The sequence below is a fragment of the Lentzea sp. NPDC058436 genome, assembly GCF_042721515.1.
Classification (GTDB): Bacteria; Actinomycetota; Actinomycetes; order Mycobacteriales; family Pseudonocardiaceae; genus Lentzea.
In genome coordinates, this window is record NZ_JBHXLF010000036.1 from 1 (window position 1) to 45,502 (window position 45,502).

The 45,502-nt window shown below is 68.5% G+C and carries 47 protein-coding genes; 26 read left to right on the forward strand and 21 right to left on the reverse strand.

The genetic code is table 11. From position 1 onward, the window contains the following. Nucleotides 1-258 precede the first annotated feature (258 nt). Nucleotides 259-1,146, reverse strand: coding sequence for an aldose 1-epimerase family protein (locus ACFWN2_RS45000; RefSeq protein ID WP_382436868.1), 888 nt, complete (start codon nt 1,144-1,146; stop codon nt 259-261). A gap of 38 nt (nt 1,147-1,184) precedes the next feature. Between ACFWN2_RS45000 and ACFWN2_RS45005 the strand changes: the two genes are divergently transcribed. Both ACFWN2_RS45005 and ACFWN2_RS45010 read left to right on the forward strand, forming a co-directional pair. Continuing rightward, complete coding sequence (locus ACFWN2_RS45005) at nt 1,185-1,961, forward strand: MBL fold metallo-hydrolase (RefSeq protein ID WP_382436869.1); 777 nt, start codon at nt 1,185-1,187, stop codon at nt 1,959-1,961. Next, nucleotides 1,958-2,674: an AAA family ATPase gene (locus tag ACFWN2_RS45010; RefSeq protein WP_382436870.1), complete on the forward strand. Its 717-nt coding sequence runs from the start codon at nt 1,958-1,960 to the stop codon at nt 2,672-2,674. The genes ACFWN2_RS45005 and ACFWN2_RS45010 overlap by 4 nt, the downstream gene beginning before the upstream one ends. 13 nt (nt 2,675-2,687) lie before the next feature. Here ACFWN2_RS45010 and ACFWN2_RS45015 read toward each other — a convergent pair whose 3' ends face one another. Further along, nucleotides 2,688-4,082 carry an APC family permease gene (locus tag ACFWN2_RS45015; RefSeq protein WP_382436871.1) on the reverse strand — a complete coding sequence of 465 codons (1,395 nt, stop codon included), beginning with the start codon at nt 4,080-4,082 and terminating at the stop codon, nt 2,688-2,690. Nucleotides 4,083-4,162: 80 nt separating this feature from the next. Here ACFWN2_RS45015 and ACFWN2_RS45020 point away from each other — a divergent pair, with 80 nt between their 5' ends. Beyond that, nucleotides 4,163-4,957: a hypothetical protein gene (locus tag ACFWN2_RS45020; protein WP_382436872.1), complete on the forward strand. Its 795-nt coding sequence runs from the start codon at nt 4,163-4,165 to the stop codon at nt 4,955-4,957. Here ACFWN2_RS45020 and ACFWN2_RS45025 read toward each other — a convergent pair. From ACFWN2_RS45025 to ACFWN2_RS45060, 8 genes are all read right to left on the reverse strand, one after another. Then, nucleotides 4,941-6,203, reverse strand: coding sequence for an MFS transporter (locus ACFWN2_RS45025; RefSeq protein ID WP_382436874.1), 1,263 nt, complete (start codon nt 6,201-6,203; stop codon nt 4,941-4,943). The genes ACFWN2_RS45020 and ACFWN2_RS45025 overlap by 17 nt on opposite strands. Nucleotides 6,204-6,262: 59 nt before the next feature. Then, nucleotides 6,263-8,197 carry an asparagine synthase (glutamine-hydrolyzing) gene (gene asnB / locus ACFWN2_RS45030; RefSeq protein WP_382436875.1) on the reverse strand — a complete coding sequence of 645 codons (1,935 nt, stop codon included), beginning with the start codon at nt 8,195-8,197 and terminating at the stop codon, nt 6,263-6,265. A 634-nt stretch (nt 8,198-8,831) separates the two neighbouring features. Further along, entirely contained in the window at nt 8,832-9,488 is a 657-nt protein-coding gene (pdxH, locus tag ACFWN2_RS45035; protein ID WP_382436876.1) for a pyridoxamine 5'-phosphate oxidase, read from the reverse strand. Between the two features lie 155 nt (nt 9,489-9,643). Beyond that, complete coding sequence (locus ACFWN2_RS45040; protein WP_382436877.1) at nt 9,644-10,345, reverse strand: urease accessory protein UreD; 702 nt, start codon at nt 10,343-10,345, stop codon at nt 9,644-9,646. Between the two features lie 10 nt (nt 10,346-10,355). After that, nucleotides 10,356-11,018 (reverse strand): urease accessory protein UreG, encoded by a 663-nt coding sequence (gene ureG, locus ACFWN2_RS45045; RefSeq protein ID WP_382436878.1) that lies wholly within the window; start codon nt 11,016-11,018, stop codon nt 10,356-10,358. Then, nucleotides 10,981-11,592, reverse strand: coding sequence for an urease accessory protein UreF (locus ACFWN2_RS45050; RefSeq protein ID WP_382436916.1), 612 nt, complete (start codon nt 11,590-11,592; stop codon nt 10,981-10,983). The genes ureG and ACFWN2_RS45050 overlap by 38 nt, the downstream gene beginning before the upstream one ends. After that, nucleotides 11,589-13,271 (reverse strand): urease subunit alpha, encoded by a 1,683-nt coding sequence (locus tag ACFWN2_RS45055; RefSeq protein ID WP_382436879.1) that lies wholly within the window; start codon nt 13,269-13,271, stop codon nt 11,589-11,591. The genes ACFWN2_RS45050 and ACFWN2_RS45055 overlap by 4 nt, the downstream gene beginning before the upstream one ends. Further along, nucleotides 13,268-13,867 (reverse strand): urease subunit gamma, encoded by a 600-nt coding sequence (locus tag ACFWN2_RS45060; protein ID WP_191303723.1) that lies wholly within the window; start codon nt 13,865-13,867, stop codon nt 13,268-13,270. Before ACFWN2_RS45060 ends, ACFWN2_RS45055 begins: the two co-directional genes overlap by 4 nt. A gap of 144 nt (nt 13,868-14,011) precedes the next feature. Between ACFWN2_RS45060 and ACFWN2_RS45065 the strand changes: the two genes are divergently transcribed. The 6 genes from ACFWN2_RS45065 (at nt 14,012) to serC (ending at nt 19,719) form a co-directional block, all read left to right on the forward strand. Then, nucleotides 14,012-14,836, forward strand: a complete 825-nt coding sequence (locus ACFWN2_RS45065; RefSeq protein ID WP_382436881.1) for an ABC transporter ATP-binding protein — start codon at nt 14,012-14,014, stop codon at nt 14,834-14,836. After that, nucleotides 14,833-15,648: an ABC transporter permease gene (locus tag ACFWN2_RS45070; protein WP_382436883.1), complete on the forward strand. Its 816-nt coding sequence runs from the start codon at nt 14,833-14,835 to the stop codon at nt 15,646-15,648. The genes ACFWN2_RS45065 and ACFWN2_RS45070 overlap by 4 nt, the downstream gene beginning before the upstream one ends. Beyond that, on the forward strand, nt 15,627-16,682 hold the full coding sequence (locus ACFWN2_RS45075) for a sensor histidine kinase (protein WP_382436884.1): 1,056 nt from the start codon (nt 15,627-15,629) through the stop codon (nt 16,680-16,682). The genes ACFWN2_RS45070 and ACFWN2_RS45075 overlap by 22 nt, the downstream gene beginning before the upstream one ends. Further along, on the forward strand, nt 16,679-17,281 hold the full coding sequence (locus ACFWN2_RS45080; RefSeq protein WP_382436885.1) for a response regulator transcription factor: 603 nt from the start codon (nt 16,679-16,681) through the stop codon (nt 17,279-17,281). Before ACFWN2_RS45075 ends, ACFWN2_RS45080 begins: the two co-directional genes overlap by 4 nt. A gap of 247 nt (nt 17,282-17,528) precedes the next feature. Beyond that, a complete protein-coding gene (locus tag ACFWN2_RS45085; RefSeq protein WP_382436886.1) occupies nt 17,529-18,329 on the forward strand; it encodes a hypothetical protein in 801 nt (266 codons plus the stop codon). Between the two features lie 262 nt (nt 18,330-18,591). After that, nucleotides 18,592-19,719 carry a phosphoserine transaminase gene (gene serC / locus ACFWN2_RS45090; RefSeq protein WP_382436887.1) on the forward strand — a complete coding sequence of 376 codons (1,128 nt, stop codon included), beginning with the start codon at nt 18,592-18,594 and terminating at the stop codon, nt 19,717-19,719. 61 nt (nt 19,720-19,780) lie between these two features. Here the strand turns inward: serC and ACFWN2_RS45095 are convergent, their stop codons facing one another. Further along, on the reverse strand, nt 19,781-20,893 hold the full coding sequence (locus ACFWN2_RS45095) for an ABC transporter permease (RefSeq protein WP_382436917.1): 1,113 nt from the start codon (nt 20,891-20,893) through the stop codon (nt 19,781-19,783). Nucleotides 20,894-20,988: 95 nt separating this feature from the next. Here ACFWN2_RS45095 and ACFWN2_RS45100 point away from each other — a divergent pair, with 95 nt between their 5' ends. Next, nucleotides 20,989-22,197: an RNA-guided endonuclease InsQ/TnpB family protein gene (locus ACFWN2_RS45100; RefSeq protein ID WP_382436888.1), complete on the forward strand. Its 1,209-nt coding sequence runs from the start codon at nt 20,989-20,991 to the stop codon at nt 22,195-22,197. Between the two features lie 6 nt (nt 22,198-22,203). On the opposite strand, the gene ACFWN2_RS45105 is transcribed toward ACFWN2_RS45100, so the two are convergent. Genes ACFWN2_RS45105 through ACFWN2_RS45115 form a run of 3 tightly spaced genes read right to left on the reverse strand, consistent with a single transcriptional unit; the run spans nt 22,204 to nt 24,385 of the window. Then, entirely contained in the window at nt 22,204-22,854 is a 651-nt protein-coding gene (locus ACFWN2_RS45105; protein WP_382436889.1) for an ABC transporter ATP-binding protein, read from the reverse strand. Beyond that, the gene (locus ACFWN2_RS45110; protein ID WP_382436890.1) at nt 22,851-23,903 is read right to left on the reverse strand and encodes a peptidoglycan-binding protein; all 1,053 of its coding nucleotides are present in this window, start codon (nt 23,901-23,903) and stop codon (nt 22,851-22,853) included. Before ACFWN2_RS45110 ends, ACFWN2_RS45105 begins: the two co-directional genes overlap by 4 nt. Further along, entirely contained in the window at nt 23,900-24,385 is a 486-nt protein-coding gene (locus ACFWN2_RS45115; RefSeq protein WP_382436891.1) for a hypothetical protein, read from the reverse strand. The genes ACFWN2_RS45110 and ACFWN2_RS45115 overlap by 4 nt, the downstream gene beginning before the upstream one ends. A gap of 89 nt (nt 24,386-24,474) precedes the next feature. Here ACFWN2_RS45115 and ACFWN2_RS45120 point away from each other — a divergent pair, with 89 nt between their 5' ends. From ACFWN2_RS45120 to ACFWN2_RS45145, 6 genes are all read left to right on the forward strand, one after another. Continuing rightward, a complete protein-coding gene (locus tag ACFWN2_RS45120) occupies nt 24,475-25,134 on the forward strand; it encodes a response regulator transcription factor (protein WP_382436892.1) in 660 nt (219 codons plus the stop codon). Continuing rightward, nucleotides 25,131-26,279, forward strand: a complete 1,149-nt coding sequence (locus tag ACFWN2_RS45125) for a sensor histidine kinase (protein ID WP_382436893.1) — start codon at nt 25,131-25,133, stop codon at nt 26,277-26,279. The genes ACFWN2_RS45120 and ACFWN2_RS45125 overlap by 4 nt, the downstream gene beginning before the upstream one ends. Nucleotides 26,280-26,380: 101 nt before the next feature. Then, the gene (gene sepH, locus ACFWN2_RS45130) at nt 26,381-27,316 is read left to right on the forward strand and encodes a septation protein SepH (RefSeq protein ID WP_382436894.1); all 936 of its coding nucleotides are present in this window, start codon (nt 26,381-26,383) and stop codon (nt 27,314-27,316) included. A gap of 16 nt (nt 27,317-27,332) precedes the next feature. Beyond that, nucleotides 27,333-27,695 (forward strand): hypothetical protein, encoded by a 363-nt coding sequence (locus ACFWN2_RS45135; RefSeq protein ID WP_382436896.1) that lies wholly within the window; start codon nt 27,333-27,335, stop codon nt 27,693-27,695. After that, entirely contained in the window at nt 27,692-28,120 is a 429-nt protein-coding gene (locus tag ACFWN2_RS45140) for a hypothetical protein (protein WP_382436897.1), read from the forward strand. Before ACFWN2_RS45135 ends, ACFWN2_RS45140 begins: the two co-directional genes overlap by 4 nt. Continuing rightward, nucleotides 28,086-28,508: a hypothetical protein gene (locus ACFWN2_RS45145; RefSeq protein ID WP_382436898.1), complete on the forward strand. Its 423-nt coding sequence runs from the start codon at nt 28,086-28,088 to the stop codon at nt 28,506-28,508. Before ACFWN2_RS45140 ends, ACFWN2_RS45145 begins: the two co-directional genes overlap by 35 nt. On the opposite strand, the gene ACFWN2_RS45150 is transcribed toward ACFWN2_RS45145, so the two are convergent. Continuing rightward, on the reverse strand, nt 28,495-28,719 hold the full coding sequence (locus tag ACFWN2_RS45150) for a hypothetical protein (RefSeq protein WP_382436899.1): 225 nt from the start codon (nt 28,717-28,719) through the stop codon (nt 28,495-28,497). The genes ACFWN2_RS45145 and ACFWN2_RS45150 overlap by 14 nt on opposite strands. A gap of 157 nt (nt 28,720-28,876) precedes the next feature. Between ACFWN2_RS45150 and ACFWN2_RS45155 the strand changes: the two genes are divergently transcribed. From ACFWN2_RS45155 to ACFWN2_RS45165, 3 genes are all read left to right on the forward strand, one after another. After that, nucleotides 28,877-30,616, forward strand: a complete 1,740-nt coding sequence (locus ACFWN2_RS45155; RefSeq protein ID WP_382436900.1) for an ABC transporter ATP-binding protein — start codon at nt 28,877-28,879, stop codon at nt 30,614-30,616. Next, nucleotides 30,613-32,448, forward strand: a complete 1,836-nt coding sequence (locus ACFWN2_RS45160) for an ABC transporter ATP-binding protein (RefSeq protein ID WP_382436901.1) — start codon at nt 30,613-30,615, stop codon at nt 32,446-32,448. Before ACFWN2_RS45155 ends, ACFWN2_RS45160 begins: the two co-directional genes overlap by 4 nt. Before the next feature lie 159 nt (nt 32,449-32,607). Beyond that, entirely contained in the window at nt 32,608-33,207 is a 600-nt protein-coding gene (locus ACFWN2_RS45165; protein ID WP_382436902.1) for a DUF2537 domain-containing protein, read from the forward strand. Nucleotides 33,208-33,222: 15 nt separating this feature from the next. Here ACFWN2_RS45165 and ACFWN2_RS45170 read toward each other — a convergent pair whose 3' ends face one another. Next, entirely contained in the window at nt 33,223-34,014 is a 792-nt protein-coding gene (locus tag ACFWN2_RS45170) for a TrmH family RNA methyltransferase (protein WP_382436903.1), read from the reverse strand. Between the two features lie 209 nt (nt 34,015-34,223). On the opposite strand from ACFWN2_RS45170, the gene ACFWN2_RS45175 reads away from it, so the two are divergent. Beyond that, nucleotides 34,224-35,720 (forward strand): glutamate--cysteine ligase, encoded by a 1,497-nt coding sequence (locus tag ACFWN2_RS45175; RefSeq protein ID WP_382436904.1) that lies wholly within the window; start codon nt 34,224-34,226, stop codon nt 35,718-35,720. Nucleotides 35,721-35,724: 4 nt separating this feature from the next. Here the strand turns inward: ACFWN2_RS45175 and ACFWN2_RS45180 are convergent, their stop codons facing one another. The 3 genes from ACFWN2_RS45180 to ACFWN2_RS45190 all read right to left on the reverse strand — a co-directional run bounded on the left by ACFWN2_RS45180 (nt 35,725) and on the right by ACFWN2_RS45190 (nt 39,015). After that, on the reverse strand, nt 35,725-36,690 hold the full coding sequence (locus ACFWN2_RS45180; protein ID WP_382436906.1) for a hypothetical protein: 966 nt from the start codon (nt 36,688-36,690) through the stop codon (nt 35,725-35,727). A gap of 265 nt (nt 36,691-36,955) precedes the next feature. After that, nucleotides 36,956-37,366: a hypothetical protein gene (locus ACFWN2_RS45185; protein WP_360046606.1), complete on the reverse strand. Its 411-nt coding sequence runs from the start codon at nt 37,364-37,366 to the stop codon at nt 36,956-36,958. A 5-nt stretch (nt 37,367-37,371) separates the two neighbouring features. Further along, complete coding sequence (locus ACFWN2_RS45190) at nt 37,372-39,015, reverse strand: ABC-F family ATP-binding cassette domain-containing protein (protein ID WP_382436908.1); 1,644 nt, start codon at nt 39,013-39,015, stop codon at nt 37,372-37,374. Between the two features lie 85 nt (nt 39,016-39,100). Between ACFWN2_RS45190 and ACFWN2_RS45195 the strand changes: the two genes are divergently transcribed. After that, on the forward strand, nt 39,101-39,724 hold the full coding sequence (locus ACFWN2_RS45195; protein ID WP_382436909.1) for a superoxide dismutase: 624 nt from the start codon (nt 39,101-39,103) through the stop codon (nt 39,722-39,724). 123 nt (nt 39,725-39,847) lie between these two features. Here the strand turns inward: ACFWN2_RS45195 and ACFWN2_RS45200 are convergent, their stop codons facing one another. After that, nucleotides 39,848-40,612, reverse strand: coding sequence for an ABC transporter permease (locus ACFWN2_RS45200; protein WP_382436918.1), 765 nt, complete (start codon nt 40,610-40,612; stop codon nt 39,848-39,850). A 61-nt stretch (nt 40,613-40,673) separates the two neighbouring features. Between ACFWN2_RS45200 and ACFWN2_RS45205 the strand changes: the two genes are divergently transcribed. Both ACFWN2_RS45205 and ACFWN2_RS45210 read left to right on the forward strand, forming a co-directional pair. Then, nucleotides 40,674-41,138, forward strand: a complete 465-nt coding sequence (locus ACFWN2_RS45205) for a hypothetical protein (protein WP_382436910.1) — start codon at nt 40,674-40,676, stop codon at nt 41,136-41,138. Nucleotides 41,139-41,142: 4 nt separating this feature from the next. Further along, complete coding sequence (locus ACFWN2_RS45210; RefSeq protein ID WP_382436911.1) at nt 41,143-41,496, forward strand: hypothetical protein; 354 nt, start codon at nt 41,143-41,145, stop codon at nt 41,494-41,496. On the opposite strand, the gene ACFWN2_RS45215 is transcribed toward ACFWN2_RS45210, so the two are convergent. Further along, nucleotides 41,493-41,759, reverse strand: coding sequence for a DUF2530 domain-containing protein (locus ACFWN2_RS45215; RefSeq protein WP_382436912.1), 267 nt, complete (start codon nt 41,757-41,759; stop codon nt 41,493-41,495). The genes ACFWN2_RS45210 and ACFWN2_RS45215 overlap by 4 nt on opposite strands. 16 nt (nt 41,760-41,775) lie before the next feature. Here ACFWN2_RS45215 and ACFWN2_RS45220 point away from each other — a divergent pair, with 16 nt between their 5' ends. From ACFWN2_RS45220 to ACFWN2_RS45230, 3 genes are read left to right on the forward strand one after another with little or no spacing between them, the layout of a single operon-like run. Continuing rightward, a complete protein-coding gene (locus ACFWN2_RS45220; RefSeq protein WP_382436913.1) occupies nt 41,776-43,209 on the forward strand; it encodes an NCS2 family permease in 1,434 nt (477 codons plus the stop codon). Nucleotides 43,210-43,249: 40 nt separating this feature from the next. Further along, nucleotides 43,250-43,675, forward strand: a complete 426-nt coding sequence (locus tag ACFWN2_RS45225; protein WP_382436914.1) for a MarR family winged helix-turn-helix transcriptional regulator — start codon at nt 43,250-43,252, stop codon at nt 43,673-43,675. Between the two features lie 58 nt (nt 43,676-43,733). Beyond that, a complete protein-coding gene (locus ACFWN2_RS45230) occupies nt 43,734-44,996 on the forward strand; it encodes an MFS transporter (RefSeq protein ID WP_382436915.1) in 1,263 nt (420 codons plus the stop codon). The last annotated feature ends 506 nt before the right edge of the window (nt 44,997-45,502 follow it).

Consider the following 45,502-nt stretch of genomic DNA (forward strand, 5'->3'; position numbering starts at 1 on the left):
GTGTCAAACCGCCACGCTTTTCGGCGGTTTGACACCCCTCCTCTGATGTGGCCCGCTCTTGGTGCGACTCGTGATGGGACCCCACCGCCACCGCAACCTTCAACTCAACAGGCAGCCGCTCTAAGCAACAGGCGTGCCATCAACCTGCCCACGGCGCTACCCCCATTTCAGATTGCCGGGGTCTGGGGCAGAGCCCCAGGGGAAGCACGCAACAGGAACAGGCCGCCCGCAACAAGACCACCCGCAAAACAGGCGAACTCAGCCCAAAGGCCGAATCCCCCACCGAGCCCCCCAAGACTCCCCCGGGGAAACCCAAATCAAGTCCACCCCAGAATTCAAAGCATCCGGCGGACAAGTCATGGGCTCAACAGCCACAGCCCGCCCCCGCCCAGGAAACGAATCCGGCGTAAAAACCTGAACCCACCGAAAAGCCGGATCAGCCCAAACCTCGACTCCACCAGACTCAGCCACCAGCGTGTGATGCACAAGCCCATCCGCAGCAGGCTCACACCCCCCAAAGGGAGTGTCCAACCGCTCCCCTTCCAACGGACGGCCACCCCGAAAGTCGTACTGCGTTCCCTCCACCGGCACGGCCGGACCCGACGGCACCATCCGCGCAACATCCAACGGCAGCACGGTAGTAGCAGCCAACGTCAAAACACAGGAATCGGTAGAAGCCCACCCAGCCCGAGGATACGGATGCGTCCCAACCCCAAAAGGCGTGGCAACATCCCCGACATTCGTAACCCCATGCGTGACAGTCAACCCACGATCATCCAACGCATAAGACACGGTGACGTCCAAAGCAGCAGGCCACCCAGCCTGAGGCTCGATCAACGCACGCAAGGAAACCAAAGACCCGGTGTGCTCCAAAACCGCCCAAGGCCGCCGCCGAACCAGCCCGTGAATCGCGTTCCCCCGAGCAGGCTCGGTCACGTCGAGCCGCTGAACGACCCCGTCCAACTCCCAGACCGCGCCGGCGGTCCGGTTCGGCCAGGGCACCAGCACGGCCCCGGCGCTCATGGGCGGCTTCTCGTCGGGCCCGAACGTCTCCACGTACGGAACGCCGTCCACCTCGAAGGACCGCAGGCCCGCCCCTACAGTCGTGATCACGGCGGTGGCACCCTCGTACGAGATCCCCAACATGAGGCTGAAGCCTACGGGGCCAGCGGAAGGATTTGCCCATGAAGGTTCATCACCTCAACTGCGCCACGTTCCGGCCGCCCCTGGTGGCGGGCGGGCTGGTGGCCCACTGCCTGCTGATCGAGACCGACCAGGGCCTCGTGCTGGTCGACACGGGCTTCGGCATGAACGAGGTGACAGATCCGAAGGCGACGATCGACGGACTGAGCCGCAAGCTGCTGCGGCCGGTGCTCGACATCACCGAGACGGCGATCAGCCACGTCGAGAAGCGCGGGTACACCGCCGACGACGTGCGGCACGTCCTGCTCACGCACCTCGACCTGGACCACGCCGGCGGGTTGCGCGACTTCCCCAAGGCCACTGTGCACGTGCTGGACACGGAACTGGAGGCCGCGACCAACCCGCGCAACGCCAAGGAGCGCGCCCGGTACCCGAAGAAGCAGCGCGAGGGCGTCACCTTCGAGACGCACAAGGCGGAGGGCGAGGACTGGTTCGGGTTCGAGGCGGTCAAGGACATCGCCGGACTGCCGCAGGACATCCTCATGGTGCCGCTGATCGGTCACACCAAGGGCCACACCGGCATCGCGGTCCGCTCCGACGACGGCTGGCTGCTGCACGCCGGCGACGCGTACTTCTACCGCGGCGAGGTCGAGACGCCGCCCAGCAACATCTTCGCGCTCAAGCTCACCGCGAACCAGACCGAGACGATCCGCGCGCAGCGTCTGTCCAATGTGGAACGACTGCGGGAGCTCAAGGCCACGGGCGAGGTCGAGGTGTTCTCCGCGCACGACCCGGTCGAACTGGCGCGCCTGGCGTGACGTTCATCCACCGCGTCCGCATCGACCAGGTCAGCGACACCCACCGCTACCCGTTCACGCTGCCGGTCGTCCAGCACCTGATCAGGCACCCGCTGGAGCTCCGCAGCCCGGTCACGTTCCTCACCGGCGACAACGGCGCGGGCAAGTCGACGCTGGTCGAGGCGATCGCGGTGGCGGCGGGGTTCAACGCGGAGGGTGGCACGCAGTCGTTCCGCTTCGCGACGAAGGCGACCGAGTCGTCGCTGGGCGACCACCTGATCCTGAGCTGGGGCACCAGGAAGCCGAAGACCGGGTTCTTCCTCAGGGCGGAGTCGTTCTACAACGTCGCCACCGAGATCGACCGGATCGGCGGCGGGATCCACGCGTCGTACGGCGGGAAGTCGTTGCACGAGCGGTCGCACGGCGAGAGCTTCATCGACCTGATGAACCACCGGTTCGGCGGCAGGGGCCTCTACGTGCTGGACGAGCCGGAGGCCGCGCTGTCGGTCAAAAGCTGTCTCACGGTCTTAAGACGCATGCACGAGCTCGTCGAAGAGGGCTCGCAGTTCATCATCGCCACGCACTCGCCGATCCTGCTGGCAGCCCCGCAGGCGGCGATCCTCGAAATCACCGACACGATCGACGAGATCTCCTACGACACAGCGGAACCGGTCCGGCTCACCCGCAACTTCCTGGGCGATCCGGACCGGTTCCTCAAGCACCTGCTCGACTGAGACCTGGGAAGACCTACTTGCCGAGGTTCTCCGGGTGGGTCTCCACCTTGCCGTGCAGCACGCGGTTGATGCCCCAGAGCACCAGGCCGGCGAGCAGCAGCCAGCCCGCGATCTTGTAGTCGTCCCACGGACGGCCCGAAAGCACCGGCATCGCGAGGTACGCGCACGTGATCGCGCCGAGGACCGGGGCCCACGTCGGCGCGCGGAAGTGCTTGTGCTCGGACTTCTCGCGGCGCAGCACGAGGCACGCGACGTTGACGATGGTGAAGACGATCAGCAGCAGCAACGACGTCGTGCCACCGAGCTTGCCGATGTCCGCGGTGGACACCAGGATCACGGCGACGCCGGTCGTGAAGACGATCGAGATCCACGGCGTGCGGCGGAACGGGTGCACGGTGCCGAAGAACTGCGGGATGATCTTCTCGTTCGCCATGCCGTACAACAACCTCGACGCCATCAGCATGTTGATCAGCGCCGAGTTGATGACGGCCAGCAGGCCGATCAACGCGAAGATCCACAGCGGGAAGCCGGGCGCACCGACGGTGACGACCTTCAGCAACGCGCTGCTGCCCGCCTTCGCGAGCTCGTCGGACGGGATCAGCAGCGACGACGTGATCGCGACCAGCACGTAGATCAGGGCGGCGACGCCCATGCCGATCAGCATCGCGCGCGGGAAGATCTTGGCCGGGTTCTTGCACTCCTCGGCCATGTTCACCGAGTCCTCGAAGCCGACCATCGCGAAGAACGCGAGCGCCGTGGCCGAGGTGACCGCGAGCAGCACGCTGCTGCCGTCCGGCACGTGGATCTCGGTGAGCCTGCCGGGTTCGCCGTCACCGTTCACGACCGCCCAGATGCCGATCAGGATGATGATCACCAGACCGGACAGCTCGATGCAGGTCAGCACGACGTTGGCCTTGACCGACTCCGAGACGCCGCGGAAGTTGATCAGAGCGAGACCGGCGATGAAGACGATCGCGATGCCGGTGATGACGAGCGACTCAGGCCGCAGCGAGACGTCGAAGAACTCGACCAGCAGCTGCCGCAGGTACGTGCGGCCGAACGCGAGCGCCGCCGACGACGCCGACGTGATGCCGGAGCACATGACCGCGAACGCGACCATGAACGTCAGGAAGTGGATCCCGAACGCTCTGTTCGTGTACAGCGCGGCGCCGGCGGCCCTGGGGTACTTGCCGACGAGTTCGAGATAGCTGAACGCGGTCAGGAACGCCACCACGAACGCGAGGAGGAAGGGCAGCCAGAGAGCACCGCCGATCTTGCCCGCCACGTTGCCGGTGAGGGCGTAGATGCCGGTGCCGAGGATGTCGCCGACGACGAAGAACAGCAGCAGCTTCGGGCCGATCGCCCGATGTAGCTCTGGTTGCTCCGTTTGTGGAGTCGCTTCAGCCATGCCCGAAGATTCTGCCCGTTTTGCCTGGCCACCAGCGCTGACAGCCGCTCACCTCACCCAATTGGTGTAACAATTGCACGATGAGACTCGCGGCAACCGCGATCATCGCCGCACTGGCGCTGACCGCCTGCTCCTCGTCCGAACCCGCGAGCGAGACCGGCTCCCAGTACCGCGACGTGAAGAGCCTGGTGGCCGCGGTGACCAAGTCGGTCAACGAGAAGAAGACCTACCGCTTCTCCATCACGCCACCGGCGACCGGCGGCGGCGTGCGGTACCCGTCCAGCGGTGGTGTGCGGCTCGGCGGTGAGGTTCCCGGCATGGACGCGACCACCACACGTCCCGTGCAGAGCGGCGGCGAACCGGTGGAGCTGCGGCTCGTCTCGACGGCGAAGGACAGCGCGTTCGTGAAGCTCCCGGCAGCGGTGTTCGGGCTGCCCGACGACAAGCCGTGGGTGAAGCTGGACCGCGCCGTCGACGACGACTTCACCACGACGTTGCTCGGGTTCCACGACGTCGTCTTCCAGCAGGCCGCCTTCACGACCTACCACCTGCCGGTGATGGAGGCGGGCGGCGAGGTCAAGGTGACCGCGCAGATCGGTGGCACCACCCGGTACTCGATCTCCGTCGACTACCGCAAGGCCTACGACACCCTCACCGACGAAGGTCTGCGCAACGAGATCAAGATCGCGCTCGACCAGAACGTCCCCGGTTCGACCGCCGAGATCGAACTGGACGGCAGTGGACTGCCCGTCCGCATCGCGTTCTACACGGAGTTCCAGGGGAACCGGATCGTCGACGAGGCCCGCTTCTCCGACTGGGGCGGCGACGTGACGATCGCCGTGCCGAACCCGGCGGCGATCAGCCCTCGGAGTTGACGCGGTAGCGCCAGATCGCCGGCAGCAGCGCGACCATGGCCACGCTCGCGACGACGACCAGCAGACCGCCGACCGACACCGCCGCGGCCGTGCCGAACGCCGCGCCTCCCGTGCCGTGCAACAGGTCCGCGATGCGCGGGCCACCCGCCACGACCACGATGAAGACGCCCTGCATCCGTCCGCGCATCTCGTCCGTCGCGGCGGACTGCAGGATCGCGCCGCGGAACGCCATCGACACCATGTCCGCGGCGCCGGCGAGCGCGAGGAACGCGGCCGCGACCCACAGCGAGCCGGCGAGGCCGAACCCGGCGATCGCGAGGCCCCAGCCCACGACGGCGAGCGTCAGCGCGACGCCGTGCCTGCTGACGTTGGAGATCCAGCCGGACGTGAGACCACAGATAACCGCGCCCACGGGGATCGCCGCGAACAGCACGCCGAGCGCGAACCCACCGCCGGCCGGGTCGCCGAACGTGTGCTGGGCCATCTCCGGGAACAGCGCCCGCGGCATGCCGAACACCATCGCGATGATGTCCAGCAGCATGCTCGCCATCAGCACCTTCTGGGCCCACAGGTAGACGAACCCGTCCAGCACGTCCCGCAGGCCCGCGCGCCGCACCACCCCGTCCAGCGGGGGCATCGGCGGCAGCTTCCACACCGCGTAGACCGTGGCGACGAGCGCGATCGCGTCCACGAGGTACAGCGTCGAGAGCCCGACGACCGGCATGAACGCACCGGCGAGCAACGGCCCGAGCACGGCACCGAACTGCATGACCGTGGAGCCCAGCGCACCGGCCGACGGCAACAGCTCGGCGGGCACCAGCCGGGCGATCGACGCCGAACGAGCGGGCGCGTTGGCCGCGAAGAACACCTGCTGCAGGCCGAGCAACGCGATCACGAGCCACACCGAGCCGACGTTCATCGCGGCCTGCACCCACAGCAGCACCGACGAGACGGCGATGCCGGTGTTGGTGACGAGCAGCAGCTTGCGGCGGTCGACGGTGTCCGCGATCGCGCCGCCCCACAGGCCGAAGACCAGCAGCGGGACGAGCGCGACACCGGCGGCGATGCCGACCCAGGCCGACGAGCCGGTGAGGTCGTAGACCTGCTTGGGCACGGCGACGGCGGTGAGCTGGGAGCCCACCGCCGTGATGATCGTCGAGATCCACAACCGGCGATAAGCGACGATCTTCAACGGTCGCGTGTCGATCACGAACGCCGAGCGCGTGCTTCTCCCCGCAGTGGTCACTTCGTTAGCCTATGGCAACTAACAAGCCCATTTCGTGGACTTGTCGCCAAGACCACTCGTCAGAGGCGGACCGGGTACACCGGCTCCGGCACCTTCGGGCTGATCCGGCCCTCGACGAAGATGCCGTGCCAGATCATGAAGCACAGCACGCTCCACAGCTGCCGGCTGCGGTCGAACTGCTCGGACTTGTGCTCGGCGAGCAGGTCGAGCACCGCGTTCTTGTCGAGCAGGTGGCCGGTCTGCGAGTCGTTGATGATCCCGCGCGCCCAGTCGTACATCTCGTCGCGCAGCCAGAGCCGGATCGGCACGGGGAAGCCGAGCTTCGGCCGGTTCAGCACGTGCGGCGGGATGATCTTCGCCAACGCCTTGCGCAGCGCGTACTTGGTCGTGCCCTCGGTGAGCTTCTGGTCGAGCGGCACCTCGGCGGCGACCCGGAACACCTCGGGGTCGAGGAACGGCACGCGCAGCTCGATCGAGTTGGCCATGGTCACCTTGTCGGCCTTGACCAGGATGTCGCCGCGCAACCACGTGAAGAGGTCGATGTGCTGCATGCGCGCGACCGGGTCCCACGACTCCGACTCGCGGTACCAGGGCGCCGTGACGTCCTGGAAGCCGATGCCCTCGACGTAACCGGGGAACACCGCGCGCACCTGGGCGTCGCTGAAGTTGCGGGCGTTGCCGTAGTACCGCTCCTCCAGCCGAAGGGCCCCGCGCCGCAGCAGGTCCTTGCCGCGCACACCCTCCGGAATGGACTTGGACACGGCGCCCATCAGCTTGCGCACACCGCCCGGCACCTTCTCGAACGGCGACAACGACAGCGGCTCGTGGTAGATCACGTACCCGCCGAACAACTCGTCCGCGCCCTCACCGGACAGCACGGCCTTGACGTACTTCCGCGCTTCCTTCGCGATGAAGTACAACGGCACCAACGCCGGGTCCGCCACCGGGTCGTCGAGGTACCAGATGATCAGCGGCAGCTCTTCCATCATCTCGTCCGCCGACACCGTGCGCACGACGTGCCGCACCCCGATCGCCGCCGCGGTCTCGGCCGCGACGTCCACCTCCGAGTACCCCTGGCGGTCGAAGCCGCTGGTGAACGCGATGAGGTTCGGGTTGTGCTGCTTCGCCAGCGTCGCCGTGGCCGTGGAGTCGATACCGCCGCTCAGGAACGCGCCGACCGTGACGTCCGGGTCGGAGATCATGTGCTTGGCCACCGAGTCGCGCATCACGTCGGCAATGCGCTCGTGCAGCGCCTCGGCCTCGTGCGCCCCGTTCACCGGCCTGGGGTTGAACACGGGCTTGAAGTACCGGTTGAACAGCACCTGCCCACCCGGCGACACCTTGAACGACGTGCCGGACTCCACCCGTCGGATCGCCTTGTGCAGCGACTCGGGCTCCGGCACGTACTGCAGCACCAGGTAGTGCTGCAACGCCGTCTGGTCCAGCTCCTGGCTGATGCCGAGAACCCCGGTCAGCTGCAGCAGGCTCTTCTTCTCGGACGAGAACCCGACCCCACCGGGCCCCGTGGCCCAGTAGAGCGGCTTGATCCCGAACGGGTCTCGCGCGCCGAAGACGACCCGCTCCTGCGCGTCCCAGATCATGAAGGCGAACATGCCGCGCAACATCTTGACCCAGTCCGCCCCGAGGTAGTGGTACCCCGCGACGATGGACTCGCCGTCACCGTTCGTCCGGAACTGGGCGCCGAACTTGCGCATGAGCTCCGCGCGGAGCTCCTTGTAGTTGTAGATCTCGCCGTTGAAGTTCAGCGTGTACCGCGTCGGGTTCTCCGGCGGCCCCCACACCAGCGGCTGGTGGGAGTGCTCCAGGTCGATGAACCCGAGCCGGTTGAACCCGTAGATGACCTCTTTGTCGGCCCAGGTGTCCTGCTCGTCGGGCCCCCGGTGTCGCTGGCAGCGCAACGCCGAGGCCACGGAGGCACGCGCGGATGCCGCAGTTGCTTCGGTGGAGCAGATGAGTCCGAGCACTCCGCACACGTGTAATCGCACCTCGTAGCTAGCTGTTGCCGAATTCCCAGTATGACGAGTCCGGTATCGGACATTCGCGCCACCCGAAGGACGCCTGAGCCACGGGTCAGGTTCCGCGAGGTGGGCCACGCGGCGCCCACCGCACCCACCCACCCGACACGACCACGCACGCAGGCCGGGCGCGCGGTGCCACCGCAAGCCGCCCTCGCAAGGCGACCACGCATCCAAGCCCGGCGCGCGGTGCCAACCGGACAGCCAACGGCGCAAGCCGACCACCTACGAGTCCTGGAGTGGCGATGCGCAGCGAGCTGTCCGAACTATGAGGCGATGGGCAGCGGTGCACACCTGCATTGGCGATTGGGGCTTGACCTTGAGGGGCGGGGTGCTACCCCTCTGGGCACGGCCGGGCGCTTTTCAGCCCGGCCTTTTCCGGCCGTCAAGCACCCCGCCAGAGGCTCAAGGTCAAGCCCCAATCGCACCCCGAAACTCGTCAAGACCCGCGCAAGAACCCTCGCAACGCGACCCGACCCCACAACGCGACCAACCCCGCTGGAACCGCCACCAGCCCACGCAACAAGACCCGCGGACGAAAAAGGGGCGCCTCCCGCCCACAGGAAGCGCCCCGCACCAAAGCTCGAAGAAACTACGGAGCGATCCGCTCCAACGACCACCCGTCCCGCCCGAGCCGGAACCGCAGCCGGTCGTGCATCCGGTCACGCCGCCCCTGCCAGAACTCGACCTCCTCCGGCCGGATCCGCCACCCGCCCCAGTGCGGCGGCACGGGGATCTTCTCGGTGTCGGCGAACTGCCGCTCGATCTTGTGCAGCGCGGAGTCCAAAGTGGACCGGCCGGTCACCACCCGCGACTGCGGCGAGGCCCAGGCCCCGATCTGCGACCCGCGCGGACGCGAGTTCCAGTACTCGGCGGTCTCCACGGGCCCGACCTTCTCGACCACGCCGCGCACGTGCGCCTGCCGCTGCATCGCGAACCACGGGAACGTGGCCGACGCGTAGCGGGTGGCCATCAGGTCGTGCGACTTGTTCGACGTGTAGTTGGTGAAGAACACCAGCCCGCGGGCGTCGAGGCCCTTGGCGAGCACGGTCCGCGACGACGGGCGGCCCTTCACGTCCGTGGTCGCGAGCACCATCGCGTTCGGCTCGGGCAGGCCGGCGCCCGAAGCCTGGTCCAGCCACAGCTGGAGCTGGTCGTGCCAGGTGGCGGCGAGCTCCGACTCGCTCAGCGAGCCCTGCTCGTACGACACGCGCATCGCCGGCAGTGCGATGTTCGTGGTCTCCGTCATCGGCGAACCTCCAAGCAGCGGCAGAACTCGTGGTCCCTGGACCCGCGACCATACGCACGGCGAACCGATACCGAAACCGCCTGCGCGGTGATGACCACCACCTGAACGGTGACTGTCCGTGCAAAGAACAGTTCTGGATCGAGTTCGTGATCGAGTCAGATGGCGTCGAGCACCCTTGTGACAGTGACCACGTCCTCACCCAGTGCGGTGGCGAGAGTTCCCCCCGCTGCCAACGGAACGACGCTCCACCACTCCCCGCCGCCGACGGGTCGTTCGACGGCGTCGAGCATCAACTCCGTTCCCACGACCCGTTTGCCGGCCAGCCCGGCGGAAGACCCGTCGACCGACGCGTCGCCGACGACCAGCTGTTGGTGCAACAACGGCTTGCCACAACGGGTTGCGCGCACCGACGACGACAACGCGCCGCACGTCTCCCCTGCCCTGCCGAGCACGAGGACCTCGCGCAGTTGCAACTCTGCGTGACCGTCCAATTCGGCCTCCACCACTGCGGTGTGGCGCGCGCGGCCCGTCACGACCGTGGGCTCCGGCAGGTAGCGAACGCGCCCCTCCACCGAGAACCGCACCAGAGACGAAGACTCCGCACCGGACGAACCGGGCAGAACCAGCGTCGCCGCAACACCTCGAAGCTCCAGCGAGGCCCCAGGACCGACTTCGACGGTCAGGGACAACGAATCGCCGCCGAGGGGTGCCGTCACCGAGGAAACCAGGTGCACCAAGGCAACCGGCCCCACCCGCCGGGCAGGCACCAATGTCAACGGTGTCATCGACCGCAGGACCCGCACGACGCTGTTGCCGTGCGAATCCAGCGACACGACCAACCGCGCGGACGCCTTCACTCGCAACCCCTCACAGCTGGGCCAGCACCCACTTCGCCACCTCGGGCGCCTCGGGCGTCTCGACCAGCGACTGGGCGATGACCGGGAGCTCACCGCGCATCCGGTGCGCGTCGGAGATCATCACGTCCATGTCCGCGCCGACGAACGGCGCCAGGTCGATCTTGTTGATCACCAGCAGGTCGGCCGTCGTGACACCGGGCCCGCCCTTGCGCGGCACCTTGTCGCCGCCGGCCACGTCCACGACGAAGATCTGCCGGTCGACCAGCCCGCGCGAGAACACCGCCGTCAGGTTGTCGCCACCGCTCTCGATGATCACCAGGTCCAGGCCGTCGAACCGGTGCTCCAACCGCTCCACGGCGTCCAGGTTCGCCGTGATGTCGTCGCGGATCGCCGTGTGCGGGCAGCAGCCCGTCTGCACGGCCTCGATCCGCGACGGGTCCAGCACACCGGCCCGCCGCAGGAAGTCCGCGTCCTCGGTCGTGTAGATGTCGTTGGTCACGACCGCCAGCGACAGCTGCTCCCCCAGCGCCCGGCACAGCGCCGCGGTCAGCGCGGTCTTGCCGCTGCCGACCGGACCGCCGATGCCGATGCGCGGCGCGGCACCGTGGTGGTGGTCGTGCGGGTCGGGCCCGTGGTTAGCTCCCAAAGAGACGCACCCCTTCACGTCGTGCATGTGCCTCGGCCAGAAGGTCCAAGGCAGGTGAACCCAGCGCGGGCAGTTCCTTGCAGGCCCGCGAAGCAATGTCCTGGACCGGGAGCGACGCCACGATCGCGTTGACCCCGAACGGATCCAGCCCCAGCAACCGGACAGCCGCCGACGCGGGTCCGCTCACCGCCAGATAAGCGCAGGTCAGAGCGGCTTCGAACGCATCACCCACCAGCACCCCGATCACCAGCGGCTGGTGCGGGTCCCTGGGCAGCGCGGCCAGCCGTTCGGAAGGCCAGGCACGCCGAGCGGCCCGCAGCATGCCCCGCCCCTGCGCCCGCGAAGCCAGCCGCTGGGAAGGAGAAGGCGTGCGCGCGTCCAGCTCCGCGTCCAGCGTTTCAAGATCCTCACCGCGCGCCGCTGCGGCCGCGAACCCCGCCGCCAGCAACCCGGCCGTCATCAGCCGCCCGTGCAGGAACGACTCCAGCGACGGCTCGTCGTGCACCAGCCCCCGTGCGGCGGCCTCCTCCAGACCGCCGGAGTGCACGTGGCCACCGCCGGGGAAGCGGGAGTCGGCGAGGATCAGCGCGGTCAGCATCAGAACAGGAAGTACCGCTGGGCCATCGGCAGCTCGGCCACCGGCGAGGGCTCGACCAGATCACCGTCGACGTGCACGGCGAAGCTGTCCGGATCGACCCGCACGTCCGGCATCGCGTCGTTGTGCACCATGTCGGCCTTGGTCACCGACCGAGTCGAGGACACCGGCAGCACCCGCCGCGCGTACCGCTCCGCGATGCCCGCCTCCACGGCTTCGGGCGCGACGAAGAACACCGACGAGGTGGCACCGGCCGTGGCACCGAACATCGGCCGCGCCCACACCGGCTGCGGCGTCGGGATCGAGGCGTTCGCGTCGCCCATCTGACCCCAGGCGATGAACCCGCCCTTCAGCACCACCGACGGCCGCACGCCGAAGAACTTGGGCTCCCACAGCACCAGGTCCGCGAGCTTGCCGACCTCGACCGAGCCCACCTCGTCGGCGATCCCGTGCGCCACGGCGGGGTTGATCGTGTACTTGGCGACGTACCGCTGTGCCCGCAGGTTCGAGTCCAGCGAACGCCGCGACGACATCACGTGCGCGGTCTGCCAGGTCCGGATGATGACCTCACCGACCCGCCCCATCGCCTGCGAGTCCGACGAGATCATCGAGATCGCGCCCAGGTCGTGCAGCAGGTCCTCGGCGGCGATCGTGGTCGGCCGGATCCGCGACTCCGCGAACGCCAGGTCCTCCGGCACCGACGGGTTGAGGTGGTGGCACACCATCAACATGTCGAGGTGCTCTTCCAGGGTGTTGACCGTGTGCGGGCGCGTCGGGTTCGTCGACGACGGCAGCACGTTCGGCAGCGAGACCACGCGGATGATGTCCGGCGCGTGTCCGCCGCCGGCGCCCTCGGAGTGGTAGGCGTTGATCGACCGGCCACCGATGGCGTCCACAGTGGACTCCAGGAACCCGGCCTCGTTCAACGTGTCCGTGTGGATCGCGACCTGCACACCGGACTCGTCCGCGATGCGCAGGCACGCGTCGATCGCGGCGGGCGTGGTGCCCCAGTCCTCGTGCAGCTTGAACCCGCCCGCACCGCCGACGAGCTGCTCGCGCAACCCCTCCTCGGAGACCGTGTTCCCCTTGCCCAGCAACAGGACGTTGACCGGCATGTGGTCCATCGACGTCAGCATGCGGTCGAGGTACCAGGCGCCGGGCGTGACGGTCGTGGCCTTCGTGCCCTCCGCCGGGCCGGTGCCGCCGCCGATCAACGTCGTCAGCCCGGACGCCAGCGCCTCGTCCACGATCTGCGGGCAGATGAAGTGCACGTGGCAGTCGATGCCGCCCGCGGTCAGGATCTTCCCGTTGCCGGACAGGATCTCCGTCGACGGGCCGATCACCAGCGCGGGGTGGACGCCGTCCATCGTGTCCGGGTTGCCGGCCTTGCCGATCGCGACGATCCGCCCGTCCCGCACGCCGACGTCGGCCTTGACCACACCCCAGTGGTCGAGGACCACCGCACCGGTGATGACCAGGTCGGGAGCACCCTCGGCACGCGTCGCGACGCCCTGGCCCATCGACTCGCGGATCACCTTGCCGCCGCCGAAGATCACCTCGTCGCCGGACGCGGCACCGCGCGAGCGGTCCTCGGTGACCTCGATGAACAGGTCGGTGTCGGCGAGCCGGATCCGGTCGCCGACCGTCGGCCCGAGCAGCTCGGCGTAACGCTCGCGGTCGATCATCGCTGCAACCCCCTGACGATCCTCAAACCTGCCAGCGGAACCAGCGCGACCTCGCGTTCGACACCGGGCTCGAACCGCACGGCCGTGCCGGCGGGGATGTCCAGCCGGTAGCCGAACGCGGCCTCGCGGTCGAACGACAGCCCCGTGTTCACCGAGGCGAAGTGGAAGTGCGAGCCGACCTGCACGGGCCTGTCGGCGACGTTCACGACGACCATCGTCACGCGCGGCCGTCCGGGGTTGAGCTCGACGGGTTCGGACCCGACGACCACCTCGCCCGGCGCCGGACCGGCGGATGGCGCGATCGGGTGGTGCACGGTGACGAGCTTCGTGCCGTCCGGGAAGGTCGCCTCCGCCTGCACCGAGTCGATCATCTCCGGGACACCCCGCATGACCTGCTCCGGCGCCAGCACCGTGCGGCCGCTCTCCATCAGCTCGCTGACCGTGCGGCCGTCCCGCGCGCCCTCCAGCACGTGGTCGGTGATCAACGCGACGGCCTCGGGGTAGTTGAGCAGCACCCCTCGTTCGAGCCTCCGCCGCGCCACGTCGGCAGCGACGTGCACTAGGAGCTTGTCCCGTTCATGCGGCGTCAGATGCACCCCGCCGTTCTAACACGCTGGAGCGCGCTTTCCCGGAGTGGAAACACGGCCGAAACACGACCGCGTGTCCACCGACCGGTTGACAACCGGAGTCAGCGGCACGGTCGTCCCGGGAAGACCCCTCGAAATCGCAGGATTTACGACATGAACGCGATCCGAGTGAGGGGCCTGAAGAAGGCCTACAAGGACCACCAGGCGGTGGCAGGGGTGGACCTCGACGTCGCCCGCGGTGAGGTCTTCGCGGTCCTCGGGCCGAACGGCGCCGGCAAGACCACCAGCGTCGAGATCCTGGAGGGGCACCGCGACCGCGACGCCGGTGAGGTCAGCGTGCTCGGCGTCGACCCGGCCAAGGCAGGCCGCGAATGGCGTTCGAAGCTCGGCATCGTCCTGCAGAGCGCGACGGACGCGGCGACGCTCACCGTGCGGGAGGCCGTGCGCCACTACGCCAGGTACTACGGCGACCCGCGTGACCCGGAGGAGGTCATCGACCTGGTCGGCCTCACCGAGAAGGCGAAGTCCCGCGCCGGCACGTTGTCCGGCGGTCAGCGGCGCAGGCTCGACGTGGCGCTGGGCATCATCGGCCGCCCGGAGCTCGTGTTCCTCGACGAGCCGACCACCGGGTTCGACCCCGAGGCGCGGCGCCAGTTCTGGGGCCTGATCAAGCTGCTGGCCTCCGAGGGCACCACGATCCTGCTGACCACGCACTACCTCGACGAGGCCGAGGCGCTCGCCGACCGCGTCGCCGTGCTCGCCGGAGGCCGGATCGTCGCCGAGGGCACGCCGCAGACGCTCGGGGGCCGCGCGCACGCCGACGCCACCGTCCGCTGGCTGTCCGACCGCGGCTACACGGAGATCAGGACCTCCGAGCCCACCAAGGTGATCGCCGACCTGTCCCGCCACGGCGAGCTGGCCGAGCTCACCGTCACCCGCCCGTCGCTGGAAGACGTCTACCTGGAGCTGATCAAATGACCGCCGCGACCGTTTCGAAGACGGCTGCTCTGCCCTCGATGCTGTCGCTCGGTCTCGCGAGGGGTGGGACCGAGCTGCGGGAGTTCTTCCGGCAGAAGGAAAACCTCATCTTCACGATCTCGTTGCCCGCACTGCTGATGCTGCTGCTCGGCACCGTGTACGTGAAGGAACCCGCCGCGGCGCAGATGTTCGCGGCCAGCATGATCGGCGCCGGCATCATCTCGACGTCGTTCGTCGGACTCGGCATGAGCGTCGTGGCCGACCGCGAGGACGGCACGCTCAAGCGCCTGCGCGGCACGCCGATGCCGTTCACGTCCTACTTCATCGGCAAGATCGTCCTGGTCTTCGTGTCGAGCCTGTTCGAGGCCGTGCTGCTGCTGGCCGTCGGCATCCTGCGGTTCGACCTGGAACTGCCGACGAGCGCGGAGAAGTGGCTGACGTTCGCCTGGGTCTTCACCCTCGGCGTCATCGCGTGCTCGCTGATCGGCGTGGCGCTGAGCTCGATCGCGAAGTCCACCCGCAACGCCGCCGGCGTGCTGAACCTGCCGTACATCGTGCTGCAGTTCCTCAGCGGCGTGTTCATCATGCAGTCGGCGCTGCCCGAGTCGCTGCGCACGGCGGGTTCGCTCTTCCCGCTGAAGTGGGTGTGTCAGGGTTTCCGCTCGGTGTTCGCACTGAACGACGACTACGCGGTCATGGAGGCGGCGGGATCATGGGAGCTCGGCAAGGTCGCGCTGGTGCTCGCGGCGTGGACGATCGTGGGCCTGGTTCTCGTCGGCAGGACCTTCAGGTGGAGCAACACCACCCGCTGACGACCTGGTACGTGCTCTTCGCGATCACCCAGGTCACCACGATCACCCTCGTCCTGATGGACGCCAACCCCCTCGCCGACAGGCTGTCGGCGGCGGGGTTGCTCGCCCTGAACTCCCTGTGGTTCGTCCTCTTCGGCCTCAGGCTGCTGAGGAGCGGGACCGAGGACTGGCGCGGTTTCGTCTACGCGGCGGGCTCGCTGGCCCTCTGGGCCCCGGCGGTCTGGCTGACCGGCAACGCCACGTTCGCGTTGTTCGGGCTCGTGCCGCAGATCTACATGATGCTGCCGGCGACGTGGGCGTTCTTCCCGATGGTGGTCTTCGTCTTCACGCCGCAGCTGCTGACCTGGCTGGCCGGCGCCGACTCCGCACTGCCGTGGCCGGGCGCACTGCTGATCGTCGGCTTCTCCCAGGCGTTCGGCTGGGCCGTGAGCCGCATCGCCCAGCAGAACGAGCAACGCGGCGAGCTGCTGCAACGCATCGAGGCACTGACCCTGGAAGCCGAACGGGCCCGCTGGTCAGCCGAGATCCACGACACGCTGGCCCAGGGCTTCACCTCGATCATCACGCTCCTGCAGGGCGCACAACCGAACGTGGACCTGGCCCTGCAGACCGCCCGCGAGAACCTCCGAGAGGCCCGCGCCCTGGTCGCGTCCAACGCACCGTCGCCTTTGGACGGTTCCTCCCTGGAGGACGCGTTGCGGCGCTTGGTCTCCGGTGTGGCTTTGCCGTCGACGTTCCGCGTGATCGGGGACGCTCGGCCACTGACGACCGCGGCGGAGGTGGTGCTGCTGCGGACCGTCCAGGAGGCGCTGACCAACGTGGCGCGGCACTCGGGAGCGTCTCGCGTGGACGTCGTGATGAGGTTCGACGAGGACGGCGTCTCGCTGGAGGTGCGCGACGACGGCCGCGGGTTCGGCGACACGTTGGAGGGCTTCGGTCTGCGGGGGATGCGCGCGAGGCTGGAACAGGTGGGTGGGACGCTGTCGCTGTCTTCGGACCAGGGGGCGTCAGTGCTGGTGGAGGTGCCGCTGTGATCAGGATTCTGCTGGTGGACGACCATCCCGTGGTGCGTCAGGGGCTGCGCGGGATGCTCGTGGGGGACGACCTGGAGGTCGTCGGCGACGCCGGGTCGGGGCAGGAGGCGATTTCCCAGGCTGCTTTGCTGAAGCCGGACGTCGTGCTGATGGACCTGCGGATGCCCGAAATGGACGGTGTGGCGGCTACCGCTCGGATCGTCGGGACCGGGCCTCGGGTGCTGGTGCTGACTACGTACGAGACCGATTCGGACATTCTTCGTGCGGTGGAGGCCGGGGCGTCCGGGTACCTGTTGAAGGACTCGACCACCGAGGATCTGATCGCGGCCATTCGGGCGGCTGCCCGCGGGGAGACGGTGCTGGCTCCTTCGATGGTGGCGAAGGTCGTTGGGCAGGTTCGGACGCCGCCTTTGTCCGCCCGTGAGGTGGAGGTGCTGAAACTGGTCGCGAAGGGGCTGTCCAATGGTGAGATCGGTCGGAGCTTGTTCATTTCTGAGGCCACGGTGAAGACTCACTTGTTGCGGGTGTTCAACAAGTTGGGGGTGTCCGACCGGACTGCGGCGGTCACCACGGCGATGGATCGCGGCATGCTCCAGTAACTCCCAGGGACCGCAGCACTAGTGCACAACGGTGAATGACCTCGCCGGTCCACCCGCCATTCGAGTGCCGTACTCGGACGAACCAGACCCAGCCGCAACAATCTGCTCATTCGACTATCACGGACAGTCGGTCGCGCTGTCGCAACATCAGTCGGGGGGACAGGTGCTGCGGGAGACGATTCTGTTCCTGGAGGAATTCCTTCGCGGCCGCGGCGCGCCTGCGGTGGCCAGGGCCGTTGTGGGCATCATGTCCTTCGCCGTGCTGCTCGGCGCGGTCCTCGGAAGTGCCGCGATCAAGTCCGGCGCCCTCATCGCCGCCGTCCTGCTGATCACGATCACCGGAATCGCGCTGGTGGCGAACAACGCGACCGAGCGCCGAGAACTGGAGAAGGAGCGGGCACTCCTGGCGCGCTACTGCAACCAACTCGACAAGACACGGCCCGGCTACCAGATTCTCGAATGGAAGGAGAAGATCGTCATCGGCGAGCGCGGCGACGCGCACTCGAAGCTGACGATCAGACTTCGCCCGCTCGGACCCGATCTCCTGTTCGTGCGCGTGAAGTTCGGCTGCGGCTGGCCACAACAACCGCGATACAGGCGCCAGGTCAAGATGACGGTGCGCAATCTGCTCGTGGACGGAAGTCCCGGCACGACTCTGCACCAAACCCTGACCTGGCCGAAGGACGGCGTGCTGGACGCCGTGATCCATTTTCACGAGGCACCGAGTGAGAACGCGGAGATCTCGTTCGGCATCGAGCTCGACTGGCCGAAGCGGTGTCTGCCGCTCATCGAGGGATCACCGGACGAGTTCGCGTTCATGTTCGCGCAGCCGGTCACGGACGCCGTGTACCGCGTCGTACTGCCGCGGGGCCACGACGTCTACCTGGAACCGATCGGGCGGCTCGACGAGGGTTTCGAACTCGACAAGGCCTGGGACGACGACGAGCGGCGCACGGTCACCTTGATGCTGACCGACCCGCCACTGCGGCACCGCGCCGGCGCGCGACTGGAACTCAGGAGAGGTCAGCGCACGATCTCACGCGATTAGTCAGTCGTCCTCGTCCGTCGTGCCGGAGTTTCCGCCCATACCGGCACACATGCGCAACACTGAAACTACCCTCCGTGACGGATCACTCGCTGAGGTTGCGCACTGTAACAAAGCAGAGTTGGCAAGATCAACACACCAGGCTTACGTGACCCAGGACACCCGCCTGTCACCTCCCGGCCACCGGCCTGCAACACTGTGACCTCCGGCAACGGCGCCGGTCAGGTCCGTTCAGCACAGTCGATCGCCCCGGAGGCGTGACCACATGACCCAGACCGCCGATCCGACCTCGTTGGTGCTTCCAGCCGAGCTCAAGCCGTCCGACGGCCGCTTCGGCTGTGGACCGTCCAAGGTCCGCCCCGAGGCCGTGCAGGCCCTCGCGTCCGAGGGTGCGGCACTGCTCGGCACCTCGCACCGGCAGAAGCCCGTCAAGAACCTCGTCGGACGCGTCCGCTCCGGACTGCGCGACCTGTTCCAGCTGCCCGACGGCTACGAGGTCGTGCTCGGCAACGGTGGCACGACGGCGTTCTGGGACGCGGCGAGCTTCGGGCTCGTGCGCGAGACCGCGCAGCACTTCACCAATGGTGAGTTCTCGTCCAAGTTCGCGAAGGTCACGCAGACCGCGCCGTTCCTGAAGGACTCGCTGGTCACCAAGGCCGAGCCGGGCACCTCGCCCGAGCTCTTCTACGCCGAGGGCGCCGACCTGGTCGGGTGGGCGCAGAACGAGACGTCGACCGGTGTCGCGATGCCCGTCACGCGTATCGAGGGGTCGGAAGACGCGCTCATCGCGATCGACGCCACGTCCGGTGCCGGTGGCCTGCCGGTCAAGGCCGAGGACTTCGACGTCTACTACTTCGCGCCGCAGAAGTCGTTCGCGAGCGACGGCGGGCTGTGGCTCGCGCTCATGTCGCCGGCTGCGCTGCAGCGCGTCGACGAGCTCAAGGACCGCTGGGTGCCGGAGTTCCTGTCGCTGCCGACAGCACTCGACAACTCTACGAAGGACCAGACGTACAACACGCCGTCGGTCGCCACGCTCTTCCTGCTGGCGCACCAGATCGACTGGATCAACGGCAACGGTGGCCTCGACTGGTCGGTCGCGCGCACCAAGGACAGCAGCGACCGGCTGTACTCCTGGGCCGAGAAGACCGCGTACACCACGCCGTACGTCGAGAAGGCCGCTGACCGCTCGCAGGTCGTCGGCACGATCAACTTCTCCGACGACGTGGACGCGGCCGTCGTGGCGAAGGTGTTGCGCGCCAACGGCATCGTGGACGTCGAGCCGTACCGCAAGCTCGGCAAGAACCAGCTGCGCGTCGCGATGTTCCCGGCGATCGAGCCGAACGACGTCACGATCCTCACGCAGGCGATCGACTGGGTCGTCGGCCAGCTCTGATCCCGCCACAACAGCGACCTGGGGCGCACCGAACGAAGGTCTCGGTGCGCCCCAGGGCTTTTCAGGCGAGTGCTTCCGTGGGCGACTGGCGTGCCGCCCGCATCGCGGGATAGACGCCGGCGATGGCGCCGATGAGGATCGCCGAACCCGCTCCCCCGAGCAGGGCCGGCCACGGCAGTGCCGCGGGCCATTGCTGACTGATCGAATATCCGGCCGTGACCGCGATTCCCACGATCACGCCGACCAGTCCGCCGAGGCCCGACAACAACACCGACTCGGTGAGGAACTGCCACCTGATCTGCCTGCGGGTCGCCCCGAGCGCCCGCCGCAGACCGATCTCCCTCCGGCGTTCCAGCACCGAGATCACCATCGTGTTCGCCACGCCGACGCCACCCACCAACAACGCGACTCCGCCCAAACCCAGGAACAGCGCGTTGTAGGAACTCTCGGCCAGCTGCTGCGCCTCCAGCGCCTCCGAAGGCCGGGAAACCTTGACCTCGTTGGACTTCTCGGGGTTCAGCGTCGGGCCGAGCAGGGTGCGGACGTTGTCGACCTGGTCCGGGGTCGTGCGCACGTAGACCGTGTTCGCGTGGCCCTCGAACCCGAACGCCTCCTTGGCCGCGTCCCAGCCGATCAGCACCGACCTGTCGATCTCCGGCGAGAGCGGCAACGGCCCGAGGATGCCGACGACCGTGAACCACTGGCCGTCGATCCAGATCTGCACACCGGGCTTCTCCACGCCCAGGCGCGAGGCGGCGGTACCCCCGAGCACCACGGACTTCTCGCCAGACGACAACCAGCGGCCCGCGCGGACCTCGGCGTTCAGCACCTTCAGCAGGTCCTGCTCCGCCGCCTGCACCTGCAGGCCGAGGGTGTCGCTGGACGGCACGAGGTCGTTCTTGCGGGCGTTCGCGGAGATCTTGCCGGTGGCGCTGGCGGACGACACCGCGCCGATCCGCTTGGCCATCGGCACCGCGGTCTCCGGCAGCTTCGCGTCCTGGCCGAAGAAGTCCTGGCCGGGCGCGGCGGTCAGGAGGTTGGTGCCCAGCTTGGACATCTTCTCGCTCAACGCGGCGGCGCTGGAGGCCGGGATGCCGACGACGGCGACCACGGCGGCGATGCCGATCGCGATGCCCAGTGCGGAGAGCACGGCGCGGATCGGCCGGGTCTTCATGCCGAAGAAGCCGAGGCGGAGGAGGTCGATCACGACGCCCTCCTTCCGAAGGTCTGTGTCCTGCCGGCCATGTCGATCCCAGTAGGTTGTCCTGTGTGCGAACGGCGTACAGGTGCCGGGCCTATCCGACCTCTGAGCAGGCAGCGGTGCTGTCGCGCACTTTCGGGTGCGTCCGGCTGGTGTGGAACAGGACCCTGGACGAACGGACTCGCCGCTACCGCAACGAGAACGCACGTACGTCGTATCGAGAGACGGATGCTGCACTCACCGCGTGGAAGCAGGGCGAGGAACTCGCGTTCCTTTCGGAGGTGTCTTGTGTGCCTCTGCAGCAAACCCTGCGTCATCAACACACGGCGTTCCAGAACTTCTTCTCCGGGCGTTCCCGCTACCCGAGGTTCAAAGCCCGCGGCGGCAGGCAGAGTGCGCACTACACGCGCTCGGCTTTCCGCCTGCGCGGTGGCTCTCTGGTTCTGGCCAGAACCACCACGCCTCTGAGGTTCACCTGGTCCTTCGGCGACGTGGACATCACCGAGTTGGATCCGACGATGGTCGTCGTCTCTCGCGAACCGGACGGTCGCTGGTACGTGTCCTTCGCCGTGGACGTTCCAGAGCGTTCCATCGCCCCGGCGGCCACTCACGCGGTCGGAATCGACCTCGGGTTGAAGGACTTCCTGGTGACCAGTGACGGTGCTCGGGTCGCAAACCCGCGACACCTCGCGAGAAAGGCGCGAAACCTCGCCCGCCACCAGCGCCGGTTGGCGCGCTGCCAACGTGGCAGCAACAACCGGCACAAAGCGAGGATCAAGGTCGCCCGTGCCCATCGCAAGATCCGCGACGCGCGGCAGGACTTCCTGCACCGCACCAGCACGGCGCTGGTGCGATCGGCCGACCTGATCGCGATCGAGGATCTCGGCGTCGCGGGCATGGTCCGCAATCGGCGACTCTCGCACGCCATCTCCGACTCCGGCTGGGGCGAGTTCCGGCGGCAACTCGAGTACAAGTGCGAACGTGCCGGCCGCACCCTGGTCGTGATCGATCGCTGGTACCCCTCCAGCAAGACCTGCTCGGTCTGCGGGCACCTGCTCGCCGAACTGGAGCTCTCGGCCCGGCACTGGACGTGCCCGGGCTGCCGCACCCGGCACGACCGGGACCTCAACGCGGCGAAGAACATCCTTGCGGCTGGTCGAGCCGTAGCCCGGGGAACTCCGGGCGATGCCTGTGGAGCTGATGTCAGACGGCAAGGGTCCTCCTTTCCGCGATCGGCCTTGAAACAGGAACCCGATGCCGTGAGGCTCGGTGCGTGAGCGAAGTCAAACGATCACCCCGTCGCGGACCTCGATGCGGCGCGGCGCCCACGCCGCGATGTCCCGGTCGTGCGTGATCATCACGATCGTCGTGCCGTCGGAGTTGAGGCTCTCCAACAACTCCAGCACACCGGCACCGTTCTTCGTGTCCAGGTTCCCGGTCGGCTCGTCGGCCAGCAGGGTCCCCGGCGTGTTCACCACGGCCCGCGCGATCGCCACCCGCTGGCGCTCACCACCGGACAGCTCGTGCGGCTTGTGCAGCGCCCGGTGGATCAGGCCGACCCTGTCCAGAGCGGACATCGCCAACGCCCGTCTCTTCGAGCGCGGAACCCCCGCGTAGACCAGGCCGGCGGCCACGTTCTCGATCGCGGACAGGCCCTCGGTGAGGAAGAACTGCTGGAACACGAACCCGATCGTGCGCGCCCGCAGTGCCGACAGGGCGTTGTCGGACATGGCCGAGATGTCGTTGCCGTCGATCTCGACCGTGCCGGCGGTCGGCTTGTCGAGCGTGCCCATGAGGTGCAGCAGCGTCGACTTCCCCGAGCCGGACGGCCCCACGATCGCGAGCATCTCCCCGCCCCCGACGGTCAGGGAGACGTCGCGCAACGCCTGCACGCCACCGGGATACGTCCTGCTCGCGTGGTCGACGGTGATCACTCGGTGGTCACCACCTTCATGCCCTCGCGCAGGCCTTCGCCCTGCACCTCGACCTGGCCCTTCGCGAAGATGCCGACGGTGACCGGGATGGTCTTGCCGTCCTCGGTGACCACGCCGTAGCCGCCCTCGTTCAACGCGAGCAGCGCGCCGATCGGGACCGCGAGGACGTTCTGCTTCTTCGACACCGTGAACAGCGCCGTGACGTTGCCGGAGTCGATGCCCTCCGCGGCCTTGGGGTCGTCCACGGAGATCGTCAGCACGATCTTCGGCTTGGAGCCCTGGTTCGGGTCGCCGGTGGTGCGGGTGATGCCCGTGATGGTGCCGGTGGTGGGCTTGCCGCCGGAGATCGACAGCTCGACCTTCTCGCCCTGCTTGGCGAGGCGCTGCTTGGACTGCTCCAGTTCGACGGTCACCGCGCGTTCGGTGCCGGTGACCTTCATCAGGTCGCCGCCGGCGGGTGCGCCGAGCTGGCCGGTCACCGACGAGACGCGGATCGCTCCCGGCTGGACGACGACGTCGCCGGAGCCGAGTTTTCCGGTCTGCTCCAGGCCGTTGGCCTTCTGCCACTTCTTCAGCGCGGTGGCCGTGTAGTAGGTGAACTTCTCGTCGGGGGTGCCGAAGTCCTTGAACCCCAGTGCGGCGAGGTTCTCCTCCACCACCTTGACGTCGGGTCCGTTCGACATGCCCGTTTCGAGGTCGCGGTAGAGCGGCATCTGGCCGTAGAACAGCGGCACCGGCTTGGCGTCCGCGTGGAACACCGGTTTGCCCTGCTCGACGACATCGCCCTGTTTCGGCAGCCCGGTGACGGTGCCGCTTTTCCGGCTGGCCAGCGCTCGTTCCGCGCCGAAGCCGAGCTGGCCGGTCACCGACTGCTGGTCGGCCAGGTTCGTCTTCTTCACGGCCGCGGTCTTCGCCGGGTCGTTCTGCAACGGGGCTGCGTTGGCCTGGTTGGACGCGATTCTGGTGAGCACCACGACCCCACCGGTGCCGAGCACCACGGCGGCGACGAGCGCGGCGACGACGACCTTCCTGTTCACGTTGCGCTTCATCCGACGGGCCTCGCCGAGACCATGCCCTCGCCCATGCCGCAGTCCTTCATGTCCTGCTTGACCTTCTCGTCCTCCATGTCGGGCAGCTCGATCGCCTCGCCGACGGTGCCGCCGCCCTCGAACTTCGGGTCGGGCCAGTTGTAACCCCTGTCCCGCATGCACTTGGCCTGCTGGCGCATCTTGTCCTGCTCCTCGGGCGACGGCGGCTTGAACTCGCCTCCGTTGGGCAGGTACTGCTTGCACGCCTCGTGCGCGGTCTGCATCTTCTCGGGGTCGATGCCGCCCTCACCGCCGATCGCGATGCCGACACCCGCCTCGCTCGACTCCGGGTCCGGCATGTCGACGCCGTTCTCCCGCATGCACTTCGCGAACTGGACCGAGTCGCCCTTCTCGTCCTTCTTGGCGTCGGACGGCTGGTCCTTCGACCCGCAGGCGGTGAGTGCCAGGAGCAGGCCCAGCAACACTGCGATGGTGGTTTTCATGGCGACAGGTCTACGGAGGTCGTCATTCGGCGGCGTTAAGCGAAAGGCCTTATCCGGCGCTTATGCCCGTTCCCCGGAAAATGGGCGTCATGCGTGTGCTGGTGGTCGAGGACGAACAGCTGCTCGCGGACACGGTCGCCGAGGGGCTGCGCAGGTTCTCGATGGCGGTCGACGTCTGCTACGACGGCGAGGCGGCGTTGGAACGCGTGGGGGTGCACGCGTACGACGTCGTGGTGCTCGACCGCGACCTGCCCCTCGTGCACGGTGACGAGGTGTGCAAGGCCGTGCACGCGACCGGTGGTGAGGCGCGGGTGCTGATGCTGACGGCGGCGGCCGAGGTGGACGACCGGGTGGCGGGGCTCGGGCTCGGCGCCGACGACTACCTGACCAAGCCGTTCGCGTTCGCCGAGCTCGTGGCCCGCGTGCAGGCGCTGGGCAGGCGGGCTCGTCCCGCGCTGCCGCCGGTGCTCGAACGGGCCGGGGTGACGCTGGACCTGCCGCGGCACCAGGCGTCGCGCGACGGGACGTTCCTGCCGCTGTCCCCGAAGGAGTTCGCCGTGCTGGAGGTGCTGATGCGGGCGGAGGGCAACGTGGTGAGTCCCGAGGAGCTGCTGGAGAAGGCCTGGGACGAGCACGCGGACCCGTTCACCAACGCCGTGCGGGTGGCGGTGATGACGCTGCGCCGCAAGCTGGGCGCGCCGCAGGTCATCCAGACCGTGCCCGGTGCCGGCTACCGGTTCGGCTCGTGAAGCTCAGGACCAGGCTGACGGCCTGGTACGCGGGGGTGTTCCTGATCGCGGGCATCGCGCTGGTCGGGCTCAACTACTGGCTGCTCGCCGACTGGGCCGTGCCGGCCGCCGGGGTCGCGGTGGGCATCGCCGGCACGACACCGCAACGCACGATGCCGTTGAGCGACGCGCAGACGATGGACGTGTCCTCGCTGCCGGCGGACGCCGTCGTGTGGTCCCCTGCCGCGGTCAAGACGGACGTCATGACCACCGTGCTGTGGCAGTCCGCGATCGCGCTCGTGGTCGCGGCGATCATCGCCGTGTGGCTCGGCTGGGTCGTGGCCGGCCGCGTGCTGGCGCCGCTGCACTCGATCACCTCGACCGCGCACCGGCTGGAGGCGGAGCAGCTGGACCGCCGGATCGAGCTGGACGGGCCGCCGGACGAGCTCAAGGAGCTCGCGGACACCTTCGACGGCATGCTCGACCGGCTCGCGTCGTCGTTCGACAGCCAGAAGCGGTTCGTCGCGAACGCTTCGCACGAGCTGCGCACGCCGCTGGCCGTGCAGCGGACGCTGATCGAGGTGGCGCTGGGCGCTCCGGACGCCTCCGACGACATCCGACGGCTCGGAGCGCACCTGCTCGACACGAACGAACGGAGCGAGAAGCTCATCGACGGGCTCCTGCTGCTCGCTCGCAGTGACCGCGGCCTCGCCACGCGTGAGCTGGTGTGGCTGGACGAGGTGATCGACGACGAGATCGAGACGTGCGCGGCACTCGCCGCGGAGAAAAAGGTCACGTTTGAAGTTCGGTCCCGCAGGTATCTGGTGGACGGTGACCCGGTCCTACTTGCGCACCTCGTCGGCAACCTGTTGCGCAACGCGGTCCTCTACAACAAACCGGGCGGCTCCGTCACCGTGAAACTTGATCAAGAACTGATCGTTTCCAACACCGGCCCCACCGTGCCTGCCCAGGCAGTACCCGGGTTGTTCGAACCCTTCCGACGTCTCCGCGATCGCACCGGGACCGCCGGATCGGGTCTCGGGCTGTCGATCGTGCAGTCCGTGGCGCGGGCGCACCACGGCTCAGCGAAGGCTCGTCCGAACGGAGGAGGAGGCCTGGTGGTCCAGGTGAACCTTCCGGAAACGGGAGTGCGGCAACCCTCGTGAACTGGCAAGATCACGTAGAGATATCGGCGAGTCTCCCACTCATGGACGGCTCGTTGTCCTAACGTTGTCTGCTGGCGAGGTGCGAATTCAGGGAGGCCACGATGCGAGCGCTGCGAGTCATCGGGCTCGACGAGGACGGCAAGTCCGTCATCCTCGAGGACCCCGAAAACCGCGGCGAGCGCTTCACGCTCCCCGCGGACGAGCGTCTTCGGGCGGCCCTGCGCGGTGACCTCGCGCGCCTCGGCCAGATGCAGATCGAGTCCGGCGAGGCCCAGATGCGGCCGCGCGAGATCCAGGCCCGCATCCGCGCCGGCGAGTCGATCGACCAGGTCGCGGCCGCCGCTGGCATGCCGACGCACCGCATCGAGCGCTTCGCCTACCCCGTTCTGCTGGAGCGTTCGCGCACCGCGGACCTGGCCCAGCGCGCGCACCCGGTCCGTGAGGACGGCCCGGACGTGCAGACGCTCGGCGAGGTCGTCGCGCACTCGTTCGGCATCCGCGGCCACGACCTGTCCGACACTAAGTGGGACTCGTGGAAGGGCGACGACGGCCGCTGGATCGTGCAGCTGCACTGGACGACCGGGCGCTCGGACAACCGCGCGCACTGGGCGTTCCACCCCGGTGCGCAGGGCGGCACGGTCACGGCGCTCGACGACGCGGCCGTCGACCTGATGGACCCGAACCCGAACCGCACGCTGCGCACGGTGCGTCCGGTGACGCAGCTCGCGCGGCAAGCACTGGAAGCGGCGCCGGTGCTCCCCCCGATCCCCGTGATCGAGGAGCCCATCCCGGTCCCCGCCCAGGCGCCCGCCCCCGTGGCGGCGCCGGTCGTGGCCGAGAAGCCGGTCCAGGAGAAGCAGCCAGAGCCGGAGCCCGCTCCCGTTCCCGCACCACCGGCACCGCCGGTGAAGAAGGAGCAGGAGCCCGCCGCGGAGAAGCCGGTCCGCAAGGACCCTCCTCCGAAGCGGGGGAAGAAGAACCACCCCATCGTCCCTTCGTGGGAAGACGTTTTACTGGGCGTGCGGTCGAACCGCTGAGTGAGAAGCTGACGCCGTGGGACGTCGTGTCGCGCTGGCTGCCGGAGTGGGTGCACTCCTCGGGCTGGCCTGGTGGGGAATGTTCGAGCTCCTCGCCTCGGGAGCTGTCTGCACCAAGGACGACTGGGGCTGCCTCGGGGCCTTCGTGACCTCGATACCGATCTTCGCCGTGGTGGGGTCGGTGGTGGGCGGTGTCGCACTGCGATCGCTGAAGGTGTCGCGGGCATGGCTGGTGGCCGTGCCCGCGACCCTCATGGCGGTGGTCGCGATGGTGCTGCTGCTGGGCGTGACCTTCGTGTCGTTCGCGGTGTTCGCCGCGCTGTACGCGTTGATCGCCGTGCTGACGGGCGCGCGTGACGCCCGTCCCGAATCGCCGTGACCGATCGCACGAGGACGCTCACCGCGGCCGTCGTGGGCGCGTTGTGCGGTGCCGGGTGGTTCTTGTCGATCGAACCCGCGGGTGACCTGCCGTGCACGGAGAGCGGGCTGGGATGCGCGCTCTTCTCGTTGTTCGTCCTGCTCCCGGCGCTCGTGGTCGTCTGGGGAGTCGTCGGCTGGGGCCTGTTGCGGCTCGTGAAGTTCTCCGCGGCCGGGCGGACCGCCGCGCTGGGAACGGCGGGCGGGGTGCTGCTGGTGATCCTCAGCTCGTTCGCCCTGCGGTTCGTGCAGGTCCAACTGCCGGAGTCGAGCGGGATCTTCGTGCTGGCCGCCGGGACTGCTTGCGGCTATGCCTTGGCCTCGGTGGTGACCGCTGGTTACGGTGGACGGCGTGACGGAGCAGAGCACCGCGGGCAAGACGGGTAGGACGGGACGCCGGCTGTTGTTCCGGGTCGTCCTGTCGATGGCCGTCGGCGCCGGGCTGGTGCTCGGGTGGACGTGGGCCTACGAGTCGGGCTTCCTGAAGTCGTGGCTCGACAGCACGTCGATGTCGACGTTCCTGCTGCTCGTGCTGATCGGGTTGCCGCTCGCGCTCGTGTCGTCGCTCGTGCTGGCGGGGCCGATCCTGTGGGTCTTCGGGGTGCGGCCGGTGTGGCCGATCATCCTGCTCGGGCCGATCCTGCTGGGCATCGGGCTCTACTTCAAGCTGCACGAACCCGCGATGGCGTGGTTCACCAACCGGCACCACGCCGAGGCGTTGCTCGCGGCCGTCGCCTACGGGCTGGTCGGCCTGTTCACCTTCAAGAGGGCGTAGGCACCTCGTCGAGCAGGTGCAGGTCCCAGCCCTCGCGTTCGCACCAGTCCTCGGCGTCCTCGCGGGAGACGAGCACCGCGTGCCTCGGGCGCACGCCGGCCAGGTGGTCCCAGCCGTCGGGGGCGAGCACGTAGTTCACCCCGTCGCGTGAAGCGATGAGCCGTCCGTGTGGAAACGCCATCGTCTGCTCGGTTCGCAGAAACCGCGTCATGGGGGTCATCGTGCCCTTGACCTCGACCTAAGTCGAGCCGGGAGGCTCCGGTGGGGCGAAAAACCGGATGCTGAGTGTCGGTCCTCCTTCGTACTTTGGAGAGGACCTGGAGGGGGCTCGTCGCGTGAGCGATCAACGTAACTCGACAATTCAGACCTTGCGGAGGTTGTGGCCGTACGTGCGGCCGCACCGCGCACGGATGACTGTCGTGCTGTCGGCGACGATGCTCGCGATGCTGTGCGGTCTCGGCATCCCGCTGCTCACGCAGCGCATCGTCGACGGTCCGATTCAGAACAAGGAGACCGGCCCGCTGCCGTGGCTGATCCTGGGCGTGCTGCTGCTCGGGCTCGGCGAGGCGGTGCTGTTCTACATCCGGCGCAAGGTCGTCGCCCGGCCGGCGGCCGAGGTCGAGGCGCGCATGCGGTTCGACCTGTACCAGCATCTTCAGCGGCTGCCGGTGGCGTTCCACGACAGGTGGCAGTCCGGTCAGCTGCTCTCGCGCGCGACGAACGACCTCACGACCGTGCGGCGGTTTGTGGCGTTCGCGATCGTCTTCCTGATCGTGAACAGCCTGGTCGTGCTGATCGGGCTGGGCATCATCGCCACGCTGTCGCCGTGGCTGCTGATCGTGTCGCTGTGCGGCGCGCTGCCGTTGATCGTCATCTCGTACTTCTTCGAGGCGAAGTTCAAGGTCGTCGCGCGCAGGGCCCAGGACCAGGCGGGCGACCTGACCACGACGGTCGAGGAGTCGGTGCTCGGCATCCGGGTGCTGAAGGCGTTCGGGCGGGGGCCCGAGTTGTCGAAGCGGTTCCTGGCGCAGGCGCGCGAACTGCGATCCACGGAGCTGCACAAGATCTCGATCCTGGCGTCGCTGTGGTCGGTGCTGATCGTGCTGCCGGAGCTGTCGATCGCGGGCATGCTCGGCGTCGGCGCGATCGGCATCGTGAACGGCTGGATGACGGTCGGCACGCTGGTCGCCGCGGTCGCGGTGAGCGCCTACCTGCGCTGGCCGATCGACTCCATCGGCTGGCTGCTGGCGGAGACGAACCAGGCGGCCTCGGCGCTGGAGCGCTACTGGGAGGTCGTCGACTCCCCCGTCGCGATCACCGGCCCCGCCTCGCCCGTGCCGGTGCCCACGCCGTTGCGCGGGCACGTGCGGTTCGAGGGCGTGCGGTTCGCGTTCGAGGACGGCCGCGAGGTGCTGTCGGGCGTCGACCTCGACCTGCGTCCCGGTGAGACGGTGGCACTGGTCGGGGCGACGGGGTCGGGCAAGACGACGCTGACCGCGCTGGTGCCGCGGCTCGCGGACGTCACCGGCGGCCGGATCACGATCGACGGCGTCGACGTGCGGGACCTCTCGCTGGAGGACCTGCGGACCGTCGTCGGCATGGCGTTCGAGGAGCCGGTGCTGTTCTCGGCCTCGGTGACCGAGAACGTGGGGCTGGGCCTGCCGGACGTCACCGAGGCCCAGGTGCGCGAGGCGTTGCGGGTGGCCAAGGCGGAGGAGTTCGTCGAGGCGCTGCCGTGGGGTCTCGCGACCAGGATCGGTGAGCAGGGCCTGTCGCTGTCCGGTGGTCAGCGGCAACGGCTGGCGCTGGCCCGCGCGGTCGTCGGCAAGCCGGCGGTGCTCGTGCTGGACGACCCGTTGTCGGCGCTGGACGTCCACACCGAGGCCGAGGTGGAGGCCGCGCTGCGGCGCGTGCTGCGCGAGACGACGGCGTTGGTCGTGGCGCACCGCTCGTCGACCGTGCAGCTCGCCGACCGGGTGGCGTTGCTGGTCGACGGCAGGATCGAGGCGATCGGTTCGCACCGGGAGCTGTTGGACACCAACGAGGAGTACAAGCGTCTGCTGTCCTCGATGGACGACGACCTGATCGAAGAGGAGGTGGCGTCGTGAGTGAAGTGACTGTGACACAAGAAGAAGAGTGGCGCGGCGTCGCCGCCGAGGAGATCGAGGAGATCACGCACTCGACGGGCCTGCGCCTGCAGGCCCGCTCGCGCAGGTTGCTGGGATCGTTGCTGCGCCCGCACATCGCCCTCACGTCGCTGGCGATCGCCGCGGTGGTCGGCGGCAACCTGGCGGCGCTCGCGGGCCCGCTGCTGATCGCCGTCGCGATCGACAGCGGCATCCCGGCCGCGACCGGCGGCAGCGCGTCCGTCCTGGTCTGGTGCGTCATCGGGTACGCGGTCTCCGCGGTGCTGATGACGTTCCTGCGCTGGGCGTTCCTGCGGCTGTCCGGGCGGGTCGGCCAGGACGTGCTGCTGGACCTGCGCGGCCGCGTCTTCCGGCACTCGCAGAGCCTGTCCGTCGGGTTCCACGAGTCCTACACGTCCGGCAAGGTCATCTCCCGGCTGACGAGCGACGTCGACTCGTTGCAGGACCTGCTGGAGGAGGGCCTCGACAGCCTGTTCAACGCGGCGCTGTCGGTGACGGGCATCGCGATCATCCTGCTGTACCTGGACGTCCCGCTGGCGTTGGTCGTGATCGCGGGCTTCGTGCCGATCTACTTCATCTGGCGCTGGTTCCGCCGCCGCTCGATGGACGCCTACCGCGGCACGCGCGGCGCGATCGCCAAGATCATCGTGCAGTTCGTCGAGTCCATGAACGGCATCCGCGCGGTGCAGGCGTTCCGCCGCCAGCCACGCAACGAGCAGATCATGACGGGCTTCAACGGCCAGTTCCGCGACGCGAACACCGACGCGCTGGGCGTGATGGCCACGTTCGTCTCGTCGGTGCGCGCCATCGGCAACGTGTCGCTGGCCCTGGTCCTCGCCTGGGGTGCCTACCGGGTCGCGGGCGGCTCCCTGGAGCTGGGCGTGCTGACGGCGTTCACCGTGTACCTGCGCCGGTTCTACGACCCGTTCGACGAGCTGGCGATGTTCGCGAACTCGTACTCCTCCGCCACGGCCGCCCTGGAGAAGATCTCGGGCGTCCTGGAGGAGGAGCCGTCGGTGCCGGAACCCGCGAAACCGGTGGCCCTGCCGCACGCGAGGGGCGCCGTCCGGTTCGCCGACGTGGAGTTCCAGTACCCCGGCACGTCCCGCCTGGTGCTGCCGCGCTTCTCGCTCGACGTGCCGGCGGGGCAGACCGTGGCACTGGTGGGCGCGACCGGCGCCGGCAAGACCACCGTGGCGAAGCTCGTGGCCCGCTTCTACGACCCGTCAACGGGTTCGGTGCGGCTCGACGGCACCGACCTGCGCGAGGTGGCGGACACGGACCTGCGCCGAGCCGTCACGATGGTGACGCAGGAGAACTTCCTGTTCTCCGGCTCGGTAGCCGACAACATCGCCCTGGGCCGCCCGACGGCGACACGGGCGGACATCGAGGCCGCGGCGGCCGAGGTGGGCGCGCACGAGTTCATCGCCGCCCTCCCGGACGGCTACGACACGGACGTCCGCAAACGGGGCGGCCGCCTGTCCGCGGGCCAGCGCCAGATGGTCGCGTTCGCCCGCGCGTTCCTCGCGGACCCGGCCGTGCTGGTCCTCGATGAGGCAACATCGTCCTTGGACGTGCCCACAGAACGCGCCGTGCAGGCAGCGCTGGAAACGGTGCTGGCGGACCGGACGGCGTTCATCATCGCCCATCGCCTGTCGACGGTCCTGATAGCGGACCGCGTACTGGTGCTGGATGGTGGCATTGTGGTGGAAGACGGCTCCCCCGCGGAGCTGATCGGTGAGCGGGGCCGGTTCGCCGCCCTGCACACGGCCTGGCGCGACTCGCTCGCGTAGGCCGGCAGGTCGCGTTCGCGCCAATGGGGATCTGGCGCGAACGCGACCTCACGACTTCGGGCCGCCGAACGTCCCGGCCCGCGCGAAACAAGACCCGCACCCACCCGCCCCACCCGTCCGATAGGTTTCTGGCCGAAGCTCCAGACCGAGGAGGGCGCAGTGGAGTTGCGAGTCCGGGACGGCCGCGCCGTGCTCGCCGGCGAAGACGAGTCCGGTGAGCGCGAGGTCGACCCGCACAGCCTGCCCCTCGGCGGCGATCTGGCCGAGGCACTGCACGAGTGGGCCAAGGTCGCCGACGCGGTGGAGCGCACCGAGACGCCTGCCGACGGCGTGGCCAACGCACTGGTCGCACGCAGAGGCAAGCAGCTCGCCGTCAGGATCGCGGCGGTCATGAACTCCCCGGTCAGCTACACCGACCCGGTCAGCGGCGAACTGCTCACCGTCGACGCGCCCGAGTCCCCTCAAGAGGCCTTGCCCCAGGCCCTCGCGGAGGAAGAGCCCGAGCCGACTCCGTGGGGCACCGGGCTCACGGTCAGCCTCATCACGGCCGCGATCGTCACGGTGACCGTCGTGTCGCTGTCACTGGGCCTGGGCGAGACCAGCCGGTGGCTCGCGCTCGTGGCGAACGTGCTGGTGGTCGGTGGCCTCGCGCCGAGCGTGTGGCTCGGGCGCAAGGTGCCGGTGTGGCGCTGGGTCGCGTACGGCGTCGTGACCGGGGTGGTCGTCGCCTGGCTCGCCCTGATCCTGACCCTGCTCTGAAGCCCTGATCCTGCTCTAAAGCAACGCGTAGAACGCCACCGCGCCCGCGGTGGCCACGTTCAGGGAGTCCACGCCCGACGACATCGGGATGCGCACGGCCAGGTCGGCCGCGTCGATCGCCTCGTCGGTGAGGCCCGGCCCCTCCGAACCCAGCAGCACCGCCACGCGCTGCCCGCGCAGGCCGGCGTCGGCGAGGTGCAGGGCTGACGGGCGCGGCGTCAGAGCGGCAACGGTATAACCCTCTTGCCGCAACAAGTTCAGCGCCGCGGGCCACTGATCCGTGGTAGCGAAGGGCACGCGCAGCACGTGTCCCATCGACACCCGCACGCTGCGCCGGTACAGCGGGTCGCTGCAGCCGGGGCCCAGCACGACGCCGTCGACGCCCAGTGCGGCGGCGTTGCGGAAGATCGAACCGAGGTTCTCGTGGTCGCCCACGCCCTCCAGCACGGCGAGGCGCTGGGAGCGGGAGACCAGGGCGTCGAACGACACCGCGGGTGCCCGGTCCGCCGCCGCCAGCACGCCCCGGTTCAGGTGGAAACCGACCACCTCCGCCATGACCTCGGCGGACGTCACGTAGGCGGGAACGTCCAGGTCAGCGAGGTCCAAGGCCTCGACTCGCCGCCTCACCCCGAGCAGTCCGCGCACCGGGTACGGCGAGGCCAGCAGGCGCTCCACCACGACGACGCCCTCGGCGATGACGAGACCTCGTCCGCCCGGCCTGTCGGGCCTGCGGTCGGCCGTCGACAGGTCGCGGAAGTCGTCCAGCCGGGGGTCGGCCGGGTCGTTGATCTCGATCACGTCAGCCACGCGGGAAGTTTCGCATCCGACCGGGGGTGGAACAGGCGAGGTAGTCCGGAGGGCGGAACCGCACACGCCCGACCAGGGGATGATCGCTGGTTGTTACCTCGACGTGACAGAGAGCACCGATTTGGGCGATGTAAAGAAGGTTTCCGCTGTGTCACGTTTGGCGTTCCGCCTGGCCCGCGCCCACCGGCGCCGAGCGAAGGGGTAGCGGCATGGGAAGTGAAGTGTCCAGCCGCACTTTCACCAGAGACGACCGCCAGCGTTACCGGGAGAAGATGCAGCGGAGTCTCGACGCACTGGCCACGATGCTGGCCGAAGACACGTTCTCCTTCCCCCGTCGGCAGATGGGACTCGAGATCGAGCTGAACCTCGTCGACGACGCGATGCGGCCGGCGATGGCGAACTCGGAGGTCCTGGAGAAGATCGACGATCCCTCCTACACCCTGGAGCTGGGACAGCAGAACCTGGAGATCAACGTCCCCCCGCGTGAGCTCGCAGGGGGTGAGATGCTCGGCCTGGAAGAGGAACTGCGCCAGTCGCTCGACAGCGCGGACTCGAAGGCCAACGACGTGGGCGCCAACCTGGCCATGATCGGCGTGCTGCCCACGTTGCGAGAGCGGCACTTCGACCGCAAGTGGCTCTCCGAGTCGCCTCGGTACGCGCTGCTCAACGACACCATCTTCAAGGCCCGCGGCGAGGAGATGGTGCTGCACATGGAGGGCCCGGCGATGCCGGGCAAGGGGCCGGAGAAGCTGTACAGCTACGCGGAGTCGATCCTGCCGGAAGCCGCGTGCACGTCGGTGCAGCTGCACCTGCAGGTCGAGCCGACGAACTTCGCCTCGCACTGGAACGCCGCGCAGTGCCTGGCGGGCGTGCAGGTCGCGATCGCCGCGAACTCGGCGTTCCTGCTGGGCAAGGCGCTCTGGCACGAGACCCGGATCCCGTTGTTCGAGCAGGCCACGGACACCCGTCCGGACGAGCTGAAGAACCAGGGCGTCCGCCCGCGCGTGTGGTTCGGTGAACGGTGGATCACGTCGATCTTCGACCTGTTCGAGGAGAACGTGCGCTACTTCCCCAGCCTGCTGCCCGAAACCGACGACGAGGACCCGTTGGAGGTCCTGGAGTCCGGTGGCGCGCCTCGTCTTTCCGAGCTGCGCCTGCACAACGGCACGATCTGGCGCTGGAACCGCCCGGTCTACGACGTCGTCGACGGCGTGCCGCACCTGCGCGTCGAGAACCGCGTGCTGCCCGCGGGCCCCACGGTGCTCGACACGATGGCCAACGCCGCGTTCTTCTACGGCGCCCAGCGCGCGCTCACCTCCCAGGAACGTCCACTGTGGACGCAGATGTCGTTCCAGGCGGCGGAGGAGAACCTCTACACCGGCGCACGGCACGGCATGAACGCCCAGCTGTACTGGCCGGGCATCGGCTGGATCCCGCCGGACGAGCTGGTGCTGCGCAGGCTCCTGCCGATGGCGCACGACGGTCTGCGCGACTGCGGCGTCTCCGACGAGGCCCGCGAGCGCTACCTCGGCGTGATCGAGCAGCGCTGCCTCGCGCGGCGCACGGGTTCGTCGTGGCAGCGGGAGACCGTGGCGCTGCTGGAGGAACGCGGCCTGTCGAGGGACGCGGCCCTGTCCGGCATGCTCAAGCGGTACATGGAGCTGATGCACGCGGGCGAGCCGGTGCACACCTGGCACATCGGCTGACCCGTCACCACGTCGTCAGCTTCTCCTGGAACGACCGCAACACGTCGTACGGCAGGCCCGTCCCCGTGACGGGCCTGCTTTGCACCTCGACGCCGGACTCCGCGCCCACGAACACCACGATCGACAAACGCGGGGTGTAGGCGATCATCCAGGCGTGCCGGACCACGTCCCCGTCCTTCACCTCGACGGGCAGGCACGCCGCCTCCGCGTAGGTGTCGCACAGCGAGCCCGCCCGCAGCTCCTCGTTGACCCGTGCCGCGAACTCCTTGCTGCGCCCGGGATCCACCCCCAGCACGGACTTGCCCGCGGTCACCGCCCGGTACAGCGTCTTCCCGCCGGCCTCGGTGACGTGGGTGATGAAGTGCGTGTCGTGGTGCGTGCCGTCGGCGGCGAAGGTCGCGTAGGCGGTGGCGACGTCGAGCGGCCTCAGCAGTGCCGCATCGGTGGCGAGCAGCTTCGTCCGCCCGCCCTCGACCTCGGCGCTCTCCGGCACCCCCGCCGCTCGCATGAGCGCCACCGACCCGAACGGCCGTGCCGCCTCACCGGCCTCCCGCACCACACCGCCCGCGTAGTCCACGGCGGGGTCCGTGCCCGGCACGTAGGCCCGCACGCCGCCGTTGGCCGGGTCCACCGCGGTGATCGACGCCGGACGCCCGGACGCCAGCTGACGGACCACCTCCGTCGCACCGGCCTGCGCCTTGGAGTCGATCGTCGTGACCACCAGCGCACCACCCGCGTCGCGGAGCTGGTCGAGCGACGTCCCGACGGCCACGAGCTCGCGCAGGACCTGCCGGACCAGCGGCGTCTCCTGCTGACCGGAGCGCCACAGCACCGAACCGTCCGCGTGCTGCAACACCACGTCACCGGACGCGATGGCCTCCGGCGACGTCTCAGGTCGTTGCCACACAACGGCTCCGACGACCGCGACGAGAAGAACGAGCGCGCCCAGAACGGGCAGGAACCGCTTCATCGAATCCCCCAGCGTGAAACTCCCCCTGGGAACCGAATGTAGCGGTGCCGTCCAGCCTCAGACCTCGCCGATGAACCCCGGAGCGCGATCTCCGGGGCCGGTCTAGTGGTGTGGCTCGCAACGTTGCCGGCGGAATTCGCGGTCAGACGGGTGCATCGTGGTGCCGCCCCCACGTCCTCATACTGGACGTATGGGGGCGTGGGGGCGGTGCCGCGAGGCGCCCTGCTGAGCGTGGATCACGCCGCCAACGTTGCGTGACACACCACTAGCGGCGGCGGCCCGCCTTCAGCGGTGCGACGTCCGCGCCGTCGTGGGAGATCCGGCACTCGTCCGGCGTGACGGCCTCGACCGCCAGCGTCAGCTCGCCCTTCACCCCGGTGTAGATCGACTCCCCGCGCGACGCCAGCGAGGCGTGCACGCGGTTCGAGTCGGTGAAGTCGCGTTCGTCCGTCACCCGCTTCTTGCCGGTCTCCTCGGGCCTCGTCGCGCTGCGGAGGTTGACCTCCAGCCACGCGGCGACCTCGGCCGGCGACGTCAGCACTTCCTCAGGGGTGCGTTCGAGCCGTACCTGCCGAGGAGAGGCGTGGTCGAGTGACGTGTGCTCCACATAGGCGTGCCAGTGGGTGTTGCGCATCGACCAGGTCTGTTCGACCGGCCAGTCCTCCTCGGTGGTCATGACACCTATCTTCCACCCTTCACACGAGGAAACGTGAGAAGGTCGCGAACGTTGATCTCGTGATCCACCCGCACGGCCGAAGCGAGCCGCCGATCGTGCGTGACCAGCAACAACGTTCCCCCGTAGGTTTCGAGCGCCTGTTCCAGCTGTTCGATCGCCGAAAGATCGAGGTGGTTCGTCGGTTCGTCGAGCACCAGGCACGTGGTGCCACGAGCTTGCAACAAGGCGAGTCCCGCGCGGGTGCGCTCGCCCGGCGAGAGGTCCCGCGCCGGCCGCAGCACGGCGTCGGCACCGAGCCGGAACTTCGCCAGCAACGTGCGCACCTCGACGTCCTGGAGCCCTGTCGCGTCCGCCACGATCCGCAACGCGCTGTCGTCGCTCGCGAACTCGGCCCGCAGCTGGTCGACCTCGCCGACGACGACACCGGGCCCGATCGAGCGGTCGCCGGCGGTCAGCGGGATGCGGCCGAGCAGCGCGCCGAGCAACGTCGACTTGCCCGAACCGTTGGGACCGGTGATCCGCCACCGCTCGCCCGCGCCGATCGTGAGGTCGACCGGCCCCAGCGTGACGTCGCCACGGCTGACCACGGCGCCCCGCAACGTGAACGCGACCGAGCTGCCCCGCCCCGCCGACGGCAGGGTGAGCCGGAGCTGCCAGGCCTCGCGCGGTTCCGCGACCTCCTCCAGCCTCGCCAGCTGACGGTCCACAACGGACGCTTTGGCGGTCAGGTTCTCGGCGCCCTGCGCGCGCCCGGCGCGGACGTTCCTGTCCGGCTCGTCGCGACGCGCCTTCGCGCTGTTCGCCCGCTGGACGCCCTGCCGCGACCACTCCTTGACCTGCCGGCTGCGCTGCACCAGCGAGTCGCGCTTGGCCGAGTACTCCTCGTACTCCTCGTGCGCGCGGCGTTCCGCGTTCGCCTTCTCGTCGACGTACGCGTCCCAACCACCTCCGAACACGGTGATCCCGTGGCTGAACTCGTCGAGCTCGGCGATCGCGGTCGTGGTGCGCGCCAGGAACTCCCTGTCGTGGCTCACCAGCACGATCGCGCCCTGGTAGCCGTTGACGTGGGTCTCCAGCAGGTCGAGCCCGGCCGCGTCGAGGTCGTTCGTGGGTTCGTCGAGCAGCAGCACGCCGGCACGGGTGAGCAGCACCGCGGCGAGCCTGAGCCGCGCCTGCTGGCCACCGGACAGCTCGTCCGGCTCCCTGCCGTCGAGCAGGTCCGCCGGCAGGCCGAGGCGTGCGCAGACGACCTCCGCGCGTTCGTCGAAGTCACCGGCACCGATGGCGGTCCAGTGGTCGAACGCGTCGGAGTACTCCGCGCCACCGCCTTCACCGAGGGCTTCGGCCTCGCGCTGCAGCCACTGCTCAGCCCGCGCGACGCCGGTGCGGCGGGCGAGGTGGTCGCGCAGCGACTCTCCACTTTGATGGAGGGTCTCCTGCGTCAGGTGCGCGACCGTTCCGGTGCTTGAGACAGAACCGGTTTCCGGTGGCAGCTCACCGGCGAGCAGGCGGAGCAACGTGGACTTGCCGACGCCGTTGGGCGCGATCAGGCCGACGCGGTCACCAGGCGAAACACTGAAATCAACCTCCGAGATCACGGTCCTCGGACCGAACGACAGCGAAATGTTCCTGGCTGTCAGCACGGACACGCTTTCGACGGTACGGGCGTGCGCAACTGGTTTACTGGCTCTATTGCCAGTAAGTTGCAAGTACCAAGAGATTGCAGGAGATGTCATGGGCCAGTACGTGCTGCCGGATCTCGACTACGACTACGGCGATCTCGAGCCGGCGATCATCGGTGAGATCAACGAGCTGCACCACGGCAAGCACCACGCCGCCTACGTCAAGGGCGCGAACGACACGATCGAGCAGATCGAGGAGGCCCGCGACAAGGAGTCGTTCGGCTCGATCGTCGGCCTGGAGACCACGCTGGCGTTCCACCTGGCGGGCCACGCGCTGCACCAGGTGTGGTGGAAGAACCTCTCGCCCAACGGCGGCGACAAGCCGGTCGGCGAGCTCGCGGCCGCGATCGACGAGCACTTCGGCTCGTTCGACAAGTTCCGCGGCCAGCTCAACGCCGCCGCGTCGTCGATCCAGGGCTCGGGCTGGGGCATCCTCGCGTGGGAGCCGATCGGCCAGAAGCTGATCACGCTGCAGCTCAAGGACCACCACTCGAACCTGTCGATCGCGGTCACGCCACTGCTCGCGTTCGACATCTGGGAGCACGCGTACTACCTGCAGTACCGAAACCTGAAGGCCGACTACATCTCGGCGCTGTGGAACGTCGTCAACTGGGAGGACGTCTCCGCACGCTTCGAGGCGGCGCGCACGGGCCAGAACGGCCTGCTGCTGCCATAACGCTTCGGCAGTGGATGCTCCGACAAGCTCCCACTGCCGAAAACGACGAGGCCCCCCTCTGCCCAGAGGGGGGCCTCGTCCGTTCCCGAACTGACTGCCGCTCCCACCACGAAGCGACGAGACTTAGGTTAGCCTAACTTCGCTTCCTTGGGAAGCCCTCCTGATCAGCCCCCTTGCGACCAACTCGACCACGGTCGCCACGGCGGCGGCTTCCACGGCCAGCAACGCCAGGAGCACCACGATCTGAAGGGCGCCAGCCTGCCAGACCGGCGCGCCGCCCAGCAGCATTCCGACGAAAGCACCCGGAAGGGTGACCAGCCCGACCGTCCTGGTCTGGTCGAGGGCAGGGATCAACGCCTCCGCGGCCGGCAGCCGGATGATCAGGCAGACCGCATCGCGCTCGCGGTAACCCAGAGCCCTCGCGGCCTCGTACTCGCCGTGACGGTCCCGGAAGGTGTCGAGCGCCCGCCGCGCCGACAGGGTCGTCGCGGTCATCGCGCCGCCGATGAGGATGCCGCCGACCGGGATCAGCGAGATGCCCTTGACCGGCAGCAGGCCGATGGCGAGGAGCAGCGCCAGCGCCGGGACCGTGCCCACGAGGATCGCCGCGGCCACCCAGATGCCTTTGCGGCCGGTTCCGGTGCGCTTGGCGGACGTCGCCGTGGCCACTGCGGCCATCAGGGCGAGGAACGCCCACGTGAGGCCGAGGTGGGTGAGGACGAACGTGATCACGGCGCTGACGGCGGCGAGTTGGAGGACGGCCCGGATCGCTGCCGTGAGGAACGGTTTCGGTGTGGTCAGGCCGGTGAAGCGCACGATGGCGCAGGCAGCGGCCACGAAGACGAGGCAGACGATCAGCAGACGGACCCAGTCGGTGGCCAGAACCATGATCGCGATCACACCGGATCGTGTAGTTGCCGACAACTCTGAATAAGTTCAGAATTGTCAGGTGAGCATCGTCAACGAAGTGCAGTGGAGCGAACTGCAGCGCGACCCGAAGAGCGTCGCCGCCATCGCCGATCAACACGAAGTACGCGTCAAGCGGCGCGACGGGGCAGACCTGCTCCTGGTCCGCGCCGATCACCACCAATACCGCCACAGCGCGGCGATCATCGCGGCTCGCGCCATGCGAGCGGTGTTCAGGCAGGTCGGGCCCGATGTCGTGGCCGACGCGCTGCTGGACGAGTTCCCCTGGATCGCGGTGTTGCCGAAGTCTGATCGCGCGGAACTCGTCAAGGAGTTCATCCAGGGTATCCAGGCGTCTGCGGATCTCGGCCAGTGGGCACTGGTCGCGCAAACCATGCACGAGTGGGCCAACACGGCCATCGTGCACGCGGATCCAGAACTGCACCGCACCCTCAGCGAGCCGACCACCGGGGACTTCGGTCCTGTGCCGAACCCGATGGAGATGTGAACTCTTGCCGGCAAAACGCGGCGCGCACATGACGCCGCCTCCACGCCCTGGGGGCTACGCAGTCCGCTTTGGCACGACCGCCGCAGCCAAAGGCTGGGAGGAACTCTGCCGCACCGCGGCGTCGAACGCATGGGATGCGTGGGTGGTGCTGAGCGAGCACCCCGCCTCCACTGTGAACCCGAACCGACAACACCTGCTCAAGGGCGATTTGCGGGACCACACACACGATGGTGCCGTGTTCGATCAATGGCAGTACGAGGTCACGTCCGCCGGCCGAATCTGGTACGTCGTCGATGAAGAGCGCAAAACGGTCTGGGTCACCTGGGCCGGCACCGGTCACCCGAAGCTGACGGACTAGGCGTCGTCGAGACCCTGCTGCGCCCCCCGTGACCCTCGCCTCGCAGCCCGCCGTTGCCAGTAGAAGACTCCGTACCCGATGATCCCGAGCAGACCGCCGGACAACGTCGTCCAGAGCAGGGTGCTGTTCGAGCGGTCGAGGACCAGCACGATCAGAAATCCGAGGAACCACAGCGCGGTACCACCCAGCACGACGGGCACGGGGTCTGCCAGCCTGTGCGGCAGCGCCGGCGGGTGCGGTGGGGTGGAGTCGCGTTCGGACACATGGTTAGGAGACCAGATGCTGGACGGGTTCTTCAAGATTTCCGAGCGCGGGTCGACCGTGGCGCGTGAAGTGCGCGGTGGTGTCGTGACGTTCTTCACGATGGCGTACATCGTCGTGCTGAACCCGTTGATCATCGGCAGCTTCGCCCCGACGGGGCCTGGTTCGCATCCTGACGTGCTCGGCAACATCCTGCCGGTCGGGCAGGTCGCCGCGGTGACGGCGCTGGTCGCCGGCGTGATGACCATCCTCTTCGGACTGATCGCCAACTACCCGTTCGCGCTGGCCACGGGCCTGGGCATCAACTCGTTCGTGGCGGTGAGCGTCGCGGCGAAGGTCAGCTGGCCGGAGGCGATGGGCCTCATCCTGGTCAACGGCCTCGTCGTGCTGCTGCTGGTCGTGACGGGTGTGCGGACCGCTGTGTTCAACGCCGTGCCGAACGAGCTCAAGGCCGCGATCGCGGTCGGCATCGGTCTCTTCATCACGTTCATCGGGCTGGTCGACGCCGGGTTCGTCCGCCGTCTGCCGGACGCCGCGAACACCACCGTGCCGGTCGGGCTCGGCATCAACGGCTCGATCGCGAGCTGGCCGACCCTCGTCTTCGTCGTCGGACTCGTCGTCACGGGTGTGCTGTTCGCGCGCAGGGTCAAGGGCGCGATCCTCATCGGCATCGTCTCGACGGCGATCTTCGCGATCGTCCTGGAGGCGCTCGTGAAGGCCGGTCCGTCCGCCGGCGTCAACGCCAAGGGCTGGAACCTCGGCTACCCCGCCCTGCCCGACCAGGTCTTCGGCGTCCCGGATCTCAGCCTGCTCGGCGAGGTGTCGTTCGGCGCGTGGACGAGGCTTCCGGCGCTGGCCGCCGCGTTGATCGTCTTCACGCTGGTCCTGACCGACTTCTTCGACACCGTCGGCACGATGACCGGCCTCGGCAAGGAAGCGGACCTGATCGACAAGGACGGCCAGCTGCCCAACGTCAGCAAGGCTCTGTTCGTCGACGGTCTCGGCGCCGTGGCCGGCGGTGCCGCCTCCAGCTCGTCGAACACCGTCTACATCGAGTCGGCGTCCGGCATCGCGGAGGGCGCGAGGACCGGTCTCGCGAACGTCGTGACGGGCGTGTTGTTCCTGCTCGCGATGTTCTTCACGCCGCTCTACGAGGTCGTGCCGATCGAGGCGGCCGCGCCCGCGCTGGTCATCGTCGGCGCGCTGATGATGATGCAGATCCGCGAGATCGACTTCACCGACTTCACCATCGCGCTGCCCGCGTTCCTCACGATCGTCGTCATGCCGTTCACCTACTCGATCGCGAACGGCATCGGCGCGGGCTTCGTCAGCTACGTCCTGCTCAAGGCGCTCACCGGCAAGGCTCGCGAAATTCATGCGCTCATGTGGATCGTGGCGGCCGCTTTCGTCGTCTACTTCTCGTTGGGACCGATCCAGGGCCTCCTGACCTGACCTTTCGGCAGGAAACTATTTCGTGAGGTATGCTAACTACGTGGCGATCGATCAGGACGGACTGGCGAGCAGGCTGAGGCTTGCCGTCGTTCGCCTCAATCGCCGCCTGCGGGCACAGCGCACCAACTCGTCGGTGTCGCTCACGCAGGTGTCGGCGCTGTCCACTCTGCACAAGTGCGGACCGCTGACGCCGGGCGAGCTGGCGTCCAAGGAAGGCGTGCAGCCTCCGTCCATGACGCGCGTGATCGCCGCCCTGGAGGAGTTCGGCTTCGCGACGCGCAGCCCGCACCCCACCGACGGCCGTCAAGCCATCGTCGAGCTCACGAGCGAAGGCTTGTCGTACCTGAAGGACGAGATCACGGCCCGCGAGGCGTGGCTGGACAAGCGGCTGGCCGAGCTGGACCCGGAGGAACGGGAACTGCTCACACGGGCCGCGGACATCATCGACAGGATGGCGGGTCAGTAAGAACGTGTCGGGTTACGCGGGTGGTGGAGCGGACAGTTCGCCACCTCGCCGTACCGGAATGTTCGGATCGTTAGGCATCTACAACTATCGCCTCTACGCCTCGGGCCAGATCATCTCGCTGGTCGGCGTCTGGATGCAGCGCGTAGCCCAGGACTGGCTGGTCCTGGAGCTGTCCAACGGCTCCCCCGTAGCACTCGGCTTCGCCGCGTCCCTCCAGTTCCTCCCGGTCCTGCTGCTCTCCATGTGGGGCGGCGTCCTGGCCGACCGCATGGACAAGCGCAAACTCCTGCTCTGGCTCGAATCCGCCCTGGGCATCTGTGCCCTGGCCCTGGGCATCCTGGACGTAACCGGTGTCGTGGAGCTCTGGCACGTCTACCTGCTCTGCCTGCTGCTAGGCGCGTTCTCGGCGGTGGAAACCCCGGTGCGCCAGTCGTTCGTCGTGGAAATGGTGGGCCGCGACCAGCTGACCAACGCCGTGGCGATCAACTCGATGATGTTCAACCTGGCCCGCATCATCGGCCCGGCCATCGCGGGCGTGACGATCGTGGCGATAGGCACCGGCTGGGTCTTCCTGGCCAACGCCATCAGCTTCGTGGGCGTCGTCGGCGGCATCTGGCTGATGCGCACAACCCAGCTACTCCGCTCAGACCCCCTGCCGCGCGAGAAGGGCCAACTGCTCTCGGGCCTGCGCTACGTCCGCAGCCGCCCGGACCTCATGACGGTCATGCTGCTGGTCTTCTTCATCGCCACGTTCGGCATGAACTTCTACCTGACCCTAGCGATCATGGCCCGCAACGTCTTCGGCGGCGACGCCGACGCCTACGGCCTGCTCTCAACGTTGATCGCCGTGGGCACCCTCGCAGGCGCCACCCTCGCAGCGAAGCGCAAAACCCCGAAGATGACGGTCTTCATAGGCTCCGGCATCGTCTTCGGCGCCCTGGAGATCGTCTCCGGCTTCATGCCGACGATCCTCCTGACGGGCCTGATGATGATCCCGGTGGGCGTGGCGATGATGACGTTCAACACCACCGCCAACGCCACCATCCAGCTGGCAGTGGAACCAGAGATGCGCGGCCGCGTGATGGGCATCTACATGCTGGTGTTCCTGGGCGGCAACCCGGTGGGCGGCCCGCTGATGGGCTGGCTGGGCGAGATCAACGGCCGCGCGCCGATCATCATCGGGGGCGCGGTGTCGATGCTGGTGACGATCACGGCGTGGATCATCCTGATGCGGCGCGGGGACATCGCGAAGCCTCGGTTGAGGCGGCGGCGGGACGCACCGACGGAGGCGCTGCCGGAACCGGCAGAGGTGGCGAGCTAGGACCCAGCAGCACTCGGGTTGGGTGGGGTGCGGGCTGGGGTGGGCGGGGCGGGGCGGGGCGGGGCGGACCAGGCTGAGCTGGGGCCGGGCGGGCTGAGCTGGCAGGTTGGGGCGGGGCGAGGCGGACCGGGCTGGACTGAGGCCGGGCGGGACTGAGGCCGGGCGGGCTGGGCTGGGCGGGCTGGGCTGGGCGGGCTGGGGTGGGCGCTGGCTGAGCGGGCTGACTGGGATGGGCAAGGCGGGCTTGGCTGTGCTGGAGCGGGGCCGGAGCTGAGGCGGCCGGTGGACTGAGGCTGGGCGGGCGGGGCGGGCGGGGCGCTGGCTGGTTGGGATGGGCGAGGCGGGCCTGGCTGGACTGAAGCGCGCCGGAGCTGAGGCGGGCCGCTGGGCTGGGGTGGATGGCCCGGCGACGCCGCAGGCGAGCCGTGTGATCGGTGCGATGCCGCAGGCGAGCCGTCTTTACCAAGAGGAACCGGCGGTGGGGTCCCATCACGAGTCGCGCCATA

Excerpts from the sequence above, each read along its gene's own strand:
- ACFWN2_RS45015 (WP_382436871.1), bottom strand. The coding sequence starts at position 4,082 with ATGGCTGAAGCGACTCCACAAACGGAGCAACCAGAGCTACATCGGGCG.
- ACFWN2_RS45065 (WP_382436881.1), top strand. The coding sequence starts at position 14,012 with ATGAACGCGATCCGAGTGAGGGGCCTGAAGAAGGCCTACAAGGACCAC.
- ACFWN2_RS45115 (WP_382436891.1), bottom strand. The coding sequence starts at position 24,385 with ATGAAAACCACCATCGCAGTGTTGCTGGGCCTGCTCCTGGCACTCACC.
- ACFWN2_RS45195 (WP_382436909.1), top strand. The coding sequence starts at position 39,101 with ATGGGCCAGTACGTGCTGCCGGATCTCGACTACGACTACGGCGATCTC.
- ACFWN2_RS45110 (WP_382436890.1), bottom strand. The coding sequence starts at position 23,903 with ATGAAGCGCAACGTGAACAGGAAGGTCGTCGTCGCCGCGCTCGTCGCC.
- ACFWN2_RS45070 (WP_382436883.1), top strand. The coding sequence starts at position 14,833 with ATGACCGCCGCGACCGTTTCGAAGACGGCTGCTCTGCCCTCGATGCTG.
- ACFWN2_RS45230 (WP_382436915.1), top strand. The coding sequence starts at position 43,734 with ATGTTCGGATCGTTAGGCATCTACAACTATCGCCTCTACGCCTCGGGC.
- ACFWN2_RS45185 (WP_360046606.1), bottom strand. The coding sequence starts at position 37,366 with ATGACCACCGAGGAGGACTGGCCGGTCGAACAGACCTGGTCGATGCGC.
- ACFWN2_RS45085 (WP_382436886.1), top strand. The coding sequence starts at position 17,529 with ATGTCCTTCGCCGTGCTGCTCGGCGCGGTCCTCGGAAGTGCCGCGATC.
- ACFWN2_RS45180 (WP_382436906.1), bottom strand. The coding sequence starts at position 36,690 with ATGAAGCGGTTCCTGCCCGTTCTGGGCGCGCTCGTTCTTCTCGTCGCG.
- sepH (WP_382436894.1), top strand. The coding sequence starts at position 26,381 with ATGCGAGCGCTGCGAGTCATCGGGCTCGACGAGGACGGCAAGTCCGTC.
- pdxH (WP_382436876.1), bottom strand. The coding sequence starts at position 9,488 with ATGACGGAGACCACGAACATCGCACTGCCGGCGATGCGCGTGTCGTAC.
- ACFWN2_RS45095 (WP_382436917.1), bottom strand. The coding sequence starts at position 20,893 with ATGAAGACCCGGCCGATCCGCGCCGTGCTCTCCGCACTGGGCATCGCG.
- ACFWN2_RS45175 (WP_382436904.1), top strand. The coding sequence starts at position 34,224 with ATGGGAAGTGAAGTGTCCAGCCGCACTTTCACCAGAGACGACCGCCAG.
- ACFWN2_RS45005 (WP_382436869.1), top strand. The coding sequence starts at position 1,185 with ATGAAGGTTCATCACCTCAACTGCGCCACGTTCCGGCCGCCCCTGGTG.
- ACFWN2_RS45020 (WP_382436872.1), top strand. The coding sequence starts at position 4,163 with ATGAGACTCGCGGCAACCGCGATCATCGCCGCACTGGCGCTGACCGCC.
- ACFWN2_RS45055 (WP_382436879.1), bottom strand. The coding sequence starts at position 13,271 with ATGATCGACCGCGAGCGTTACGCCGAGCTGCTCGGGCCGACGGTCGGC.
- ACFWN2_RS45000 (WP_382436868.1), bottom strand. The coding sequence starts at position 1,146 with ATGTTGGGGATCTCGTACGAGGGTGCCACCGCCGTGATCACGACTGTA.
- ACFWN2_RS45220 (WP_382436913.1), top strand. The coding sequence starts at position 41,776 with ATGCTGGACGGGTTCTTCAAGATTTCCGAGCGCGGGTCGACCGTGGCG.
- ACFWN2_RS45150 (WP_382436899.1), bottom strand. The coding sequence starts at position 28,719 with ATGACGCGGTTTCTGCGAACCGAGCAGACGATGGCGTTTCCACACGGA.
- ureG (WP_382436878.1), bottom strand. The coding sequence starts at position 11,018 with ATGCACGACGTGAAGGGGTGCGTCTCTTTGGGAGCTAACCACGGGCCC.
- serC (WP_382436887.1), top strand. The coding sequence starts at position 18,592 with ATGACCCAGACCGCCGATCCGACCTCGTTGGTGCTTCCAGCCGAGCTC.
- ACFWN2_RS45120 (WP_382436892.1), top strand. The coding sequence starts at position 24,475 with ATGCGTGTGCTGGTGGTCGAGGACGAACAGCTGCTCGCGGACACGGTC.
- ACFWN2_RS45200 (WP_382436918.1), bottom strand. The coding sequence starts at position 40,612 with ATGGTTCTGGCCACCGACTGGGTCCGTCTGCTGATCGTCTGCCTCGTC.